This window comes from Photobacterium sp. Alg240-V54, assembly GCF_900537155.1.
Lineage (GTDB): Bacteria > Pseudomonadota > Gammaproteobacteria > Enterobacterales > Vibrionaceae > Photobacterium.
The window spans coordinates 865,071-922,741 of sequence record NZ_UNRL01000001.1; the positions used below are offsets into that span (position 1 = coordinate 865,071).

At 39.0% G+C, this 57,671-nt stretch carries 53 protein-coding genes and 1 pseudogene (2 of these 54 cut by a window edge); 21 read left to right on the plus strand and 33 right to left on the minus strand.

What is annotated here, in order from left to right:
* The 3 genes from secF to G6R09_RS03700 all read right to left on the minus strand — a co-directional run.
* Positions 1 to 898: the 5' portion of a protein translocase subunit SecF gene (gene secF / locus G6R09_RS03690; protein ID WP_087844700.1), read on the minus strand. 5 nt of this gene lie to the left of the window's left edge; the window shows 898 of its 903 coding nt (coding positions 1–898); the start codon lies at positions 896 to 898; its stop codon lies off the left edge, out of view.
* A 4-nt stretch (positions 899 to 902) separates the two neighbouring features.
* Positions 903 to 2,717 carry a protein translocase subunit SecD gene (gene secD / locus G6R09_RS03695; protein WP_065166982.1) on the minus strand — a complete coding sequence of 605 codons (1,815 nt, stop codon included), beginning with the start codon at positions 2,715 to 2,717 and terminating at the stop codon, positions 903 to 905.
* Between the two features lie 254 nt (positions 2,718 to 2,971).
* Positions 2,972 to 3,568, minus strand: coding sequence for a hypothetical protein (locus G6R09_RS03700; RefSeq protein WP_146145142.1), 597 nt, complete (start codon positions 3,566 to 3,568; stop codon positions 2,972 to 2,974).
* Between the two features lie 236 nt (positions 3,569 to 3,804).
* Here G6R09_RS03700 and G6R09_RS03705 point away from each other — a divergent pair, with 236 nt between their 5' ends.
* Positions 3,805 to 4,674, plus strand: a complete 870-nt coding sequence (locus tag G6R09_RS03705; protein ID WP_065166984.1) for an NAD(P)-dependent oxidoreductase — start codon at positions 3,805 to 3,807, stop codon at positions 4,672 to 4,674.
* 107 nt (positions 4,675 to 4,781) lie between these two features.
* On the opposite strand, the gene G6R09_RS03710 is transcribed toward G6R09_RS03705, so the two are convergent.
* Positions 4,782 to 6,047 (minus strand): NupC/NupG family nucleoside CNT transporter, encoded by a 1,266-nt coding sequence (locus G6R09_RS03710; RefSeq protein ID WP_065166985.1) that lies wholly within the window; start codon positions 6,045 to 6,047, stop codon positions 4,782 to 4,784.
* Between the two features lie 490 nt (positions 6,048 to 6,537).
* Positions 6,538 to 6,972: a thioredoxin TrxC gene (gene trxC / locus G6R09_RS03715; protein ID WP_065166986.1), complete on the minus strand. Its 435-nt coding sequence runs from the start codon at positions 6,970 to 6,972 to the stop codon at positions 6,538 to 6,540.
* 294 nt (positions 6,973 to 7,266) lie between these two features.
* Here trxC and hemB point away from each other — a divergent pair, with 294 nt between their 5' ends.
* Complete coding sequence (gene hemB, locus G6R09_RS03720; protein WP_065166987.1) at positions 7,267 to 8,259, plus strand: porphobilinogen synthase; 993 nt, start codon at positions 7,267 to 7,269, stop codon at positions 8,257 to 8,259.
* Between the two features lie 212 nt (positions 8,260 to 8,471).
* Positions 8,472 to 8,849 carry a hypothetical protein gene (locus G6R09_RS03725; RefSeq protein WP_065177004.1) on the plus strand — a complete coding sequence of 126 codons (378 nt, stop codon included), beginning with the start codon at positions 8,472 to 8,474 and terminating at the stop codon, positions 8,847 to 8,849.
* 94 nt (positions 8,850 to 8,943) lie between these two features.
* Here the strand turns inward: G6R09_RS03725 and G6R09_RS03730 are convergent, their stop codons facing one another.
* Both G6R09_RS03730 and G6R09_RS03735 read right to left on the minus strand, forming a co-directional pair.
* Entirely contained in the window at positions 8,944 to 9,816 is an 873-nt protein-coding gene (locus G6R09_RS03730) for a class I SAM-dependent methyltransferase (protein ID WP_065166988.1), read from the minus strand.
* A 326-nt stretch (positions 9,817 to 10,142) separates the two neighbouring features.
* Positions 10,143 to 10,433, minus strand: a complete 291-nt coding sequence (locus tag G6R09_RS03735) for a hypothetical protein (protein ID WP_065166989.1) — start codon at positions 10,431 to 10,433, stop codon at positions 10,143 to 10,145.
* Between the two features lie 584 nt (positions 10,434 to 11,017).
* Between G6R09_RS03735 and G6R09_RS03740 the strand changes: the two genes are divergently transcribed.
* Genes G6R09_RS03740 through G6R09_RS03750 form a run of 3 tightly spaced genes read left to right on the plus strand, consistent with a single transcriptional unit; the run spans position 11,018 to position 15,782 of the window.
* Positions 11,018 to 13,159: a TonB-dependent siderophore receptor gene (locus G6R09_RS03740; RefSeq protein WP_163920573.1), complete on the plus strand. Its 2,142-nt coding sequence runs from the start codon at positions 11,018 to 11,020 to the stop codon at positions 13,157 to 13,159.
* A gap of 9 nt (positions 13,160 to 13,168) precedes the next feature.
* Positions 13,169 to 13,786, plus strand: coding sequence for a YfiR family protein (locus tag G6R09_RS03745; RefSeq protein WP_065166990.1), 618 nt, complete (start codon positions 13,169 to 13,171; stop codon positions 13,784 to 13,786).
* Complete coding sequence (locus tag G6R09_RS03750) at positions 13,776 to 15,782, plus strand: diguanylate cyclase domain-containing protein (RefSeq protein ID WP_163920576.1); 2,007 nt, start codon at positions 13,776 to 13,778, stop codon at positions 15,780 to 15,782. Before G6R09_RS03745 ends, G6R09_RS03750 begins: the two co-directional genes overlap by 11 nt.
* Positions 15,783 to 15,918: 136 nt before the next feature.
* Here the strand turns inward: G6R09_RS03750 and G6R09_RS03755 are convergent, their stop codons facing one another.
* Together G6R09_RS03755 and G6R09_RS03760 are read right to left on the minus strand one after the other, a co-directional pair.
* Positions 15,919 to 16,800: an NAD(P)-dependent oxidoreductase gene (locus tag G6R09_RS03755; RefSeq protein WP_163920579.1), complete on the minus strand. Its 882-nt coding sequence runs from the start codon at positions 16,798 to 16,800 to the stop codon at positions 15,919 to 15,921.
* Between the two features lie 502 nt (positions 16,801 to 17,302).
* Complete coding sequence (locus tag G6R09_RS03760; protein ID WP_163920581.1) at positions 17,303 to 17,812, minus strand: hypothetical protein; 510 nt, start codon at positions 17,810 to 17,812, stop codon at positions 17,303 to 17,305.
* A 184-nt stretch (positions 17,813 to 17,996) separates the two neighbouring features.
* Between G6R09_RS03760 and G6R09_RS03765 the strand changes: the two genes are divergently transcribed.
* The gene (locus G6R09_RS03765; protein WP_373423685.1) at positions 17,997 to 18,173 is read left to right on the plus strand and encodes a hypothetical protein; all 177 of its coding nucleotides are present in this window, start codon (positions 17,997 to 17,999) and stop codon (positions 18,171 to 18,173) included.
* Between the two features lie 71 nt (positions 18,174 to 18,244).
* Positions 18,245 to 18,493: pseudogene (locus G6R09_RS03770) on the plus strand (transposase); the annotation flags it as partial.
* 228 nt (positions 18,494 to 18,721) lie between these two features.
* Here G6R09_RS03770 and G6R09_RS03775 read toward each other — a convergent pair.
* The gene (locus tag G6R09_RS03775) at positions 18,722 to 19,333 is read right to left on the minus strand and encodes a hypothetical protein (RefSeq protein ID WP_163920583.1); all 612 of its coding nucleotides are present in this window, start codon (positions 19,331 to 19,333) and stop codon (positions 18,722 to 18,724) included.
* 581 nt (positions 19,334 to 19,914) lie between these two features.
* On the minus strand, positions 19,915 to 20,112 hold the full coding sequence (locus tag G6R09_RS03780) for a hypothetical protein (protein WP_036791113.1): 198 nt from the start codon (positions 20,110 to 20,112) through the stop codon (positions 19,915 to 19,917).
* A 471-nt stretch (positions 20,113 to 20,583) separates the two neighbouring features.
* Between G6R09_RS03780 and G6R09_RS03785 the strand changes: the two genes are divergently transcribed.
* Together G6R09_RS03785 and G6R09_RS03790 are read left to right on the plus strand one after the other, a co-directional pair.
* Positions 20,584 to 21,522 carry a Dyp-type peroxidase gene (locus G6R09_RS03785; RefSeq protein ID WP_163920586.1) on the plus strand — a complete coding sequence of 313 codons (939 nt, stop codon included), beginning with the start codon at positions 20,584 to 20,586 and terminating at the stop codon, positions 21,520 to 21,522.
* A gap of 271 nt (positions 21,523 to 21,793) precedes the next feature.
* On the plus strand, positions 21,794 to 22,639 hold the full coding sequence (locus tag G6R09_RS03790) for a hypothetical protein (RefSeq protein WP_065166696.1): 846 nt from the start codon (positions 21,794 to 21,796) through the stop codon (positions 22,637 to 22,639).
* Positions 22,640 to 22,763: 124 nt separating this feature from the next.
* On the opposite strand, the gene G6R09_RS03795 is transcribed toward G6R09_RS03790, so the two are convergent.
* From G6R09_RS03795 to trmY, 5 genes are all read right to left on the minus strand, one after another.
* The gene (locus tag G6R09_RS03795) at positions 22,764 to 23,741 is read right to left on the minus strand and encodes an alpha/beta fold hydrolase (protein WP_306440113.1); all 978 of its coding nucleotides are present in this window, start codon (positions 23,739 to 23,741) and stop codon (positions 22,764 to 22,766) included.
* Positions 23,742 to 23,805: 64 nt separating this feature from the next.
* Entirely contained in the window at positions 23,806 to 24,795 is a 990-nt protein-coding gene (locus tag G6R09_RS03800) for a patatin family protein (protein WP_065166694.1), read from the minus strand.
* A 154-nt stretch (positions 24,796 to 24,949) separates the two neighbouring features.
* Positions 24,950 to 26,269, minus strand: a complete 1,320-nt coding sequence (locus tag G6R09_RS03805; protein ID WP_107204496.1) for an AarF/ABC1/UbiB kinase family protein — start codon at positions 26,267 to 26,269, stop codon at positions 24,950 to 24,952.
* Positions 26,270 to 26,442: 173 nt separating this feature from the next.
* Positions 26,443 to 27,903, minus strand: a complete 1,461-nt coding sequence (locus tag G6R09_RS03810) for a peptide MFS transporter (protein WP_065166693.1) — start codon at positions 27,901 to 27,903, stop codon at positions 26,443 to 26,445.
* Between the two features lie 403 nt (positions 27,904 to 28,306).
* On the minus strand, positions 28,307 to 28,903 hold the full coding sequence (trmY, locus tag G6R09_RS03815) for a tRNA (pseudouridine(54)-N(1))-methyltransferase TrmY (RefSeq protein ID WP_065166692.1): 597 nt from the start codon (positions 28,901 to 28,903) through the stop codon (positions 28,307 to 28,309).
* A 168-nt stretch (positions 28,904 to 29,071) separates the two neighbouring features.
* Here trmY and G6R09_RS03820 point away from each other — a divergent pair, with 168 nt between their 5' ends.
* Positions 29,072 to 29,470 (plus strand): thiol-disulfide oxidoreductase DCC family protein, encoded by a 399-nt coding sequence (locus G6R09_RS03820; RefSeq protein WP_065177009.1) that lies wholly within the window; start codon positions 29,072 to 29,074, stop codon positions 29,468 to 29,470.
* Here G6R09_RS03820 and G6R09_RS03825 read toward each other — a convergent pair.
* Entirely contained in the window at positions 29,467 to 29,598 is a 132-nt protein-coding gene (locus G6R09_RS03825; protein WP_082955631.1) for a DUF2256 domain-containing protein, read from the minus strand. The two genes, G6R09_RS03820 and G6R09_RS03825, sit on opposite strands and share 4 nt — an antisense overlap.
* 187 nt (positions 29,599 to 29,785) lie before the next feature.
* Here G6R09_RS03825 and pepT point away from each other — a divergent pair, with 187 nt between their 5' ends.
* Positions 29,786 to 31,027, plus strand: a complete 1,242-nt coding sequence (pepT, locus tag G6R09_RS03830) for a peptidase T (protein WP_163920589.1) — start codon at positions 29,786 to 29,788, stop codon at positions 31,025 to 31,027.
* Between the two features lie 98 nt (positions 31,028 to 31,125).
* Here the strand turns inward: pepT and G6R09_RS03835 are convergent, their stop codons facing one another.
* On the minus strand, positions 31,126 to 32,382 hold the full coding sequence (locus G6R09_RS03835) for an adenylosuccinate synthase (RefSeq protein WP_065166689.1): 1,257 nt from the start codon (positions 32,380 to 32,382) through the stop codon (positions 31,126 to 31,128).
* Positions 32,383 to 32,557: 175 nt separating this feature from the next.
* Here G6R09_RS03835 and G6R09_RS03840 point away from each other — a divergent pair, with 175 nt between their 5' ends.
* Positions 32,558 to 33,463, plus strand: coding sequence for a LysR family transcriptional regulator (locus tag G6R09_RS03840; protein WP_065166688.1), 906 nt, complete (start codon positions 32,558 to 32,560; stop codon positions 33,461 to 33,463).
* Positions 33,464 to 33,567: 104 nt separating this feature from the next.
* Here the strand turns inward: G6R09_RS03840 and G6R09_RS03845 are convergent, their stop codons facing one another.
* The 4 genes from G6R09_RS03845 to G6R09_RS03860 all read right to left on the minus strand — a co-directional run bounded on the left by G6R09_RS03845 (position 33,568) and on the right by G6R09_RS03860 (position 36,248).
* On the minus strand, positions 33,568 to 34,008 hold the full coding sequence (locus tag G6R09_RS03845) for a copper resistance protein NlpE (RefSeq protein WP_065166687.1): 441 nt from the start codon (positions 34,006 to 34,008) through the stop codon (positions 33,568 to 33,570).
* Positions 34,009 to 34,098: 90 nt separating this feature from the next.
* Positions 34,099 to 34,665 carry a hypothetical protein gene (locus tag G6R09_RS03850; RefSeq protein ID WP_163920592.1) on the minus strand — a complete coding sequence of 189 codons (567 nt, stop codon included), beginning with the start codon at positions 34,663 to 34,665 and terminating at the stop codon, positions 34,099 to 34,101.
* Positions 34,666 to 34,877: 212 nt separating this feature from the next.
* Positions 34,878 to 35,210 carry a hypothetical protein gene (locus G6R09_RS03855; RefSeq protein WP_065166685.1) on the minus strand — a complete coding sequence of 111 codons (333 nt, stop codon included), beginning with the start codon at positions 35,208 to 35,210 and terminating at the stop codon, positions 34,878 to 34,880.
* A gap of 153 nt (positions 35,211 to 35,363) precedes the next feature.
* Positions 35,364 to 36,248, minus strand: a complete 885-nt coding sequence (locus G6R09_RS03860; protein ID WP_065166710.1) for a LysR family transcriptional regulator — start codon at positions 36,246 to 36,248, stop codon at positions 35,364 to 35,366.
* A 103-nt stretch (positions 36,249 to 36,351) separates the two neighbouring features.
* Between G6R09_RS03860 and G6R09_RS03865 the strand changes: the two genes are divergently transcribed.
* A complete protein-coding gene (locus G6R09_RS03865) occupies positions 36,352 to 37,716 on the plus strand; it encodes an MATE family efflux transporter (RefSeq protein WP_065166684.1) in 1,365 nt (454 codons plus the stop codon).
* A 67-nt stretch (positions 37,717 to 37,783) separates the two neighbouring features.
* Here G6R09_RS03865 and G6R09_RS03870 read toward each other — a convergent pair whose 3' ends face one another.
* From G6R09_RS03870 to G6R09_RS03905, 8 genes are all read right to left on the minus strand, one after another.
* Entirely contained in the window at positions 37,784 to 38,446 is a 663-nt protein-coding gene (locus tag G6R09_RS03870) for a carboxylesterase (protein ID WP_163921080.1), read from the minus strand.
* 33 nt (positions 38,447 to 38,479) lie between these two features.
* Positions 38,480 to 39,736 carry an ABC transporter substrate-binding protein gene (locus G6R09_RS03875; RefSeq protein WP_065166683.1) on the minus strand — a complete coding sequence of 419 codons (1,257 nt, stop codon included), beginning with the start codon at positions 39,734 to 39,736 and terminating at the stop codon, positions 38,480 to 38,482.
* Positions 39,737 to 39,749: 13 nt separating this feature from the next.
* Complete coding sequence (locus G6R09_RS03880; RefSeq protein WP_163920595.1) at positions 39,750 to 41,201, minus strand: ATP-binding protein; 1,452 nt, start codon at positions 41,199 to 41,201, stop codon at positions 39,750 to 39,752.
* A 77-nt stretch (positions 41,202 to 41,278) separates the two neighbouring features.
* A complete protein-coding gene (locus G6R09_RS03885) occupies positions 41,279 to 42,007 on the minus strand; it encodes a response regulator (protein ID WP_163920598.1) in 729 nt (242 codons plus the stop codon).
* Positions 42,008 to 42,265: 258 nt separating this feature from the next.
* Positions 42,266 to 43,267: a glycine betaine ABC transporter substrate-binding protein gene (locus tag G6R09_RS03890; RefSeq protein ID WP_240345696.1), complete on the minus strand. Its 1,002-nt coding sequence runs from the start codon at positions 43,265 to 43,267 to the stop codon at positions 42,266 to 42,268.
* A 163-nt stretch (positions 43,268 to 43,430) separates the two neighbouring features.
* Positions 43,431 to 44,642, minus strand: a complete 1,212-nt coding sequence (locus tag G6R09_RS03895) for a glycine betaine/L-proline ABC transporter ATP-binding protein (RefSeq protein ID WP_065166679.1) — start codon at positions 44,640 to 44,642, stop codon at positions 43,431 to 43,433.
* On the minus strand, positions 44,639 to 45,535 hold the full coding sequence (locus tag G6R09_RS03900; RefSeq protein ID WP_163920600.1) for a proline/glycine betaine ABC transporter permease: 897 nt from the start codon (positions 45,533 to 45,535) through the stop codon (positions 44,639 to 44,641). Before G6R09_RS03900 ends, G6R09_RS03895 begins: the two co-directional genes overlap by 4 nt.
* A gap of 17 nt (positions 45,536 to 45,552) precedes the next feature.
* Positions 45,553 to 46,524, minus strand: coding sequence for an ABC transporter substrate-binding protein (locus G6R09_RS03905; protein WP_373423696.1), 972 nt, complete (start codon positions 46,522 to 46,524; stop codon positions 45,553 to 45,555).
* Between the two features lie 278 nt (positions 46,525 to 46,802).
* Here G6R09_RS03905 and yidA point away from each other — a divergent pair, with 278 nt between their 5' ends.
* The gene (yidA, locus tag G6R09_RS03910; protein WP_163920616.1) at positions 46,803 to 47,612 is read left to right on the plus strand and encodes a sugar-phosphatase; all 810 of its coding nucleotides are present in this window, start codon (positions 46,803 to 46,805) and stop codon (positions 47,610 to 47,612) included.
* Positions 47,613 to 47,664: 52 nt separating this feature from the next.
* Here yidA and G6R09_RS03915 read toward each other — a convergent pair whose 3' ends face one another.
* Together G6R09_RS03915 and G6R09_RS03920 are read right to left on the minus strand one after the other, a co-directional pair.
* Positions 47,665 to 48,075 carry a YgiW/YdeI family stress tolerance OB fold protein gene (locus G6R09_RS03915; protein WP_087844741.1) on the minus strand — a complete coding sequence of 137 codons (411 nt, stop codon included), beginning with the start codon at positions 48,073 to 48,075 and terminating at the stop codon, positions 47,665 to 47,667.
* 158 nt (positions 48,076 to 48,233) lie between these two features.
* On the minus strand, positions 48,234 to 48,839 hold the full coding sequence (locus G6R09_RS03920; protein ID WP_065166674.1) for a TetR/AcrR family transcriptional regulator: 606 nt from the start codon (positions 48,837 to 48,839) through the stop codon (positions 48,234 to 48,236).
* A gap of 176 nt (positions 48,840 to 49,015) precedes the next feature.
* Between G6R09_RS03920 and G6R09_RS03925 the strand changes: the two genes are divergently transcribed.
* Positions 49,016 to 50,161 (plus strand): efflux RND transporter periplasmic adaptor subunit, encoded by a 1,146-nt coding sequence (locus G6R09_RS03925; RefSeq protein WP_373423686.1) that lies wholly within the window; start codon positions 49,016 to 49,018, stop codon positions 50,159 to 50,161.
* Between the two features lie 6 nt (positions 50,162 to 50,167).
* Positions 50,168 to 53,206 (plus strand): efflux RND transporter permease subunit, encoded by a 3,039-nt coding sequence (locus G6R09_RS03930; RefSeq protein ID WP_065166673.1) that lies wholly within the window; start codon positions 50,168 to 50,170, stop codon positions 53,204 to 53,206.
* 95 nt (positions 53,207 to 53,301) lie between these two features.
* On the opposite strand, the gene G6R09_RS03935 is transcribed toward G6R09_RS03930, so the two are convergent.
* Entirely contained in the window at positions 53,302 to 53,880 is a 579-nt protein-coding gene (locus tag G6R09_RS03935; RefSeq protein ID WP_065166672.1) for a TetR/AcrR family transcriptional regulator, read from the minus strand.
* Positions 53,881 to 54,004: 124 nt separating this feature from the next.
* On the opposite strand from G6R09_RS03935, the gene G6R09_RS03940 reads away from it, so the two are divergent.
* The 4 genes from G6R09_RS03940 to G6R09_RS03955 all read left to right on the plus strand — a co-directional run.
* On the plus strand, positions 54,005 to 55,048 hold the full coding sequence (locus G6R09_RS03940) for an alkene reductase (RefSeq protein ID WP_163920619.1): 1,044 nt from the start codon (positions 54,005 to 54,007) through the stop codon (positions 55,046 to 55,048).
* A gap of 166 nt (positions 55,049 to 55,214) precedes the next feature.
* Positions 55,215 to 56,087 (plus strand): phospholipase A, encoded by an 873-nt coding sequence (locus tag G6R09_RS03945; RefSeq protein ID WP_163920622.1) that lies wholly within the window; start codon positions 55,215 to 55,217, stop codon positions 56,085 to 56,087.
* 267 nt (positions 56,088 to 56,354) lie between these two features.
* Complete coding sequence (locus tag G6R09_RS03950; RefSeq protein ID WP_240345697.1) at positions 56,355 to 57,074, plus strand: PAS and helix-turn-helix domain-containing protein; 720 nt, start codon at positions 56,355 to 56,357, stop codon at positions 57,072 to 57,074.
* Positions 57,075 to 57,175: 101 nt separating this feature from the next.
* Positions 57,176 to 57,671, plus strand: partial view of an amidohydrolase family protein gene (locus G6R09_RS03955; protein ID WP_163920624.1) — the beginning only. It continues 941 nt past the right edge of the window; only the first 496 of its 1,437 coding nucleotides appear in the window; the start codon lies at positions 57,176 to 57,178; its stop codon lies off the right edge, out of view.

A 57,671-nucleotide genomic window follows, 5' to 3' on the forward strand; every position in this document is an offset into this window, starting at 1 on the left:
GATCTTGTGACTCAGGTTTTGGTAAATAGTGCTCAGGCTTCAATCCTACGAATTCTGGCAGTAGTGTACCTACTGAAATCGATGACCATGTACCGGTTAACACACCAATAAACATCGCAATAGAGAATCCTTGCAGCGATGCACCGCCTAATAACCATAATGAACTGATTGTCATCAACGTTGTACCTGATGTCACCATCGTACGTGAGAACGTTGCAATGATCGCTTCATTGTTGGTTGCTTCGATGTTTTGTTTTGGTTTCGCAATCAGTAGCTCACGAATACGGTCGGCAATAACAATCGAGTCATTCAATGAATAACCTAAGATAGCCAAAATAGCTGCGAGTACCGTTAGGTTAAACTCCATTTGCGTCATTGCAAAGAAGCCCACAGCTAGAATCACATCGTGCATTAGTGCAAGTAATGCACCCGCAGCAAGGCGCCATTCAAAACGGTAGCTTAGGTAACCTAAAATACAAAGCATAGTAACAAGTAATGCTAAACCACCTTGAGATGCCATTTCAGCACCCACTTGTGGACCAACAATGCTGGTGTTTAAGACCTGTACTTGTGCATGCAGTGGATCAAGCACTTGTGTTATTGCAGGGTAAGTCTCGCCTTTCGCTGGCACTGCATAACGTAGAATCCAACGTCCTGGCTCATCTGCAGCAATCACTACAACGTCTTGCTTAAAGCCCGCATCCATCAGTGGTTCAATTTCACTGCTGGTGATTTGGCTATTCATCTGAACTTCACTAACAACACCGCCAGTAAAATCAAGACCCCAGTTTAGACCACGAATACAAATGAAGCTGATCGAGATAACCATTAGCGCAATTGACACAATACCGGTCATATAACGCAATTTAGTTAAGTTTGTAATAATCCAATTTTTCATTGCGTTAAACCCTTACATCTCGACGAGAATCACGACCCCAAACCAAGTTAATAATGGCGCGGGAAGTAAATATACCAGTAAACATACTGGTTAGAAGACCTAGACCTAACGTCAATGCAAAGCCTTGAATTGGACCGTTACCAATAGAGTAAAGTACCACTGCGGTGATCATCGTTGTAAAGTTAGCGTCGAAAATAGTACCAAATGCGCTACTAAATCCACGATCAATCGCTTGAGCAAAACTACGCCCATCTCGAACCATATCGCGAATACGTTCAAAAATAAGCACGTTGGTATCAACAGCCATACCAACGGTTAATACCAGACCAGCAATACCCGGCAAGGTTAATACCGCTCCTGGTATCAATGCCAATAAACCAAATAGCATGATCATGTTAGTCAGCAATGCAATGTTCGCAACCCAACCTAGACGACGGTACCACAATGCCATAAATAGCAATGTCACACCTAAACCTAGTGCTAGAGCAGCAAAACCATTTTTAATGTTTTCAGCACCCAATGTTGGACCAATGGTACGCTCTTCAACAATGGTTACAGGCGCTGTTAATGAGCCAGCACGTAGTAATAACGCTAATTGTTGCGCATCAGCCAGTGAACCAGCACCGGTAATACGGAAACGGCTACCTAACTGAGTTTGAATTGTTGCAACACTGATGATCTTATTTGTTTGTTCAGTCTGACCTTTAGCATTACGGGTATATTCACTGTAAGACGTTGCCATTGGTTGACCCACGTTATTACGTGAGAACTCAGACATCATGCTACCACCAGCACTATCTAGGGTAATATTAACTTCAGGTGTACCCATTTCACCCATGCTCGCACGTGCATCGATAATATGATCACCGGTTAATACTGGCTTACGGCTTACACGTACCGGACGACCTTCTTTGTCGTCAATGATCATGGTACTACCTGTACCTTCTTGCTTAACCGCATAGAAAGCAAGGCTTGCTGTCGCACCAATTACGTTCTTTGCAGCGGCGGGATCTTGCACACCAGGAAGCTCGATACGAATACGGTTTTCACCTTGACGCTGTACTGATGCTTCGGTAATACCTAATTGTTCAATACGACCACGCATCGTTTGCAAGTTCTGCTGTACTGTTAAGTTACGCAGATTAGTTTGCTCATCTTCACGCATAGACAAGACTAAATTATCGCCTTGGCCATCTTTCGCTTGCCATTGTGGGTATTGAGTACGGATATATTGACGTACTTTATTGTTCGCATCTTCACTAGGCAAACGCACAATAACTTGATTGTTATTAGTCAGTTCTGAACGTGCCGCGCGAATATCTTGCTTACGGAAATCAATACGAAGATCGTCAGTTAGCTGCTGTGCATGCTGCTTGTAAACTTCCTTCATATCAACATCAAGTAAGAACTGAACACCACCACGTAAGTCAAGACCGAGCTTAATAGGCTCAAAACCTAGCCCTAATAGCCATTTAGGTGCTGCTGGTTCTAGTGCTAATGTTAAACGGCCTTCATTATGAACGATGCTGTTTAATGCTTCTTTAGTGTTGGTTTGTTCTTTGGTTGAATTAACCACCACAACAGTGCGAGTTGGCTGCTGTTCAATAGTCTTGGCTTCTATGCCATGGTCTTTTAGAACACGTTGAATCTCAAAAGGTGTTGGCATTGCGCCGCCTTTCGCACTGATTTGTACTGCCGCATTTTCGCCATACCAGGTTGGAATAGCACTAAGCAACATAATCGAGACCGTCACAATTAGCACAACATATTTCCATGCTGAGTAATGATTCAGAATCTGTTTATTATTCTTTTTTCTCATTATTTTAAGCCATATATCTAGCAACAAGTTCAGCTTGTTGCGACCGATAACACATCAATAATTATTATTCGTTTTTATCTTTAAAAGACAAAACAACGCGTTGTTATCATATTCACAGCCGATAACAATTAGCCTTAATAATAGCTATTGATAGATTTAATACATAAATTAATCGAACGTTTTATGTGTTGGTGAAAGCGACACCACTAAGTAAAGCACACCATGCCATAAATGACATAAATGCTAGTAATGTCTTATGCAGTAACGAACGAATGTCCGTAATGTGAATAGAGTTGATTTGATTCTTTCCAGCCAGATATACGCGATGATGTGGATTTTATGGTTAAGATCCAATCAGTTTGCGGGCTGAGGGGCTCTGCATAACCAATGGTAAGCAGCGGTATTGGCAATAATGGCAATTCAAACGCCAATTCAAATGTTGGCGCTATTTCATCAGCATTATGATGGAAACTATTGAGAGATCGGGTTGAAGTATTGATGATATTGTTTAAATCAATCACTTCTAAACGATGGTGTTTACCACTATGTTGTGGCGATTTGATGTTAGTTGGCGAGGGAAAATTCCACACTAACTTGGTGCTATAAACAGAAACCGGTAAGCCATTATTACAGACATAGCGATCTGTTGGATGCTTTTGGGTTGGCGCAGGCTCACTCTGATGCTGCTGAAGCAGCTCACAATGGCGTGACGTAATCATAGCGTTAACGACAGGCGCTTCAATAACATCAGTATATACAGGATGGGTTTGTGCAGCGTGGGCGTGGGTAATGTTCAACTGTGACGATGCCGAAGCAAATGAACTTGCTCCTAAACATATCACTATAAACATAATCCGCAATACCGCTGACAACATGGTGCTTATCTAAACCCATCCTAAAATAAAAGTGAGTGTTATCATAATTGGCAACACAATTTGTTACAAGCGATTAATCTCGAATAATTAATCCTATTGATAAACCTCACTCATTTGCAAAAAATACACACAAAGAATGCCCATTTACGTAATAATGTTGTCTGTTATGATGTTACAAATTGATCACAATAAAAATCAAGGAAGTATTAACTATGACTGCAAACGTTGCTTTTTTAGGTCTTGGAACAATGGGTTACTCGATGGCAGGACACCTAGCTAAAGCAGGCTATCACGTAACGGTTTATAACCGCACCCAAGCCAAAGCAGACGCTTGGATACAAGAATATCAGGGCACGATTGCGCTTACTCCTTGTGACGCAGTAAAAGACGCTGACATTGTGTTTACTTGTGTTGGCAATGATGATGACGTCCGTGAAATTTATAAAGGCCAACACGGTATTCTTGTCACAGCGAAACCTGGCGCTATCTTGGTTGACCATACCACCGCCTCTGCCGATGTTGCGCGAGAAATTGCCGATGCTGCGCATACTATTGGTTGTGACTTTTTAGATGCGCCAGTATCAGGCGGTGAAGCTGGCGCAATTAATGGCTGTTTAACCGTCATGGTCGGCGGTAATCAAGCAGTGTTTAACAAAGCTAAGCCTGCGATTGAAAAATATGCCAAAGCAACCACACTAATGGGTGAAACAGGCTATGGCCAAATAACTAAAATGGCGAATCAGCTCTGCATTGCCGGGGTATTACAAGGGTTATCTGAAGCTGTCACACTCGCCAAAGCGGCAGGACTTGATATTCACACCATGACCGAAGTATTAAAGCATGGTGCAGCAGGCTCATGGCAATTAGAAAATCGCGCTCAAACCATGGCTACAGATTCATTTGATTTTGGTTTTGCTATTGATTGGATGCGTAAAGATCTTGCAATCTGTTTTGATGCCGCTGAGAAGCTAAATGTTGAATTACCATTGGCAAAACAAGTTGATAGTGAATATGAAAAACTGCAACAACGGGGATTTAATCGTGCTGACACCTCAGTATTAATTAAACAATTTGATAAATAGTCATTATTAAAAATACCCCATAAAAAGCAGCATATAAATAACAACAAAGCCGCAGTAAGGTTCTTACTGCGGCTTTATTTTTTATCTTGTTGTTACCGAGTTAGTGCTTATAACCCAACAAAAATACCCGCTAGCGTAGCGCTCATTAAGTTAGCTAATGTCGCACCGATAACCGCTTTAAAACCCAATCGAGCTACATCACTACGTCGCTCTGGTGCCATGACACCAATTGAACCAATTTGAATTGCAATTGAACCAATATTGGCAAAACCACATAATGCAAAAGTAATAATCACTTGAGTATGTGCTGATAATGTCTGCTTAACCGAAGCAAAATCCATAAAAGCAACAAATTCATTGAGGATCAGTTTTTCACCAATAAAGGTACCAGCCGTCATCATTTCATTGGCAGGCACGCCTACAACAAACGCTAGCGGTGAGAAAATATAGCCCAGAATAAGTTGCATACTCAGTGGTGTCGTCGCAAACCATTGTGACACAGTATCCATACCAACCGCAGCTGTTAAACTTGCTAGGCCATGACCGACTTCTGCAAGTCCTGCATTCGCCATTGCAATCACGCTTACAAATGCAATTAACATCGTACCGATAGCAACCGAGACCTTCATACCGTTCATTGCACCAGCAGCTAAAGCATCAATCGCATTGCTGTGCTCACTGCTCGCCATTTCAATCTCAACCTGCTCTTCTGGGGTTTCTTGCTCAGGCACTAAAATTTTAGCCATTAACAAACCACCAGGCGCGGCCATGAAACTCGCAGCAATCAAAAACTTCAGCTCAACCCCTAAACCTGCATAGCCACCAAGCACTGAGCCTGCAACCGATGCCATACCACATGTCATTACCACGAAAAGTTCTGAACGGGTCATTTTAGCTAAGAAAGGACGAATAAGTAGCGGTGATTCACCTTGTGATAAGAAGATATTTCCCGTCGCCACTAATGACTCTGCTCGGCTAGTGCCTAATAGTTTTTGAATACCACCACCAAGGACTTTAATTACCCACTGCATGATACCGAAATAGTACAACAACGAAATTAACGCACTGATAAAAATCACCAGCGGCAGTACGCGGATTGCAAACACAAAGCCGCTTTTTTCAATATTGGCTAAGTCACCAAAAACAAAATTAATGCCCACATCGGCAAAGCTCAATAGACCAGCAACACCATCGCTCATTGCGCCAAGCATTTTCTGTCCAAGCGGAATATACAATACTAACGCAGCGAAACTTGCTTGTAACACTAATGCACCAATGACTGTCCGCCAATTGATCGCTTTACGGTTATCTGATAGTAAAATCGCGCATAAAACCAGTATTGCTATACCGGCCAAACTAATTAACAACTGCATTATTTCGTCCTGTTGTACTCATAAATGGGTGTCGAATAATGAAGGTATTGAATGTATTGCGGCATCGGAAGAACATTTGCTGAAGGTTCAACAAAAGATGGGGATTACGTGAATATACGTAAACAACGAAAAGAGTGTTCGTCCAATGGTACAACATACAAGTCACCTAAATTAACAAGCTATAATTAACGCCGGTCCAACTCCGTGGGTCGTTCACATATCCTAGTGACAGCTTGTAATAAGGTGGCTGAACGTAATTGTTCTGGCCGAGGCGAGAGTATATAGAGATATTGGTCACATTAAAAATTTAACATAGTGTTTTTTTACATTTATACATAAATAGCATAAATAACACGCAAAATAGTGCGCCTTTTTGATATTTAGCCAAATTACACCTACAAAAAAGCCTAGTTATCTCTATAAACAACTAGGCTTCACAATTAACATGCCACCAGCAAATAGTGCTATTTTAGCAGCACATCACTAAGCGTTATTTTGTTAGGGCGCTATTTAACCACTCATCAAAGGCAGTTTTTGGCATCGCACCATTTAGCATGTCGACCATTTTACCACCTTTAAATACCATGATGGTTGGAATGCTACGAATACGGTATTGTCCTGCGAGTGCTTGTTGCGCTTCGGTATCAATTTTAACGAAACGTGCTGCGCCATTACGCTCAGTTGCAACATCAGAAAATACGGGCGCAAAGCCAATACATGGGCTACACCAAGGGGCCCAAAAATCGACGATTACTGGTTTATCACCATTAATTAAACTAGCGAAGTTATCAGCAGTACCTTCAATCGGCATGCCATCTAGTAAATTTTCTTTACAAGAGCCACATGTCGCTTCGTCGTTAATACGATCAAGAGGTAAACGGTTCAATGCTTTACAATGTGGGCAACGCGTTGTCATGGTTGTCATAATGAATGTCCAGATCTTATTTTAAATTAATTATAAATAATCTATCCCGTTAACTCTAAAAACAAAAGCAGTTTTAACTGATTAATCTGATAGGAAAAATCTATCGGCATTCCATCACAAATGGATCAAAAGAACGCCCTCTCTTGATCCAATAAATAATTCCAATTTTTGATGCTTATTGCGTTAATGGCTAAATAACCGCTGCTGTATTACCCTTCTCACACAACTGCTTGCATCATCAACCCTAACATTTGTATGATGTATGCACGATTGACATAATAACAGAATATTCCAATGACAAATCCTATCTCTGTACCAATTAAACGTATCCGTCGTATGCGCCGTAGCGCTAATATGCGCGATCTTGTGCGTGAACATGAATTTAAATTGGCTGATCTTATTCACCCGATCTTCATTGAAGAAAACTTAACTGAAGCCGTACCTATTAGCACCATGCCGGGCATTTCACGTATTTCTGAAACTATGCTGGCTGATGAAATAGATACGCTTTATAAATTGGGTGTACGTTATGTGATGCCCTTTGGTATTTCACATACTAAAGATGAAATCGGTAGTGATACATGGAACGATAACGGTTTATTGGCTCGTATGGTGAAAACCATCAAAGCTGCTTGTCCTGACATGATGGTGATCCCCGATATTTGTTTTTGCGAATACACGACGCATGGCCATTGCGGTGTCTACCATGATGAGCATGTATTAAATGATGAAACACTTGAGTTATTAGTTAAACAAAGTGTCACGGCGGCAAAAGCTGGCGCAGATATGTTAGCGCCGTCAGCAATGATGGATGGTCAAGTTAAAGCCATTCGTGAAGGATTAGATGCCGCAGGTTTTGAACATGTGGCAATTCTTGCTCATGCAGTAAAATTTGCCTCTGCTTTCTATGGCCCTTTCCGCACCGCGGTTGATTGTGAATTAAGCGGCGATCGCAAAGCCTACCAAATGGATTGTGCTAACGGTCGTCAAGCCTTAGTAGAGGCTTTACTTGATGAGGAAGAAGGTGCAGATATTCTGATGGTAAAACCAGGTACACCTTACCTTGATGTGGTTGCCAATCTTCGTCGTAAAACCAACCTACCATTAGCAGTTTATCAAGTTGGTGGCGAATATGCAGGGATCAAGTTTGCTGCATTAGCAGGCGCACTTGATGAAAAACGTGTGGTATATGAAACATTAACTGGCTTTAAACGTGCAGGTGCTGATCTTATTGTGAGCTACTACACCAAGCAAGTGGCAGAATGGTTAGCACAAGATAAAGCATAATTATCGCTATAATATCATCCCGTTTTTAAGCATCATTGTTGCTATAACTGTGATGCTTAATTACAGATAAATTCAACCTTTAGTAATTATCATGATGTTCGTCGTACAGTTTTAGTCGATACCCTAATCGAAAAAATACCATATAAAACCACACTACAATAATGTTCAGTTATATACTGTAGATCTTAAAAAGTAAGAGTAATTTATAATATATGTCTAATGTCGTGCAGTTATCTGCGTTTAATAACAAGAAAAATACTCCAGCTTCACAAGCTTCATCTCCAAAAGCATTGAGAGAACAAGCGGCATCGAAACAACAAAATCAGTGTTACTTTTGCGGCTTACGTAAAGACACCAAAGATCTCAACTGGCTCAATCAAATTGGTTTTAAGCAAAAGACACATGTTGTCTGCAACAGTTGTAGTACTGATGCTAAATCACGTTCAATGGATGAACTACGCATAATACTGGCGCTAAAGGCGATGAATTTTAGAACCGTTAAACTCAAGCAATATCTTGAGTTAACAGAAAAAGGCATTCAGATAGACGGTGTGCGTAACTATAAGTTCTATTTTGAAACAATTAAATGATCACAAATAACGGGTATCGCTAAACAAACATGATGCGCTACCCTACTTACTGCATAATTAACAATACGGTTGCTATTTAGCAGCTAACTATACGCTATGGCTTTTCACCACTAAGTTTTAATGACACTCGCCAAAACTTAGGAACAATATAATTAAAAATAGTGACGTCACACCAAGTAAGACCACGATTAATTGATAAAAAAAGCGGTTTTATTCTCGACTTTTCACTCAATATACTTCGAATCGGAGTCATCAACCCTTGATCTATTATTGGTGATAAAAAACCTTCGGTAATGATCTTTGGTGTCTTAAAACCTTGTAATAATTGTTCTGCATCTTGTTGATTAAAATCATGCACATCAATATTGGCATGATCCCAACGCATTTGTTGCTTACGCGGATTAAAAAAGTAACGCCGTAAATTATTGATCCATACTAGTGGGGCTTTAATAATATCTATCAATTGTCCACCATGTGTTGTCGGCTCACCAATAATAATAAACTCACCACCGGGTTTTAAAATGCGTAATACTTCCTGCATGAAGGTTTTCGGATTCGGAAGATGATGCAGAAAGGCACAACCGACCACCAAATCAACACTGTTATCATCAAAAGGCAATGTGGTCATGTCTGAAGTGATGGTTTTAATGGTTGTTTTCATTTTACGGGCATTTTGATGTGCTACTTCTAAACTGCGCTCACTGATATCAACCCCAATCACCTGTCTATACCAATTCGTCGCCGCAAGCTTGACGGCTAAGTTACCCGTCCCTGAAGCCACATCAACAACAGTTCCGCCTTTAGGCAGAGTATGCCCTAATACCGATTCTAGCTCTTTGATCGTCTGCTGCTGTGATTCACAATCATACTTCGCTCCCATACGAGAATCATAATTATATGCCTCTTCTTGATCGTGAAAGTGTTTGTTTAACTTATGAATATAATCTGCATCAATATTTTGTCGCATAATCAACGCCCTCAAATAAAACAAAGACTATTAACGTCTAAATTTAAGTACACGAATAGTAAATAAAACAAGCAAATCAACGTATTGCATAAACCCATACTGATAGTGATAGTGATAGTGATAGTGATATTACTATAGTTTGAAAGTGCGATTTAGATTGTAAGAACAGACTTATAAATAATAAATGTGCAGAATTAGAGGAGGAAAATAGCTCACAACAATGGATTTAGAAGCAAAAATATAGCCACAAATAACCGTATTTTTGCTTCTATCATTGTAATTTCAAAGGGGGAATAGCAACAATTAAGGTGTTTACAACCCAATAATTACTCAGCAGTTTGATCATTTACCGCATAACAAGACCAACCAAAACCAGCCAGTTTTTCAGTAAATTGCTGTGCTTTCGTTTCGCAGTAACCCACTTTATGCTTAGCACTCCATAAAATTTCACTGTGATTATTTTTGGTATATTTAACTTCACACAAGGTATTACTGTTTGGCGCATGATAAATCACTTCAACATCACGCTCGACATGATCTTTAGTACACACATATTTACTTTGGGCGTAGGTTTGAAAAGAAGTAACAGCGAGTACTAAAAGTAGAATGTGTTTCATTGTAAATCCAGAATAGAAAATTTGGTGCTAATCTTACTCTTTTTCTCTACTCCCAACACTCAGCATTGTGTCAAATTTACCCCTAAATCTCCCATACACACCAAAGCTATTTACCACATAAATAACAACCATTTAAAACATACGATCAGCACTATTAAATCTATTAGTGAAGCACATTAAATTTTATGGATAAACATAAACTCAACGGCACGTGGACAGTAAATTTCCTGCAGCCCTCGCGGGTATTCAACAACCGTAAACTAACATTATTATCAAATTATTGCTTAAATAAAGAACGAGATGTTAACTAAGTCGAATAATGTGTATTTAGTTAAGAAAAATAAAATACCCATTTGGAATTTAAACTGTAATAAAATATTAATCACTATGACAGTGAGTAAATATATTCATTCAGAATATCAGTTAATTGTTTTTTAATTTATTTGATTGTTTTATTAATAACTATAAAAGAATATTTTAACCTCATCAAATACTGTTAAAGCATTACTATTTAAGTAACTCTAATTATTAATAACCATAATTAGTTTGTTAGAATTATTCCGAGACCCTTACTTCTAATAATTATGAAAAACTACTTAAGCTATTCACCTATTTTATTTTCAGCACTTTATTTTTCGTGCTATGCCAATATTTCATTAGCATCTGAAATTGATGATTTAATGTCGATGGATTTAGATGACCTCACTACACAAAGTGTAACAGTGACAACGGCTGCTAAAAAAGAGCAATCATTAAGCGATGTGCCTGCTGCGGTATATGTGATTACTAATGAACAAATTAAACGTAGTGGTGTTCGCTCTATTGCTGAGGCATTGGCGCTAGCCCCTGGTGTGCAGGTCACTAAGATCAGTGAGTTTAACTGGCAAGTATCACTGCGAGGTTTAAACGAAACCCTGTTTAACAAACTCTTGGTGATGGTCGATGGACGCAGTGTATTTAGCCCTTTAATGTCAGGTACCTTTTGGCACACGATTGACACCATTTTAGAAGATATTGATCGCATTGAAATTTTACGTGGTTCTGCAGGGACAATGTGGGGAGGCAATGCCACTAATGGTGTTATTAATATCATCACCAAAAATAGTAATGAAACCCTCGGTCAGTTTTTTGAAGTCGGCGCGGGTGAATATAACTATAAAGAAGCCAGTTATCGTAACGGTTTTCAAATTAATGATATGACGACAGCAAGGTTATCGGTAAAAGGTGTTCAATCTGATTATTACTCGTTTAATGATGATGAGTGGAATAATTATAATATCGACTTTCGTACGGATTATATCGAAGACGATCGCTTCTTAACCTGGCAAGTTGGTGGCTATCATACTAAATCTCAACATTCTGATTGGTATCGTTACTACGTTTTAGAGCAGCCTATTTACCCTAATTATCCAATGAGTGCTGTGATTGGTTATCAAACACAATTAGAAGATTTCTCTCGCGGTTTTTATAGTAACTTAAACTTGGGAAGAACGGTTGCTAATACTCATTATGAAGCAACATTGTGGGTTGATAGCAATTCAAGAACAGAACCCACTGCAAACGGTGAATACGATGCCTTTAATGCTGATGCGTTAATGATCAAGCAAGTCAATGCACATAATGAACTGACATTAGGCTTAGGTACACGTTTTACTAAAGTAAAAATTCCAAATACAAATGCTGATTTTTACGCTGATATGCATCCATACCAACGTACAAGTAGGCAACAGGCGCAACGAGAGCGAATTTATAATGCATACTCGCAATTAGAAACACAGCTGACAGATAAATTAACCTCAAGTTTAGGGGTTAAAGTCGAGCATTTTACTCGAAATAATACTACAGAATTACAGCCTCAAGCTCGGTTGTTATACCGTGCTTCTAATAATCATCAATTATGGACAGGAGTTGGTCGAGCTGTTGTTACACCTTCCGCTGTTGATTCTACTACCGATTTATATGCATTAGGAGCTATAGTTGCACCATTGCCGAACTGTGATATTTCAAATCCAAACTGTTATACCCAATATCCAATGCTGGCGTTGACAACAGGGAATCTGGATATGAAGAATGAATCCGTTATAACATGGGATGCAGGCTATCGTGGTAAAATTTCAGACTCATTTTCGATTGATACAACGATTTTCTTCAGTCAATATAAAAACCTACGCATGCTAGATAATGGACAATGGCTGTGCCGTTATGGTGTCTGTTCTGATGGTTCAGTAGAACCTGGACAAATTGCTATCCATGAATTTAATTATGTCGATGCGTTAGATGCCCAGAGCTACGGTGCTGAGTTAGCCATTTTCTGGCAACCAACTCAAAAATTACATTTCAATGCATCATACAGTTATATAGACACACAAGCTCAATGTGATTCTCAATACGCATCATGCAATAGCTATGAGAATGGTGGATACAAAGGATTATATGATCATCAGCCGAAACATTACGCTTCGTTACAAATGATGTGGACGCTTAACTCTCAATGGCAAATTGACGGCTGGCTAAAACATAAAGGTTCTGTGTCATCGCCGATTGATTTTTATAAAGCGCCTGAGATCACGACAATGGATATGCGTGTTGCATGGCAATACAATCAAGCTTGGCCTCTTGTCGAGTTTGTTGTTGATGGTTTAGGTAGTTCAACGTACCAAGATTTACCCAATAAGGCACCAATAGAGGAAACTGCGTTTTTACGTTTATCATGGACCAGATTGTAATGAGGCAGAATGCAAAGTAGCGATTGCTCCAAGAGTAAATTAACGTCGAAATTATTGGTAGATCTTATTGATAAGCCCTACCATTTTTGCCGCCTGTATTTTATATATGCAGTCGTTACCTTGTCGATTTGTGTCCATACCATAGCCAATAAAGCACATGCTGATAACATTGCTGACTATGAAATATCTGCGGTCTATATTTACCGTTTTGCTCAGTTTGCGACCTGGCCTCAACAAAATAAAAAGTTAACATTTTGCACATTAGGTACGGATAATATCGCCTTAACCTTAAGTCGCTTACTCAAAGCCAAAAACAATAAGATTGTTACATTAACCAACATCAGCCAACTCACTCAGTGCCAAATCGCCTATATTTCTCGCCAAAAAGCAGTCGGTTTAACTCAAATCCCGATTGAAAAAGGCGTGTTAACCATTGGTACAGGTAACGCCTTTTTAGATAAAGGCGGTATGATCGAGTTACGCTCAGTCAATAATAAAATTCGTCCGGTTATTGCCTTACCAAGCGTAAAAAAATCCGATATAACAATAAGTTCGAAACTATTGAAAATAGCAATATTACCTTCAGTAACTAATCCGCAACAGGGAGGGCAACATCATGCGAAATAATTGGATGAACTCTCTTTCTCTTAATCAGCGCTTATATTTACCGCTGGTTTTCTTTGTTGTTATCCTTTTTATCGTCTTTCAAACGTTAAGCTCTTATAAATACATCGAGAGCGAAAAACAAAATTTAGTTAATCGGATCACGATTTTAAGTACAGGTATAGGTGCCAATTTAACCGCTGCAATTCAATTTGATGATGTAATTACAGGCCAAGAGATCTTATCTGCATTTTCTGCTGATCCGATGCTTGTTTCGGTTTCTGTATTAACGGCAGCTGACACTGTTTTCGCTGACTTTAACAATACTGATAAATTGCATACTTCAGCCAATAATGCAGAAGAATTAACGCTAAAAAAACAGGGGCATGTCTTTAGTAAACAACATTTATATATGCTAGTGCCCATTTATATGGATGAAACAGAACTCGCAAAGATGAGGATCGTCGTATCATTAGATGGATTACACGCATTAAAATGGTCGCAACTAGAAATTAGTCTCTACTTATTAGTAATTTTAGTTTTATTAAGTAGCTTTGTTATTCATCGCTTACGGCATTGGATGATTAGCCCCATTCGTCAACTGAATGATGCAATGATTAATGTTATTCATTTTAATCAAACTGAAATGGTGCAACAGCAAACAAATTCAAAGGATGAATTTAGTAAGTTGATTAATTATTTTAATACCATGATTATTAAGCTAAATCAGCGTGAATCTAAAATAAAGCATACTATTGTTCAGTTAGAATATGAGAAAGCGTTTGCCGATGATGTGATCAGTACTGTGCAACATGCGTTATTAGTAGTTGATCATGCGGGGCATATTATTTTAGCTAATGATAGCAGCTCTAAATTATTTCACGATTCTCCGCAAGCACTGCTATCTAAGCATATTTGTGATGTGATTAATCCGTCAGATCCTCAAATTTTTCAACAATCTCTACAAAATGCGTTACTTGGTAAAAAACAGTTTAGTCATGATCTGATCAAAGCAGTAAACGCAAATGGAACAGCAATATATCAACTGGTGAGCCATCCGTTATCACATAAACATCAAACGCTATTTGCACTTGAAGATGTCACAGAAAAGAACCTCGCTGAACGACAGCAACATTTAGCAGCAAAGATATTTGAAAATAGCCGTGAAGCGATCTTGTTACTTAATAGTCATGGTCATATAGAAATGGTAAACCGAGCATTTTGTCATTTAATCGGGCAAAAAAGCTCTAATATTATTGGTAAATATTATCGTTCAGTATTGACTGACACTGACAATTTACCGATGAAAAAAGACATTTTAATGGCCTTAGCGTTAGATCAGCAATGGCAAGGTGAATGCTTGTTTTATAATCGAAATAAAAAAATCACAACACCATTACATTTGAAAATTAATAAAATTATTGATAGCGAAACCAATGATAGCCAAATTGTAGTGCTTGCTTCTGATATTAGCTCTGCAAAAGAAGCCCAGCGTTTAGCCTATATCGCTCAACATGATGCTTTAACACACTTACCGAATCGTGAGTTTTTACACCACTATTTAGTAGAAAAACTCGCATTACCACGTACTTATGTTATGGCTGTCTTATTTATTGATTTAGATGGCTTTAAATTTGTAAATGATTCTTATGGGCACGACGTTGGTGATCATGTTCTGCAAATAGTTGCCAAGAAATTAATGCAGAGCGTACGCCAAAACGATATTGTGACACGCTTAGCTGGCGATGAATTTGTTGCGGTATTAAATCCAGTAAAAAACCGTGAGCCTATTATTAATATTGGCGAGCGTATTATCGCTAGCATTTCTCAGCCCATTCATATTAAAGAACACATTATCCATGTTGGTGCCAGTATTGGTTATTATTATATTGAATCGGAAGATATTAGTGGTATTGATAACGTATTGCATTGTGCAGATATGGCGATGTATCAATCCAAAATGCAAGGGAAAGGGTGTATTACCGAATTTAACCAGGTTGAAGAAGTTGAATGTATGTAATTACTGTTGCGAGTAACAATAATCCGCCCTGACAATAGCGTTAATGATTATCTGTTTTCTAAAGAGAAAGTTATGGCTAGCCTATGTTTATAAAGCAGACGAAATATAGGACAGCCATATCTTATTGATGTCTTTGTTAACTGTGGTTTATGATCGGAAGAACCTCAGCACTCTCATTATCGAGCATACTTAATACGCTCTCATAACCATATTTTGGCTGCCAATCGAGTTCTTGTTGTGCCAGCGTTGAATCATAAACTCGATCAAGTGATTGAGGTAAACGCCAACCTCGATTCGCAAAGTTTTCAGCAAGGTCTGGAGCAACCTCTTGTATAACACCATCAGCATTTTGATACAGCCTTTCACAACATGTTTTACTAAATGGTGTTTGTCCGGAAATGATATAACGTCTAAATCCCGATAAACGTTTTTCTACAGCACAAGCATGAGCACTGGCAACATCTCGAGCATCAATACCACGAGTTAAACGATAAACAGCCATTAAGTTTACTGGCTCTGGAAAACAGCGAGACATTTGCAGAACAGTGACAGGTAAATTGAACAAGTTTGAGATGTTTTCAAGTATCTGTTCAGCCTCAATCTTTGAGTTGTGGTAAATCGTTTTAGGACTTGGCGTTACTGTTTCATTAACCCAACCCGCCACTCCCGCTGGCGTTGATGCAAAACCATAAAGGGCTGTCGTGCTCGTGAACACAAAATGTTTAATGCCCTTTTTTACACCCAGTAAGGCTAATTGCTCGGTTGCTTTTATATTAATTTCTTCAAATTCATTGTCAGATACCAGTCCTACATGAGGGGCATGCAGAGCCGCGGTATGAATAATAACCTCTACACCTTCTAAAGCTTTAGTCAATAAAGCTGTATCACGAATATCCCCAACATAATCAGCGGTTGAACATGGCGTTCTATCTATTCCAACAACTTGATGTTTTTTCATTAGATTGATGTAGATTGCACGACCAACTCTACCCGCCGTGCCTGTAATTAAAATTTTCAACTTGACTGCCTATTTGAATACACGAAACCATTTTAAAGCGAATGAACATAGGACAGCCATATCTTTATTTTAAAAATTCAACCCGCGGTGAGTTGATTCTCTATCGCCCTCGCGGGCATTCACTGTAGGGAATGACGGTAATCAGCACCGACAATAGCGTTAATTACTATCTGTTTTCTAACGAGAAAGTTATGGGTGTCCTATGTTTTTTTAACGGCACAACCCTTTTGTCCATGCTGTCAGCATGTCATGCAATTAGCGGGGATTTTTCGACCCAGATAAAAACGTAAAATAATAAGGACAATGGCATTAACGCGTAATAATTAAAGAGGATTTTATTATAAATCAAAGTATTAAAATTATTGGTTCACGCCAAGGATAACGCTCGACTTCTTTTCAGTATCACCTTTCATGACATTCCCAATATTTACTTATATAAAGCCGCTCGGGCTTGTCCAACACTTCGAATAGGTGTCGGCTGCGCGACACATATCCTTATCTGTTATGTTTTAGGTATAGTTTCATTGAAAACTGACGCTACAGCCTTAATTTCAGCCGCATTCGATTCTTTGCGTGATTTGATTAAATCATTTAATCGAGAGATTTCTTCTAAATGTTCGTTTCTAGTACTGTTAAGCGCGCTCAACTCCAGACTACGAGCGGTATCTGCCAGAGCCTTTTGAAGTGGTTCTAACTCTGTTATATGAGCTTGGCGTAGTTCAGATACCTGTGTTTTTTTGATATTGGCGAGACTTTCTTTAGCTTGGACTACCTCCAGCTCTTTAGATGCCCAAATGTACCCTGCACCGCCACCAATAAAAGCAATGGCTGAAAACACACCTAACAAAGTAAGAGTATGTTTTAAACAACGATCCTTTCGCTCTGTAATAGCAACAATTTTGTAGCATAAGGTAATCAACAGACCTAAAAGACCTAAGTAACCAAACTGTAAAAACTCTGATAACAATCTACTATTTCCTCTGAATTTTCGAATAAAACATAACGCCTGCATAACACGTTTGCTATGATATAGGCTTAGCTGAATTTTAACGCCTTAATCACTGAAACTAAAGGCAAACTGACAACGCCGAGTGTAGCAAATCGTGTTGATGCATTTGTGGAACGAAGCCGCTGCGCGGCAGAGTAAAGCAGACAGCGATTAAGCTACCTTTAATACTCCTTTTAATGGAGTATTTATGATGAATAACGAACAACAACAACGTTCAGATTATCTTTATGAACAACATGTTACCCACCTAACCTTGCAAGGTAAACGTCCAGCCACTATTGATGGTTATAGTCGTGCACTTCATCGCATTACTCACTATTTAGATAAATTGCCTGATACGTTAACCACAAAAGATCTCAAGTAATAAAAACCATTTATGGAATACCGTCAGAATTGATCGTAAAGGTTTGCGAAAGTTATGGGTGTCCTATGTTTTTGCCTGTATTACAGTTTCTATGGCTGATATTGCAACATGTATTACCGAAAGGATTAAGGCGAGTTCGTGATTATGGTTTATTACGAGGACATGAGAAAAAACAGCTTCAACTGATCCAATATGCCTTTATGTTAGTAGGGCAACTGACGTTGCCCTCACCACAAAAAGTTGTCCGTTTAACGGCACAACCCTTTTGTCCATGCTGTCAGCATGTCATGCAATTAGCGGGGATTTTTCGACCCAGATAAAAACGTAAAATAATAAGGACAATGGCATTAACGCGTAATAATTAAAGAGGATTTTATTATAAATCAAAGTATTAAAATTATTGGTTCACGCCAAGGATAACGCTCGACTTCTTTTCAGTATCACCTTTCATGACATTCCCAATATTTACTTATATAAAGCCGCTCGGGCTTGTCCAACACTTCGGATAGGTGTCGGCTGCGCGACACATATCCTTATCTGTTATGTGTTTAACTCAATATTTCATCATATAGCTGATAAATATCTTCACCATTTTGCTGACGTAAAACTAAGCTTTGTACAATATCATGGATTCCAGCTGCTTTTGCATCATGACGCCACTCCTCCAATTGACTGAGATATTTTTCTATTGTCGGTGGTTTCACACCAAATTTATCAGCTATAACTTCGATAGCAACTTCAGATTTAACCATAGCTTCAGCAGACTGCCAACGCCCAACTTTATTTGCTTGCGAGATTAAATTTTTATTACTAGCTCTTAGTTCTGCATTACGAGACTTAAACTCCCGATATTCGTCAGAGTATAAATCTAGAAACTCACTACAACTTTCACTGAAATTTAAGATATCATCTGAAAGCTCAAGGTTAAGAGCTTTTGCAATCGTTCTGGCATAAGATTCTTGACGGTGTGTTGGAGGCTTTTTGTCTTCAGGGACAAAGCTTCTCAACATATCAATAATTGTTTCTGCGTTGTAACTATAAAGCTTTAATTCTTCAGAATTAGCATGTTCTGATATTATATTGTATAGGTTCGTTGGTATTTCGAAATTAATACAGGCATTACCCACAACAATCTTTGCAATTGATACTTCGTTACTCATTTTAACTCCTAATCTTAAATTACCCTGAAACACATAACAACTTATTATATTAACAACTTGCCCGAATTTGTTCTTTGAACATACGCCCGTATTTATCTCTTAACAATATAAAAAACTTTATAAATCAGATGCATTTTTACTTATGGATCCCGATAGTAATCACAAAATCGGGCGCTTGCCATTTAGTTTCCGGTTTTTCTACTAATAGCTACAGCTGTACATAAACAAAGTATAAAAGATCTGCATCAAACGAATATAGGACAGCCATATCTTTGCTTTAAAAACTCAACTCGCGGTGAGTAGATTCCCTATCGCCCTCGCGGGCATTCACTGTAGGGAATGACGGTGGTTGTTTGTGAGGATTTAAACCAGAAAAAGGGACACCGCGATTGGCATCCCTATGGTGAGTTCAGAGTGCGAGCTATAACAGTAAACGTATCGCTCGCGTTAATCATGTAACGGCTGTTAGATTGGCTCTGACTATAATTTACGTCTAACATTTGTTGCGTTGTAATGCGGTTAACAAATAACTGATACATGCATCTTGCCTCTAATGGCTAATGCCCTGATTCACTCCATACTTAATGCAATAAACCTAACTCTCTAGCTTCGGCAAGGGTTAACCCACTTGCTTGAATATCGCGTAGCATCTCAATGCGTCGTCTTGCAGCACCTTGCTGCTTCTTGCTATCTGCGATGTTGGTCGCCGAATCGTCTTTGTGTTCCCACTTAGATGAAACGGAAGAAATTTCTGAATAATCGATAGAGTTAATAGACACAATACCCTCCTAAAGAAACCTGTGTCGACATGTAGTACTTAGTATCAAAGGTTTTTCATTGAAAAAAGCATCTAATGATAAGTTTGTGAGCAACGCCATGTTCGTAATAAAATTACCAAAAAAGACTAGTCATCGATCCTTTTTTTGCGTAGTTTTAATCGTTCATGCCCTACAAATAAAGCATGCTTAAACGCAAATAATGATTAGCTCAATGTTGCCTTTTTGCCTCATGCATTTTGATGCTTTATTCACTATCACTCATCATTTCGTTGTCATCTCGCGTTAATAAAATTAGAAGTAAAAATATTAATGATATAACTCATTAGAACACTTCGTAGTTTCACTATTAACAACAGATTAGGTATCATTTTACAGTCTAAAATGTGAAACTTTACATTACGCAAATTTACCTATAGCTCGCTATCTAAAAAGCGTACCGTTATAAGATAGCTTTAATTAAGGTCTACTATTATGAATGCAATGTTATCTGAACGCGCTCAACCAGGTGCTTTATCAAATCCAAATACTTTTGCTGAATACCTCACTTTTGTTTTTAAAGCAGATGTTAGTGCTGAAGCTGTGAGCGATGCTTTTGCTAAAATTCAGATCATTGAAAAATCTATTGGTCAAAAGGACTCAACCGCAGACCTTAGCTTTACCGTTGCAGTATCTCGTCAAGGTTGGTCTACTGCATTTCCTGAAGTAGCAATGCCTGCTTTACTGGAAGATTTTAAAGCCATGGTTGATGGCGAACGCCAATTCCCAAGCACGGCTGGTGATGTTTTCATTATGATTAAATCTGAACGTATGGATTTAAACTACCAAGCGGCTAAATATTTAGCGTTAGCTTTTGCTGAGGTTGCAACCTTGATTGAAGATATTCAAGGCTTTAAATACCTTGATAGCCGCGACATGATTGACTTTGTTGATGGCACTGAAAACCCAAAAAATGAAGCGCGCATGAAAGCAGTATTGGTTGCTGATGATATTGAGATCCACCAAGGCGGCAGTTACTTAACGGTTCAGCGTTATATTGACCGTCAAGGTCTATGGGACAAACAATCAACTGAATATCAAGAGCAAGTGATTGGTCGTACTAAACTTGATGACATTGAGCTTGATGATGATGTGAAACCAGTTTGGGCTCACAACAATAAGAGTAAAGTGGTTGTTGACGATAAAGAAATCAAAATGCTACGTCAAAACCGTCCTTACGGTAACGCGATGGAGCATGGCACCATGTTTATCGGTTTAACCGCCTCGCCTGTTACGATGAGCACATCGTTGCAACAGATGGTTTTTGCCGATAGCGACGGTCATTATGATCGCCTACTTGATTTTGTAGAAGCGAAAACAGGTACGAACTACTTTATCGTTTCACAAACACTGCTTGATACTTTTGCTGATTAATCTTATTTAGTTATCAATCACTTTGCAGCCCATTGATGGTTATCATCAATGGGCTGCTTAAATTATAGCGCCGATAAAAACCACAATAACGACTAACCTCGCCTGCTAAGCAAATCTTTGTCACCACTAACTCATTGAATCTATTAAAACTCATATTTTTTAACAGAATAATGGCTTGCTTCCTAACAATTTCTGTTGTCCCCTATAGACTTATTTATTATTAGCGTTTTTTGAATATCTATCTCAAAAAGCATTTTCTCTGGGGGCAAGCATGTACAACACCCTTTTTACCCGTGTATCTCTCGCAGCAGTTATTACTGTGCTTGCGGGTTGTAGTTCGACACCACCACCACCAAAACCCGCACCTGATTACAGTTTTAAAACTGCGGCTAAAAAGTTTATTGGCGCCGATACCGTTCGTAGCAATGGCGTCGTTGTTGATAAAGGTTTGTTTTATCCCAAAGAAACGTTTTCTTATAGCTACCGTTATTGCTCAAATAGCGACCAACAAGCCCAGCAAGATATCGAACAGTTTAACCAATTAGCAGCCAAGACATGTAAGATCAACAAAGGCGCTATGGTGAATTTAGATACTGGCACATGGTGTGTTCAACACCCTAATACCGATCAAGAAACACCTCTCTTTGCGGCACGTATTTCTTCTATTGATCTGTGGGCTGATATTTGTGCTAACGGTCCTTTTGTGACCATGCGTATTATTGAAAACCGCGATATTCCTCAAACTGCGTGGGTTGATGGCGCGAAACTATTAGGTTATCAACCTTATTCGGTTCATCGCCGATTAATGAGCACCAAAGCTATTGAACATCTTGATGATGTCACGCCACCGCCAACAGAAGAAGCATGGACAGAAGAGACCACCTTCATTACTTCCCATGTCGGTGAAACGGTGTGTATGTATAAAAAATCAAAAGATGATGCTTACGGTGTTACTTACAAAGGCACTATCGAAAGTGTCAAAGATGGGCGTGTGCGCGTGCTGGCAACACGTAAAATAAAAGGTGATGTTCGCATCGCACCTGTTTCAACACCGCTACCATGGCATAAAAAAGCCTTTATTGAAGCCGATGCTAAATCTTGGTTTATTTGCCAATAACCTTATTTAGGTTGCGGTAAACATCTCGCTTTAGCATTCAAACAATAACGGCGTATTTAGTGACTAAATACGCCGTTATTTTAGCTATAATGCTTAGGGCTAAGAAAGTCTCTTTTTAATCGATTTACACTATAAATTGATTAAAAAAGGCCAATGTTTCACATAATGCTTGATCACGAATAACATCTTTTTCCATTAAAATCTCATGGCGTGCATCACGAATAACTTTGATGCTGCAATGCTTATTTTGACCACAGAATCGGTGATGGCTATTATTATCGACAATGGTATCGTTGCCTGCTTGCAGTAATAATACTGGTATATCTATTTTATCAACGTCTCGAATGCAATGATCTGCCGCTTGAATCGCTTGCCATAACCAACGTGGACTTGGGCCACCAATGCGTAATTCAGGATGAACTTGATATAAATGCTTTGCCCAAATATAACGCAATTTACTTTGGCACAAGGCGTTATTTTCAAATGGCTCTTCGTGATACGGCTTTTGCCCTAACACATACGAAGGTTCATGCTGATAGTGTTCCATAATTTTTGCAATCGATGATGCAACCAGTTTTAACGGTACTGGCATGTGAATACCAAACATCGGTGCATTTAATACTACCGCATCAAAATGGCTTTTATATTTTTCTAAATAGAGCGTTGTGATTGCTCCACCCATTGAATGCGCTAATAAAAAACGTTGTTGATAGGCTTTTTCTTTATCGACAATTTGAGACACAAAAGCTTGTAGATCATCAACATAATCATCAAAATTATCCACATGACCTAACTCGGGATCTGACGTTAAGCGACCAGAAGCACCTTGGCCTCGATGATCATAAGCATAAACATCATAACCTTGACGTGAGAATTCAAAGAAAATTTCCTGATACTTCCAAAAGCTTTCGTTACGGCCATTTACAATCACAATACAGCGGGTATTGATTGGATTAGTAACACTGATCCACTGGATCTGTACGCCATCTTTACCACTGAATGCACTTTGTTTACGCTGCAGCCACATACTATGAACGTCATTTTCCATTAACTGTGTAAATACCGACTCCTTGGTTGAAAATTCCACATTAACTTGGTTCATTTATTAACAACTTCTTAGTAGTGCTCCTCAAATACATCACAATGACTATGATATTATTTGAATGTTAAGCATATTTCATTAAATCAACATTGGTAGCATCATGTTTATAATCAGTTTTATATGGCGCATCTTTAATATTAATATGACGACCAACAGTATTTAAAAAATACTTACCTGATTGATACCCCAAACGATAATCTGTATCCAATGACGCTAAATCACTGCCAATCATTTTTGATCTCAATGGTTTTTGAGGATGAATTTCAAAAATGGTAACATCATCGGGTGGATTACTTAAAAATTCTTGGGTTTTTCTATAGTTATCTTCATGCTCTAGTAGCATTTCAATCATACCCGCGGCTTTAGAATTACCAAGAGCACGACGAATGTTTGTCATCCAGCAATGGTCAAACGAGGTATCGATAGGCACTGTTCGTACAACAACAATGTGGCGATAACCACGTTCGTAAGCCTCTTGGACTGGAATCGGTGCACATAAACCACCATCAACCCAAAACTCGTTTTGAGAAAAAATAGGCTGTTTATTTAATACCGGTACAGCACATGACGCTTTTAAGGCCAGTGACCAATTTTCACTGTTTAAATTAAAATACGATGCTTGATGGCTAGTAACACCACTTGCAGATGCTAACACTGTTCGTGAGCGCATATTTTCACGCCCTTGATGCCAATCAAGTTCAAAGCTAGTTTGGGTTTGTTGCATTAACCACTCTAAGTCCAATCCTTCTCGACCAAAAATAAAGCGGTAAACATCAAAAAAGTGATGATCAGTTGTCGCTTGAGTAATAACTTTATAAGCGTGTTTATATTGACCACAAATATAAGAAGCTAAATTGAGTGATCCCGCAGATGTACCCACCATTAAAGAAAAGGGATTAAACTCAGCTTCTAAAAAGGCATCTAACACTCCCGCAGTAAAAATACCACGTTGGCCACCACCTTCGGTGACTAAAGCTATCTTTGATATATCGGTGGCATCAAAGGAAAGCCCTTCAATATTTTGTACTGCATAAGAGATGTGTTTACCAGTCATAACGCGTTTACTTTTTAGTTGGCATTTGTCATACAAATTAATTCAAGAAAAGTTATTATATCGACTACTATTAAAACTATAAATTAACCAAAATAATAACTGATATTCTAAATATGAAATACTTGACTGATAGAAAATAACTCGATTTATATAATTATTCAGTCATATAGGGTAAAAATATTTTATTTACATCCACCCGTGCTTTTAGTTTTGCAGCTAATAAATATAGCCCACCTAATTTACGATGCAAAAAAATCGCATCCGCTGGCGGTGTATGCCAATAGCCTTGTTTCATGCTTAACTGACTGCCAGCATTACGAATGTTAGCCACCATGTCTGATTGACCAAAATCATACACACCTTGATGTTTCAATGGCTCACAAGCTTGCAAACATAATCCCAATAATGACTGCTGTGCTTGAGGTTCAATAGGCTGTGAAAAAAAACCAATCTGTTTCAAAGCCGCTAACATTTGCGGTTGATCATCCTTCACCGCGCCGGTCATTAACTGCCGATAACCTTCTGCAATCAGCTCGGGATAGGCCCGTGTAGCACCGAAATCAAGTAGAACTAGTTTTTTACTTTCAATATCATAGCGATAATTAGCAAAGTTAGGATCAGTCTGCACTAACCTAAATTCAAACACTTCTCGAAACATCAACCTAAATGCTAATTCAATAATATGATCACGCACAGCTTGAGGTTGCTCGACTAATTTATCAATATCAACACCACCAACAAAGGTCATCGCGAGGATATGTTTAGTGGTGAGCTCATCAACAATATTCGGTAATAAATAATGCTCATCCAAGGCTAATAATTGTCGATATTGCTTCACATACTGTGCTTCAAGCAAATAATCAGCTTCTGCATGCAGTTGTTTTTTTGCCTCATCCAATAACTCAGAAACATCTAATGATTTTGGAATTAGCCCGCTGATATTTAATAACGTCGCGACATTATTCACATCACTATCAATACTTTTATTAATGCCTGGATATTGTATTTTCAGGGCTAATTGACGGCCATCTTGGGTTATTGCTTTATGTACTTGTCCAATCGAAGCTGCAGCAATCGGATAAAATGAAAATTGACTAAACTGTTGTTGCCAATCACTGCCCCATTGCTGTTCAAGTGAATGATTGAGCTGGCTAATAGGCATTGGTTTAGCATTCGCTTGTAAGCGTGACAGCAATTCGGTTAATTCTGGTGGTAATAAGTCGCCACCATCCATGGATAATAATTGACCAACTTTCATGGCAGCACCACGTAAATCCGCTAATTGTTCTGCGACACGTTTTACGTTAGCCGGTGTTAAAATCAAATCACTGACTTTTGGTCGATGACCTGTCGCTAATTGTTTCGCACCTTCTGCTACAACACCAGAAGCGACACGCGTTGCCAGTGAACCAAGTTTCGCTAACCGTGATAATCGACCACTCGGTACTTTTGAATACTTTTTTTTATCATTCATTTAACGACTCTTTGCTATTAACAATCATTTAAAACTCTAATTGCTGTTATTAATAATATCATAAAAATGCTAGCACCCTCTGACACAAAATCACTATAAACAGTCAAAAAAAAGGCCGATAATGACTGTTCAAACTAACATACATTATCGACCTTTCTTTTTAAGCGCCTACATTAATCATATTCAGGCTCGTTACGGTTTTTAAAATTCACTAATAAACCGAGCACTAACACCACCACAGTAACAATAAGAATCGATTGGAACACATGGTGATATTGTGTTGCTGATGCGATTAAATCTGCGGTATTCGTCGCTTGTGTACCTGTAGAGGTCAGCTCGGCAATATTCGCAGCTAAATAGTTAGCAACTGAACCACCCATTAGCATATAAATACCAGCAACTGTACCTGTTGCACCTTGCGGATTCATACGTGTAATTGCTGATAATGCCACTGGATCAATAAATAGCTCTGCAATACCAATCAAAAACAAGCCAATAAACAACCATAAGAATGTTGTATGACCACTCACCATTGCGAGTTTAGATGATAGAGTAATCAAACTAAAACCTGCGGTTAACAAAAATAAACCCATATTAAGTTTAGTCAGAGTACGTACTGAAATCTGACGTGAGGCCAATACTTTCCATAGCCATGCAACAGCACCACCACCAACAATAACCGCAACAGGATTCACTGATTGGAAAAATGCGGTTGGAATATGATAACCAAAGATATCAGTATCTATATTACGTTCAATAAATAGGCTGATTGAGCTACCACCCTGCTGATCAAATGCCCAAAACACCATCCCAAATAGCATGAAGTAAATAATAGCATTTAATTTTTTACGATCTTCAGTACTACTCTTGCGGTATAAACGTAACATTTGTAGTGCAGAAAAAGCCAAAATAACGGCTAGAATGTAACCTGCCAGCAAATCTTGTAGTACAAATACTAAACCAATAGCACACACTATTACGCCAAGAATAATCAACTGCCAGTGACTAAAACCTGCTGTCTTTTTACGTAATGCCGGAATATTCGCTTTTTGAACATGAGTAAAATGCTTACGCCCAGTACTAAAGATAATTAAGCCAATCAGCATGCCGATACCGGCCAACGCAAAACCGACGTTCCAGCCCCAACGGCTCGCAGCATAGCCACAAAAGATGGGTGCTAGCGCTGAGCCGACATTACCGCCAATATAAGAAATCGAGAAGCCAGATTCACGTGCATCTTCATGATCTTTATATAACTCACCCAACAAACAGCTTGAGTTGGTTTTAAAGAAACCATAACCACAGATAATCAATGCCAATGCAGCATATAAGACCGTATTATCATGACTAGGAATACTCAATACCGCATGCCCTGCCACCATTAAAGAGCCACCAATGATCACTGACCAATAGTTACCTAAATAACGGTCAGCTAAATAGCCGCCTAAGATCGGAGTAACATAAACCAACGATGTATAAGCACCGTATAAAGCATATGCATGGTCGTCAGACATTAAAAGTTTTTGCGTTAAAAAGAGAATTAATAACGACCGCATGCCGTAATAACTGAAGAATTCCCACATCTGAATAGCAATGAGGTGAAAAAGCCCTTTAGGCTGAGAGGATAATTGCATATTGTGTCCTAGGTAAAGGGGCCATAAAGGCTAACGGTAATAATTGTTATTTAATTTGAAATACCGCTGGTATTTAATACTGAAAATACACTGAACATTGATAAGCTCAAGCTTAATCTTGCTCCATATTTAGTATCTTAATTTTCACACTAATAAAGAGGACTTTACCGTATATAAAAAATCACACCAAAATATATACCATATAGCGATACTTGTCAGTTTTAGTTACATAACACCACAAACACCACATAACTATTTAAAATAAATTCAAATAACGCATAATAATTCACTTAAGAGACAAATAAAAAAGCCGCCAAGCAGTGCGTTGAATAATCAACCACCACTTAACGGCTCTTTGTTTATTTGTTAAATACCAAACAAATACCAAACAAAAACTAAACAATTATAATGTTAAATCTAACTCATTATGTATAAGTACAATACATTGAGAAGCAAATAACATTTTTGGCCCTAAACTGATTTTTTCTGCACCTAAGCGTTTTAAACTATTAAAACTTTTCTTTGGCATTGGCATATGATCAGTTAATAAAAAACAAGGGTTAGCAGCTAACTCAATATCTCGAATAAAGTCGCCTTTTTTATCAAGCATATATAATTGGTAATCTTGTGCTAATTCACCCACTAGCTTTTCAAAACTAATAGTACGCACAGTAATACCAGGTTCAACATTACGTAATTGCTCTTTATTCATGCCAACAGATTTATCTAACGCATGCGCTATTTTATCTAACCAAGCCTGCTCATGAAATCCAGATAAATTACTGATCTCATTTGAATTAAAACTAATGGTACGTGAGAAGTCTTGTGTACTTTCAAGTACTAAATGCACCATAATATCTTCACGATGCGATTGCGCCACAAAAATAGCATTCATTAAAACGTGAGCTAAAATCTCAGTGTGGGCATCTTGTCCAACTGATGCGATTAACAATTTACTATCAGTTGGGGCAGAACGAGCTCGTAATACGAAAGCGCGCATAATCAATATCCTAGACGTTTGAATTTTCTCGTTAATCATTCATAGCAGAAAATTAACGATAGATAGCTGTTATTATCCTAGGTTTTTTCGTCGATGTAACCTTAAATGATAAAATCAGCAAAAGAATCCCAATTAGTCACTATTATTAATAGATATTAGGAGGATATTATGAAATTAATCTTATTCTATGACAGCAGTTGTCCATTGTGTGTTGCTGAAATGCGTCAACTACAAACCTACAATAATCATCAACAGCTACTGTTTGAAGATATTCTTGCGCCTGATTTTAATCAACGCTTCCCTTATATAAAGATTAGTGAAGCCTCTGCTGTATTACACGGCTTATATTTTCCAAATCCTCAACAATCACCACAATTATTACTTGGACTAGATGTCACTTACCTTGCTTGGAAAACAATCGGTAAAAAGAAATGGTTGGCGACACTACGCTGGCCTATTATTCGATTTTTCGCCGATAAATGTTATTTATTTTTTGCTCGAAATCGCTACAAAATTTCCTATCTATTTACAGGAAAATCACGCTGTGAAAACTGCAAAATTGATTAACGTCGTTGCCGCCGGCAACGCTCAGAGCAATATTTGACATCATTCCAACATCGTTGCCATTTTTTTCGCCATGAAAAAGGACGTCGGCACACGACGCAAATTTTTTGTGGTAACACTGACTTCTTCATAAAATCGTCCCCATCGTTAAACACTAATTTGTAAGTTCTTCACGATATAAGATCCTACTGAGCTCACAAAACCCTATGTTCATCTTAGTAATTATCTTGTTAATAGCGGTAAATAATGGAATATTCACCCTCATTATGAGTGCTTAGAAACACCACTCTCAATAATTTCTTCTTCAGGATGAATATAATGAATATTGTTGATCGGTTTATAAATTACACTCGCGTAAATACCACTACCAACCGCGAAAATGGGGCTGCAGGCATTATGCCGTCATCATTAGGGCAAATGGAATTAGCGACAATGTTAGCCGCTGAATTAACCCAACTCGGTTTACAAGATGTGGTATTACGCGACAATGCAATTGTTACGGCAACCTTGCCAAGTAATAGCTCTAAAACCATTCCTACGGTCTCTTTTTTTGGTCACTTAGACACCAGTGCAGAGCAAAGCAATGATACCCATGCGCACATTGTTCATTACACTGGTGGCGATATTATTCTAAACCCTGCTTTAAATATTATTCTTAAACAGAGTGAATTTCCTGAGCTTTCTCAATACCAAAACCAAGATATTATTGTCACCGATGGCACCAGTTTATTAGGGGCTGATGATAAAGCTGCAATTGCTGCCATTATGCACGCTCTGACGGTTCTGATTGATAATCCTGACATTGAGCATGGCGATGTAAAAGTGGCATTTGTACCCGATGAAGAGCAAGGCTTACGTGGTGCTAAAGCTTTTGATGTTGAATCTTTTGGTGCTGATTTTGGTTACACGTTAGATTGTTGTGGCATTGGTGAGTTTGTTGATGAAAACTGGAATGCAGGCGATGTGGTGGTGACTTTTATTGGTCAATCAGCCCACCCGATGTCAGCCAAAGGTAAGCTTAAAAACTCATTGCTGATGGCACACAAGTTTATTGCGATGTTACCTCCAGGAGAAGCCCCTGAGTATACCGATGGTCGCGAGGGGTATTATTGGGTTAAAGATCTGAGTGGTAACAGTGCTAAAACAGTCTTGAAAATGGATGTCAGAGATTTCACTCACCAAGGCTATCAATATCGTATGCAATTTCTCGCGACACTTGCCAGTAACTGTCAAGCGTTATGGGGCGAAAATGCGGTGGCTATTACCCTTGCTGATCGCTATCAAAATGTGGCGAACAGTTTGCAAGGTGATGCCAGCTTCCCAATTGAAATCGCCAAGCAAGCTTACGCGCGTAATAATATTGAAATGAAAACGACCCCAATGCGCGGCGGTTATGATGGTGCGGTGTTATCTCAAAAAGGCTTACCTTGCCCAAATATTTTTACTGGCGCACATAACTTTCATTCTATTTACGAATATTTACCCGTACCTTCATTACAAGCAGCAAGTGCTGTAGTGGTTGATGTGATTCGAATTACTGCAGAGCAATATGGGAAATAGGGTCGAGGGTAATTGTGTGTCATTCTAATAAATAAACAAATAAAAAACGGGCGAGTTACTGAGTAACTCGCCCGTGATAATTTTTGATTACGCTACAATTAACGTAAGATCATTTGGTCACGCTCAGGACCTACCGATACCATTTTAACTGGCACACCCATTAGTTCTTCAATACGAAGCACGTATTGTTGTGCGCCTTCAGGTAGTTCTTCAAACTTACGGCAACCGGTAATGTCTTCATCCCAACCCATCATTTGCTCGTAAACTGCAGTTAGTGATGCAGTTTGAGGCCAAATTGGGTTTTCAGTGTGATCACCGTTGTAAGCAACACAAATTTTAAGATCTTTCATACCGCTTAAGCAGTCAATCTTAGTTAATGCGATTTCTGTTGCTGCTTGTAATTCAATACCATTACGGGTTGCAACTGCATCAAAGTAACCCATATCACGCGGGCGACCTGTTGTTGCACCAAACTCTTTAGCATCTTCACGGAATTGGTCTTGATCTTCCATTGCGGTGATCAAAGTACCAGTACCTACTGAAGAACTAAATGATTTAGCAACAGCGATAACACGCTCAGGGTGCAGTGCTGGTAAACCACTGCCGATACCTGCATAAGCTGCAGTTACGTTAGATGATGTTGTCCATGGGTACTCACCGTAAACTAAGTCACGACCCGCACCTAACTGCGCTTCAAACAATAATGTTTTGTCTTCTTTTTGTAACGCTTTTAGTGGCTCTGTAACGTTACAAATGCTGTCACGCCAAGGCTGAGATACTTCAAGCAACCACTCTGTCATTTCTTCAGCTGTTTGCGTGAACTCCATTGATGGGTATAACGCTTTAAGCTGTGGCAATTTCCAATCCATCATGAATTGAATACGCTCACGAAGTACTTCAGGTTGTTTTAACCAACCAACAAGAATACCTTTCTTCATTACACGGTCACCGTACGCAGGTGCAATACCTTGACGTGTTGAACCGTATGCACCTTCACCTAGACGTTCTTCTTCTAGTGTGTCTTCTAGTGCGTGTAAAGGCAGACATAGTGTTGCACGATCAGAGATGCAAAGTTTAACTTCAACACCTGATGTTGCTACTTCTGCAATTTCTAGGCTTAGTTTTTCTGGGCTGATAACCATACCAGGGCCTAAAACAGCAATACAATCAGGGTTAAATACGCCGCTTGGTAATTGGTGTAGTTTAAATGTACCAAAATCGTTAACAACAGTGTGACCTGCGTTATTACCACCTTGGAAACGAATACTCGCTGAAGCTTGGTCTGCTAAATAATCAACAATACGACCTTTACCTTCATCACCCCAGTTTGCACCAACAACAACAATAGACGACATAATTTACACTCCTCAAAAGCAAGACCTTTATCCTATGATCAATGACGCAATAAAAATAATTAATAATCGTTATTAACTTGATAAGAATCTCTTATGTGGCGTACATTAGTCATTGCATTTTTTCAGGTAACATTACTATCAATAATAGCGTCTGTAACAAAATAAGAAGGTAAACATGATAGATTTGCATTGGCTTAATACATTCGTTGCCCTTTCTAAACATCAACATTTTGGAAAAACAGCCGCAGCACTGCATATGACACAACCAAATGTCAGTCTTCACATTAAACAACTCGAGCAAACCACACGCGTAAAGTTAATTGAAAGGAATCCATTTCGGTTAACCCAAGCAGGTACAAGACTTCTTAAAAGTGCTGAAAACACATTAATGGAATTACAAGTTTGCCAAGCAGATCTTAATGCGATTAACGAGCTTAACCAAGGTACACTAACCATTGCAGCCAGTGATATTATTTCGCGCTTATTGCTTATTAGCCCCTTCCAAGCCTTCAAAAAAGAATATCCGGGCATTGATTTATCGCTGTTTAATACCACCTCATCACAAGCCACAGAACTGGTAAAAAGTGCGAAAGCTGATTTAGGGTTTGTTATTGCTCAAAAAGAAAGCCAACCATTGCATTTCATGGAATTACGCCAAGTTAAATGGTGCGCATTAGGTAATGGCTTAGAGCGTTGGCAGCAATTGTCTCATGATCCTGACGCAATTATTGAACCTCAACCACTTGCGGCAGAAGAGCCAACATTAATCTTATTAGGCCATGATACACGAACTCGTGAATTGATTGATTTAGCCTTACCAAGTTTACAATTAGCGAAATACCATGTGATGGAAGTGGGCAGTGTTGATGCGCAAATAGATTGGGCAGAGGCTGGATTTGGGGTTGCGATTGTGCCAAGTTTTTCATTACATTCAAAGTTACATCTACAAACCACGATCACGCCATTACCGCATTTTCCGACCACCAGCTTAGGCTATATAGTGCGTCAAAATCAGGTACTATCGCGGGCGATAAAACAATTATTACGCTGGGTTGATGATGAAATTCAACGCTCACAATAAAATCAGCTATTGTTCAAAAAAACGTCACTGATAATCACCAGATAAAAAAATGCCCTCACATCACGTTACCTTAGTAAATAACTGTCAGGGCATTTTCTCAGAAATTAATTCTCATCGTTTTGAGTCAAGGTATAAGCATCAGCTAAATCGCCAGTGATACGTTTACCTTGTTGATCTAATCGGAAAATACGATGCTCACCAACAAAATACTTCACTGACTGGCTGCCAGTAAGGTTTAACGTGATGGTGTCACCACGATCATTCCACTTAAACTTACCTTGATTGATAAATGGTTTGGTGTCTTTACCTTGGTAGGTTTCATTTAACACGTAACTGCCATCTTTATTTAAAGTTAAGCTAGTTTCAATGCCAGCGCAGTCACCACAAGGCTGAATACCAGTATATTCCCCCATCCAGGTTAAAGAGTTTTGTGCATTATGGGTATCTGCTTGTTTTGCAGCTGCGTCACTTGCACCATTTTTTGCTTGATCACAGCCAGCGAGTGCTAACACGACCATTGCAGCAAATAAACATTTTTTTTTCACCGTAAACTCCTTGTGAAAAAAAGAATAACCGAGCATAAATAATGCTCGGCATCTTGATGTTAGTATCAATAGTTTTATTTATATCATTGATTATTGTGTTAAATCAGCTACTTTTTTTTCTGCAGAATCAACTGATTTATCTACCATATCAGCCGCGTTATCGGCTGCTGCTTTGGTTTTATCAACCGTTGCATCTTTTACTTCTGTTGCAGTATCTACAGCATCAGTTGTTGCATTTTTCATCGCATCTTTGGTTTCTTTTGCTGCATCTTTAGAAGCATCAACAGCACCTGCTGTTGCATTTTCAGCACTATTTTTTAGTTCTGATACTTTATCTTCAACAGCATTTGCTGAATTAGAAACCGCTTGCTTAGAATCTTCAACGGCTGCAGCTGTGGTATCTGCAACATTGTTTTTAACTTCAGTTGCTTTATCCATCGCTTTGTTGGCTGTATCTTTAACAGCATCTGCTGAATCATCAACCGCTTTTTTAGTTGAGTCTAGCGCTGAGTCTGTTGCTGTTACGGCATCATCTTTTACTTGGGTTGCGGTTGCTTTTACTGAAGCCGCAGATTCTTTTGCTGAATCATGGCTTGCTTGATCACAACCAACAAGGACTAAACCAGCGATTGCTATAGCAATAATACTCTTCTTCATATCAACTCCTGTAAATCTTAATAAAATATAACCTTAACAGTATCCACTATTAGCATGAAAAATTTATCTCGTTAACGTCATGTCAAAGTCAATAATAGGTTATTTTTTTTCATTATGCGGTATTAAATCTGTTTTATTTATGCAGAAAATATTTTTTCTCCACAATAAAAAACGCATTAACGTGATATAAATATGAGTACTAAACTTGATAACTAATACGATGGTAAATATGAAAAATCACACGAGATAAACTCATAGGCATCATCGCCAAATAGCATGCATGTTTTTTGTACAAATACGACTTGAGAACCGATCGGACAATATAATCCATCTTTCATATCAATATTGATCATTGTATTTGTTTGATCAGACATTACCTGTAAATAAAACTTACCTTCATATAAAAAAGAATCAGAATTAATATTTACTACTCTTCCGACGACTGCTTCGGTTTTATAGGTTCGCCCTGCAACAATAATTAACAAAATAGTAAGTATTAGCAAAGAAGTGCCTAAAGTTAAACCTACCTTCTGTGAAAACCGCATATGAACCTCACTTACAGCAAACAAATAACGTCGCTATTAACAATACTGTCACAACCATATTACAGTGATGCGTTTGTCATTTACAAGTAAAATTAATATTCTACCCTAATAGGAATACACTTGTCGCCAATGGTATTACTACGCCATCTATTGTTAATTATGTTGAGCAAACATAGTCTTAAGTTCCTGATACATCCAACGTAAAACAGGACCATTGCCTTGATCGCGCCGCTTAACTAATCCCATATCAATCCACGGTGAGGTCGGAATATTTTCTATTGATAACCGCACCACCCCATCTTTAAAGATTGAGTAATTAAACACATGGTCAGGAACAAATGCCCAGCCCATATTTCTCAGCACAAACGCAGTAATTGAGTAATAACTATCAATATGCCAATAATTCGCAGACAGCGCATCAGTATGGTAATAACCCATACGATCACAAATTAATAATTGTCGATATTGACTAAGCTGCTGCATCGTCGGTGCTGATATTTTTGCTAGTGGGTGATTTTTTGCAACAATAAGGGATGAATTAAACTCACAAATAGGGGTGAATTCTAAACTACTCGGTAGGGTTTTACTAAAAAACAAAATCCCAAGATCGGCAGTTAGATCATCAACTTGGCTTGCAATATCATCTTTTGAACCACTGATAATCGTTAGCTTTAGCAATGGAAAAGTCGTCGCTACCCGCTCAAAAAATTCTTCAAATACAGTGGTTGGGGTCGCTTCATCCATTGCAATCGTCAGTGACACTTCTTCGCCTTTAGTTAACGTCAATGCGCGGGATTGCAACCGATCACATTGGGCTAGAACAACTTTCGCTTCTTCATACATTTGCTCTCCTGCCTGTGTCAGTACCGGTAGACGAGCACTACGATCAAACAGATCAAAGCCTAAATCGGCTTCAAGATTACTGATTGCGGTACTTATACGTGATTGTGCCTTACCTATTCGGCGTGCCGCGCCTGAAAAGGACCCTTGTTCTACTGAAATAACAAAGGCATTGAGCTGATCTAATGTCCAATCCATCATGGTTAAAACCATCCGAAAATAAGATAGATATTATCTTTGAACAATCCAATAAACAAGGATAATACCGCTACCAATATCGACCATTAGATTGAGATTTTTTATGTCATTAACCCACTCACCACCGCCAACACTGACGATTAGCCAAAATTTTTGGCGTTATGCGATTCCATCAATTGCTGCCATGCTGGTCACCGGACTATATCAAATAGTGGATGGTATTTTTGTTGGTCATTATGTCGGTTATCAAGGATTAGCCGCGATTAATATGGCGTGGCCAATTACCTATTTGTTATCTGGCCTAGGTTTGATGATCGGTATTGGTGGCGGCACGCTGATTTCTATTGCCCGTGGCGAAAAAAATGCCCACCATGCACAACGCGCGTTAGATCATGTAGTGCTATTAATTGTCGCAGTCAGTGTGATTGCATTGGTATTTTTTGCTCTCTTTGGTGAGACATTATTAACCATTCAAGGTGCAGACCACACCATAAAAGCATTAGCACTGCAATATGTACAAAGTTTTGGTTGGGCAGCATTTATTACTATCTTTGCCGGTGCGATTCCAATGCTTATTCGTAATGATGACAGTCCTAAGATAGCGACTGGATTATTGATGGCAGGTGCGTTAACCAATATTGTACTTGATTATATCTTCATTGGCCTTTTCCAATGGCAATTACAAGGGGCAGCAGTTGCAACCATTATTGCTCAAGCTGTGACAGTTACTGGCGGTATCATCTATTTTTACTCATCTCGTTCGCCATTGACGATGCATCTCACTATTAAAAATATTCAATTAAGCCACTGCTGGAAAATAATGAGTTTGGGCTCATCGGTACTGATCATGTACCTCTATACAAGTTTTGTGGTTGCTTTGCATAATTATCAATTTATTCAATATGGCACAGAATTGACCGTCAGTGCCTTTGCGATTGTTGGCTATATGATGACGTTATATTATTTAGTGGCTGAAGGGATCGCAGAAGGTATGCAGCCACCTGTCAGTTATTACTATGGCGCTAAACAACCACAAAATATCAGTAAAACAACCTATTTAGCGATTAAAGTGACTATTATTGCGGGTATTTCATGGTTCGCATTATTGTATAGTTTTCCACAAACATTAATTGGGCTATTTAATAGCGCCAATACTGCGCTTACTTCGACAGCCGTTAATGGTATAAAATTACACCTATTTGCGATGTTCTTAGACGGGCTTATTGTACTGGCAACAGTATATTTTATGTCAGTTGATAAAGCAGGAAAAGCGTTAACGATTTCAGTCAGTAACATGTTAGTACAATTGCCATTCTTATACTTCTTGCCACAATGGCTCGGTGTTAATGGCGTCTGGTTATCAATGCCGTTATCTACCATTTTATTGAGCCTATTTGTATTGCCGATGGTATGGTATGACTTACAGCAACGCAACAAAGTCACACCATCAATGCCACAAGCCGCCTAGCGTATTCGCTTGCCCTACAATCAACACAGCGGATAAGAAATCTCTTATCCGCTGTCATGTTGTCAGTTTATAGCTTAAGCTGAGCTGTTATCCATGTTGCAATATCTTTTATTTGCGGCAAACACACGTGATGTTCCATCGAATACATACGCCATTGCGGATGATATCCCGCCGCAATTAAATCATTACGCGCCATTTCACCCAGTTTAGGTACCACCACCGGATCATAACTGCCATGCATGATCTCAATATCAATATTACGGTTAGCCTCGCTATATTGAATCACATTAGCGGTTGGAAAATAGGTTGATAATGCCAATAACCCAGCCAATGGTTTTGAATAACACAACGCCGCATGATAAACCACAGCGCCACCTTGAGAAAACCCTGCCAAAATAATTCGATCGGATGCGATACCACGACTGATTTCACGCTCAACAAGGTCAATGACACGTTGAGCAGAATGCATCAATTGATCAACATTAAGCTTACGTTTCACATCCAATGAAATAATATCATACCAAGCTGGCATCACAGCGCCGCCATTGATGGTAACAGGAATAGATGCAGCATGAGGAAAAATAAATCTCACCGGCATATCACGAGGCAACTGTAATTGTGGCAGTATCGCTTCAAAGTCATGGCCATTAGAGCCTAAGCCATGCAGCCAGATAACAGTCGCCGTTGCACTAACCGTTGGCTCTACTTCAACACAAGGTAAATAGGTTATCGTCATTTTTTTATCCTTTATAAACCTTACTCACTATATCGCTGATTTTATTGCTCGTGCAAGTCTAGAAGGGGCTAATGTAGGGTTCGCATCAGCTTGATTAAAAAACTCACTCACCACATCAACAATGGCAGATTGCACATCAGCAGTTGTTGCTAAGTTTTGTGAAAAACTTGGTACTAAATCTCCCGATAATGACGCTTGTTTAAACGCTTTCATCGAATCTAATGCACATTGATCAAATGCCGACATATCCATATCTAATCGAACTGGAATCGAGCCTTTATTTAAATTAAATACTCGCTGAAAAGATGGCATCAATAATGTTTTTGCTAAATCATGCTGCGCAATATTATCTGCCTCTGTGCCTTTTAATTTAAAAAAAGCCAAACTATCAATATTAAATGTAAATTGATGTTGAGTGCCTGGTGCTGGCACACATAAATAATCTATACCCGGCTGTTGACCTGCTTGAGCAAACTCTCCTTTAGCCCAATCCCCCATAAACTGCATTGCAGCTTGACCCTCAATCACCATTTCAGTGGCAGCATTCCAATCTCGTCCTTTAGCTTTCGAATCAATATAAGCTTTCATGCGTTTAAATTGGCGAAAAACATTGACCATTTTATCACTGTTGATCACCGTCATATCAAGATCAACAAACGCTTTACGGTAATCTGTAGAACCTAATACAGCCAGCGCAACACTTTCAAATAAAGTCGTATCTTGCCAAGGCTGTCCACCATGCGCCAATACAACAAATCCTGCTGCTTTGATTTTATCTGCCGTAATAAAAAACTCATCTAACGTTGTAGGTACCTTGACCCCCACCGCTTTTAACACTTTTGGATTAACCCATAACCAGTTAACTCGATGTACGTTAATCGGTACAGCAACGTAATGACCATTATATTTCATAATATTCGCCACCACCGGAGACAACACTCGATCCCAATTCTCTTGTTGAGCGACACTATCGAGTGAGGTTAAAAAGCCAAGTCGACCCCACTCTTGTATATCATGCCCTTTGAGTTGTGCAGCAGTCGGAGGATTGCCTGAAACTGCACGCATTTTTAGCACTGTCATCGCGCTTTCACCACCACCGCCAGCGACAGCAAAATCTTTCCAACTATGGCCTTGTTGCTCCATCATCTGTTTCAGGACTTTAACTGACTTTGCTTCGCCACTTGAGGTCCACCAATGAAGCACCTCAACTTGGCCCGCAGCCACTGCTGATGTCATTGGCAACCAAGCTAAAACAGATGACAATAGAAGATATTTTAATTTCATAGAGGCTCTTTATTTATGTCAATGCCACGGGAAGTACGCGTGGTAAGGCAACCACAACAATTAACCCTTGTGTGAGACCATTTTTAATCACTAACTTGCCACCATGGGCATGAATAATATTGCGCGCAATCCCCATGCCGAGGCCATGACCATCAGCATCTGTCGCGAGACGAAAATAGGGTTCAAACACCGCCGATAATGACGATTCTGGAATACCTTTGCCTTGATCGGTAATTGTCAAAATAATTTTATCAGGCTTATCTATCACAGCGACCGTCACTTTATGACCATATTTAACGCCATTATCAATTAAATTACTTAAACAGCGCTTTAAGCCTAATTCTTTACCCATCATCGGCGCAATCGTCAGTGTCGGCAATGTCACTTTAATGGTGTGATGATTATGACGTTCGGCAATACTTGCTAATAATAAATTCAAATCAATAGGCACAATATTTTCATGTAAATCAGTATCTTTCACACACTGTAATGCCCCTTTAACCATCATCTCTAATTCATCAAGATCACGATTAAATTTATCAATCTTGTTATCATCATCAATTAACTCAACCCGTAATCGTAAGCGTGTGATCGGCGTTTTAAGATCATGAGAAATAGATGAAAATAGTTGCTCACGATCTTCTATATAACGTCGTAGCCGCAATTGCATTCGATTAAAAGCCTGAGTGGCCATCACTAGTTCTGTCGCACCTTGTTCTTTAAGTGGCGGCTGATAGATATCAAGACTTAATGCATTGGCTGCATCTGCTAACTGTTTTAAGGGCTTGGTTTGACGACGCACCATAATATAGGTAAATACCAATAATAAGCCGGTGATAAAAACTAAAAAGATGATTTGCTGATGCGTGATCACCTCATCTCTTAGATTCATATAAGGTGCAGGTAACAAAGCAGCAATATAAAGCCATTGATTTTTTTCTAATTCAATCTGCACCACTAAAATCGGTGGATTTAAAGGCTCTAAACTTAAGGTATTATGCACCCACGATCGCGGCAGATCGCTTAATAAAATATCATTTTTAAGCACATGCAATGTTTCAGGGCGAGAAAATTCAACTTTAATCGTTGGTAAACGCGGTAATTTTTGATGTAGTACTTTTTCAAATACTGACACCGCCATCTTTTTTTGTTCTGAATTAGCAATCGGCTCAATGCGAATTTCTTCGTCATTAAAAGAGACAAAAAAACGAGTCCCCCCCATATTACGCAATTGATCTAATACAATGTGCCGATATTGCATTGGTAATGATTGGAAAAAAGTCACCGTTGAGGCAAACATGGTCGCCATACTTGCCGACGTTGATTGCAATCCATCCAAATCTCGCTGTTTTGATTGGCTATACCAAATCGCAGTTGCTATCACTTGTGCTAAAAATACTGCTAATAATGTTAACCACAATGTCCTTGAAACCAAAGACTTTGGGTATAGCATTTTCCACTTCATTAACCATTATCCATATAGTAAAAAAGTGTGACGCCCATACGAGCAATCACACTTTATTTGACGGCATTATTTAAATATTATGCGTCTTCGTAAACCACATCAGCCGTGAAAATATAACCATTACCACGACTGGTTTTGATTAAGCGTTGCGTACGTCCTTTATCACCTAATCGTTGCCGTAAGCGACTTAAAGCAACATCAATTCCACGCTCTGAAGGTAAAGTATCACGCCCTCGAGTTGCATACGAAATCGTATCGCGATCTAATATCTCTTGTGGGCGCGATAAAAACAGCATCAGCAACGAGTAATCCCCCCCGGTCAATTCAAAATCTTGCTGGGTTTCAAGATCAAATAAGCAATGGGTAGTGGTATCAAGTCGCCAATTAGAAAATCGAATAAATTTAGCTTCTGCTGGTAACGTCTGACTTTCGGTTGGCTTTATTCGTCTTAATAAAGCTTTAATACGTGCCAATAGCTGCCGAGGACTAAACGGCTTAGCAATATAATCATCAGCACCAATTTCAAGGCCAATGATCTGATCCATTTCATCAGAAACTGCTGTTAACATGATAATAGGCACATTTGAGCTTTTACGAATATGCTGGCAAAGCGTAAAACCATCATCTCCTGGCATCATAACGTCTAATAAAATCAGATCGGGATAACCCGCCGCCAACCGGCGTTTCATCTCTAGGCCTTCCGCTGCGGTTATCACTTCAAAGCCATTTTTAGTTAAATACTCGTCCAATAACTCGCGGATCTCTTGATCATCATCAACAACGAGTACTGTCTTAGTTACCCCCATATTATTCATCCTTCACTGATACATATCTTATTATTATTTTTAAACATAAATGTTTGCATTTGATAGCTACAACCTTATTAACTGAACATAAGGTTGGCTAACTTTGTGCCATTAGACACATATTCATCGGGCTTATCGTTCATTGCTATACAACATTTGACCATCAACAACCATAAAAGTCAGTAAATGGCGTTATTTTGATGACAAAATCGTTACCTTACTAGCAAATTACGCTATTAATAGTGGACGAAAATAGCATTATAAATTAGTAAGTGCACGGCGTATTTTATTTGCGACAGGCGGCGATACCCATTGCGTCCATATGGTTTCATAATGCATCAGAAATTCCACCATTGTTTGTTTACCGTCTGCATTATGATTGACTTTCCACGCCATTAAATTGTTCATGTCTTGGTTGGTAAAACTACGAGATGATAGGTACATCATTACAGCAGGTGCGCGTTGAGAAAACTTGAGGGTTACAATGGTATCAACAGCACGTGAAGGAAACATTGTTACTCGCGGATTTTTGCAGTGTTTTTTTTCAATGCATTCTTGAAAATACTCACGATCAACACCAGCATTAAAATCAACCCGCACCATTTTATAATTACCCAAAACTGCTGTTGGCGACCAATAATAGCCTATCCAAGGTGATTTTTTAGCATAAGCATGCGCGATAGAGCCCGATAATCCAGTGATTTCATCTGTCGGTGTCAGTTCAAAACCCGCTTGTTTGAGATCAAGGGCTTTAAATAAGTTGGTCACTGTATTTTGGCAACGCCAATCAGGCGCGCAACTAAAAAAGGGCTGCGTATTACCCAAATCTGGACGTTTAAATAAATAACTGTGTTGCTTAACACCGGCTATTGTCGCCAATGATGGCTCTTTTTCTACCATATAAGCCGGTACCCAGAAGCCCTCTAAACCACCTTCATACAATACCTTACCAACAAATTTAATTTTATCTTTTTCGATGCCATACTCAAGCCCGCCTTTTAAGGCATTACGCCACATTTCGGGGATAATATCGGGCTTACCTTGCAAAAGAATAGATTTAGCCGCAACAATGGTTTCAGTTGGTACCAGTTCTGTCTCACAATCAAATCCATGTTGTAAAATAAAACTGTCGACATTTGCAACAAACGTCGCTGAATCCCAATTCATATCAGCAATAGTGACCTTGCCACATTCTGTTGCCTGCACGTTATATGTTAGTGCAAACAAGACGATCAACACTGTCAGTTGCTTTAGCATCATACATTCCTTTTGTTGCTACTCTATAAACGTAATTTATTACTTCCAGTTTAAACAACCGTAATATCAAATACCAAAAAATAAACCACAAACAAAAAAACACTCTCAACCATAATGGAGAGAGTGTTTATATTTATTGTCCTAAAAATCGATGTATAACATCATTTTATTGTCGTGACACGGCTTGATCACTTAATGCTTCGGCCAGTGTAGAACGCGATAATCGCCCCGTCATATCGCCAGCTTCATTAATCACTGGCAAAGGGTGGTCACTATCAAGCGTTTCTGGTATCACGGTTTCAAGTAACGCATCGGTTGTTATCGCTGGTACTGTTTCTAGCATCGATTGATCAATGGCTTTGCTATAGTCAGCTTCATTAACATCTTCTAGGGTTTGTTGGGTAATAACCCCTTGATAACCATCATCATCAATAAAGTAGCCATAATCATCTTTAGCATTACGCATTTCAGCTACCGCTTCACCAATAGTCTCGGCTGATATTCTTACACCTTGCGGCTTCATAACGGTTGCAACGGTTAATGCACGCGCACGATTGACATCTTTGACAAACGCTTCGACATAATCATCAGCGGGATTAAGTAGAATATCGACCGGCTTCCCTTGTTGAATCAATTTACCATCTCGTAAGATCGCAATGCGATCACCGAGTCGTAAAGCTTCATCAAGATCATGAGTAATAAAAATAATCGTTTTGTGGAGCTTCTCTTGTAATTCAATCAGCTGATCTTGCATCTCACTACGAATTAATGGGTCTAGTGCAGAGAAAGCCTCATCCATTAATAATACTTCAGCATTAGTACATAACGCGCGAGCAAGTCCCACCCGTTGCTGTTGTCCCCCCGATAGATTGGCAGGATAACTTTGCTCATACCCCGCCAGCCCAACCGTGGTTAACCATTGCTGCGCCTGTTGTTGCCACTGTGCGGGTTTTGCCCCTTGAACAGATAAGCCATAACCGACATTTTGTAATACTGTACGATGCGGCATTAAACCAAAGCGTTGAAAAACCATCGACATTTTATGACGCCGAAAATCTTGTAATTGGCTAGCATTTAAGGTCATTACATCGGTATCTTCAATAATAATACTGCCTTCTGTGGGTTCAATTAACCGATTAAAGTGCCGTATTAATGTTGATTTACCCGATCCTGACAGCCCCATAATAACAAAGATTTCACCCGCATAAATATTGAGATTAATATCACTAAGCCCAACAGTATGGCCTGTTTCCGCTAATATAGCGTCTTTTGACTGCCCTGCTTTGACCTTGGTAAGCACTTGCTTATCTTTAGGACCAAAGATCTTATACAAATTTTTAACTTGGATAAGTGGTGCACTGTTTGGTTGCTGACTCATTTAGGTGTCCCTCCTAGATGCTGCTGACTGCGTTGAGCATAGCTTTGAGAGATACGGTCAAAAATAATCGCTAATGCCACAATGGCTAATCCGTTTAGCAACCCTAAGGTGAAATATTGATTAGTGATCGATTTTAGTACTGGTTGACCTAGCCCTTTGACACCAATCATCGATGCAATAACTACCATCGCTAGCGCCATCATGATAGTTTGGTTAATACCCGCCATAATGTTGGGCATCGCTAACGGTATTTGTACGCCAAACAAACGTTGCATCGGACTTGCACCGTAAGCAGTAGCAGCTTCTAATACTTCTTCATCGACTAAACGAATCCCTAAATTGGTTAAACGAATAACCGGTGGAACCGCGTAAATAACGACGGCAATTACACCTGGAATTTTACCGATACCCAGGAGCATCACCACCGGAATTAAATATACAAACGCAGGCATAGTTTGCATGACATCAAGCAATGGCGTCACAATACGCTGAATGCGATCGGATCTTGCCATTGCAATACCTGTGGGTATTCCGATGGCAATGGCGACCAAGGTTGAAACTAAAATAATACTCATGGTGCGCATGGTATTATCCCACATACCAAAAACACCAATCAGAACAAAAGAAATGACAACACCCAGTGATAGCTTCCAAGAGCGACTCGCCATATAAGCTATCGCCGCTAATACCGCAATAACTAACCACCATGGTGTTGCGAGCAATAATTTTTCAAACCAAATTAAAAAAGCCAGTAATGGATCAAAAAAGCGCTCAATGGTATCACCGTATTCTCGAGAAAATGCGCGATAACTTCCATCAAGAGTTTTCCTTATTTCAACTAACTGCGCACGTTCAAGTTGAGGAAACTCTGTTATCCATGAATCATTTGACATAAGTATCATCCATTTACTTATAAATCTTGTAATGCGCCTTTAACTTTTATAGCCACATCCGCTGATACCCATTGTGTCCAAACAGCTTCATGATTAGTTAGAAACTCAACCATGACTGCTTCACCGTCGGCTTGGTTGTCTTCCATCCATGCTAATAATCCATTCATTTCAGCATTCGTAAATGAACGCGCAGCAAGGTATTTAACCGCAGCACTTGAACGAGCTGCAAATGAGGTTGTGATCACGGTATCAACCGCTGATGGTGGATACATGGTTACTTTAGGATCTGTACATTCAGTACTTGTAATACATGATGAAAAGTATTTCGCATCAACCCCTGAACCAAAATCAACCTTCACCATTTTATATTTACCTAATACTGCCGTTGGTGCCCAGTAATAGCCAAACCACGGTTGCTGACGTTCATAAGCTTTAGCGATTGAACCAGATAAACCTGCACCAGAGCCTGGATCAATTAAATCAAATCCGAATTTTGCTAAATCAAGTGCTTTAAATAAATTACCCGCAGAGATCTGGCAATTCCAACCGGCAGGACAGCCATAAAATGCGGATTGATCAGGATCTTCTGGATGGGTAAATAGTTTGGCATGTTTCTTAATGCCTGCAATAGTGGCCAATTCAGGTGTTTTCTCTACCATATATTCAGGTACCCAAAACCCTTCCTCACCGCCATCAGAGAATGTTGGCCCTGTAAATTGTAAACGGCCTTCTTTAACACCACGATCAAGCGCAACTTTAAGTGAATTACTCCACATTTCAGGCGCAATATCTGGCTCGCCTTTTTCGATCATTGATGTTCCCGTTGGCATGGTGTCACCCGGTACAAGTTCTGTATCACAGCCGTAACCATGCTGGAGAATAAAACTATCAACGTTGGCAATTAAGGTTGCTGAATTCCAATTCATATCAGCAATTGTCACTTTGCCACATTCTTTACCTGCATCCGCCTGCGCTGAAAAACTCGCCATAAATAGTGATGCTATAGCTAACTTACGCATAAATAATTTCCCTTTATTTATTTACGATTAAACATATATAACTCTAATCAGTCTAACCAATTAACAGTCGTAACACAAAAAGATGCAACAAATTATTTACAAACAAACTGTAAATAATGGCTAATTTCGTTGATTACCGATCGTTGTTATTCATTGTTGTTGCTAAATATAAATACCACTTTTTATCGTTTTTAACGCTAATTTTGCTTATCATTGCGCCTGTATTTTATTAGTGATGGACAATAACAATGTATAAATTAGTTGCACTTGATATGGACGGTACATTACTTAATTCAGACGGTGCTATTTCAGATCTTAATAAACAAGCTATCGCTGCAGCTCGTGCACAAGGCGTGTGTGTTGTATTAGCTTCTGGACGCCCAATTGAAGGCATGGAATGGGCATTAAAAGAACTTAATATGGATAGCGATAATGATTTTGTGCTGTCTTATAACGCCTCTTTAGTACAACGTGTTGCGAGTAAAGAAATCGTTAGAAGCCAAACCTTAATTGGCCGCGATGCAAAAGCAATTGCAGCCATTGCTCACGATCTTGGTGTTCATGTTCATGCGTTTTCTCGTCGTCAGGGACTTATTACACCTGCGCATAATTATTACACTGATCATGAAGCTAAAATTAATGGCTTAACTATTACGTTAGCTGATTTTGCCGAGCTTGATGACAACGAAGAAATCATGAAAGTCATGATTATTGATGAGGCTGAGCGTCTTGAAACAGCCATTGCACAATTATCCCCAACGCTATACCAACAGTATACGATTGTAAGAAGTGCACCATTCTTCCTTGAGTTTATGCACACTAACAGTAACAAAGGGGTTGGTGTTAAGGCGCTAGCTGATTTCTTAAATATCAAACAAGATGAAGTTATTGCAATGGGTGATGCCGGCAATGATCACCATATGATCGAATTTGCAGGTTTAGGTGTTGCTATGGGAAATGCAACTGAGGAAACCAAAGCGATCGCCAACTATGTTACTGACACTAATAATAATAGTGGTGTTGCTCAAGTTATTGAAAAATTTATTCTTAATGCTTAATGCGTTAAAACAAAAAAGCCAGCAATGCTGGCTTTTTTATGATCACTGTTAATTATTTAGCAATAGTAACAGTATCAACATCAACAGTACGAACTGTCCAATCTTTATCTACTTCACCACGAATAATAACTTTAGTGGTTGGTGTTACGGTAACGCCACGCCAATCTTTATTATCAATTTCTACTTTAATTTCACCCGTCACATCTTTGAACATATAATCTTCTTTGCCTACTGAAGATATAATGTGACCTGTCAGTTCTACAGCTGCATTATCATCAGCGTGAGAGGCTGCTTTCACTGTGGTTAATACAGGCACAGCACTTGGTCCATTAAAACCACCTTGTGGTTGAACAAGCGGCGCAGCCTCTGTTGGGCCATTAAATCCACCTTGAGTAGCCTGTGGTGCAGCCATAACTGACATTGATGAAAGCATTAAAACTGAAACAGCAAGTAATTTTTTCATTGACCTATGATTCCAAAAAGTGATTGATTACGATTAAAACATCGCTTATTTAATAACAAATAAGTGCATATCAGGCCAATAATTATAGTCTCTAAAACACCAACTGCAACAATACAGCGTTCTTTATTTTAAAAACAAATAAGATCAAGTGGTTATAACTATTGTATTTCTTTAATCATATGTGACGCTAAAAACACTGAAACAATCGATTCGATATGTTCCTCTAACACTTGGCCTTCACTGTTAGGTAAAACATTCATAACTTGCGGCCAAAACAATAGCCCTTGAAATAAGCTGATATAAATATTGGTCATTAGCGCTAAATTTTTATTGACTAAACATCCGGCACTAATCGCTTGTTGAAACCAATCGGTTATCGCTTTAGTACTGTATAAATCTTTAATCAGGCTCATCGCTAACTCAGGTTGACGCAAAAACTCCACCACAATCGTCCGTGACAGCGGAATGCCATAAGTTGAATATAATATATCTGCCTCACGACGGGTAATCAGCGTTAGCTGCTCGGTCAATGTCATTGCCGAATCAAACTCATACTTTACATTTTCTGTAACGGATTCTTGAATAATGGTGAGAACTGAAACAAATAACACTTCTTTGCTTTCAAAGTGGCGATATAACGTACGCTTAGAAACACCCGCTTCAGTTGAGATACGATCCATATTCGCCGCTAAAAAACCGTGAGTAATAAATTCTTCTTTTGCTGCTTCAATAATCGCTAGATGTTTGAGTTCCGTTTGTTTCATCTGTAATCCATTCCTAATTTAGCAGTATTTTTATTTCATTTTATGACCGCAGTCTAACAATCTGCAATAAAAAAGTACACTCTATAGTTTACAATTTATTTTTTACCACTAAAATGCACTCTAAGTTTACCTTAATGGTGGCTCATCATGATTAACCAACGTTAATCATTAACCTAATGATAGTGGAGAACACGGTGAAAACTCATTCAGCAATGTCCAATGTGACATCGTTAACAATCAATAAACTTGCAATGGCGGTTAGTTTATCTTTAGCGGTAGTGATGTTGTCGGGGTGTGACAGTGAAAAAGAAGTAACAGTCACCGCACCTATCATTAGCCCAGCCCTTACTCAAGTTGTGATGCCTAAAGCTGACAGTAGCTTAAGCTTTAATGGCGTAATTCGCTCTGCTCAGCGCGCTGATTTGTCATTTCAAGTCAGTGGCCGCGTGAGCCATATCTTTGTCAATGAAGGTGATAAAGTCCATAAAGGTCAGCTACTTGCAAAACTTGACCCTAAGGATGCACAAACAGCATTTGCAGCGGCACAACTTGAATTAAATAACACCAAAAAAGATTATTTACGTGGTAAATCAATTTATGAAAGCTCACAAGCGATTGCAAAAAGTGATCTTGATGAGTTAATGACCCGTTATAACTTGGCTCAAAATCGCCTAGAAGAAGCCAAAAACCAACTGACTTATACCCAATTGAAAGCCCCATTTGATGGCATTATTGGTCGTAAATTAATTGATAACCACGTTCAAATTCAAGCAAATACATCAGTACTGACACTGCACAACCTAGATAATCTCGAAGTCGTCGTCAATATTCCAGATACCGTGATGTTAAGTGGTTTGAAATGTAAAAAAGCTAACGCTGAAATCACGACGATTCCTGGCCATTTATTACCATTGAGTTTACGTACCTACTCAACCCAAGCAGATCCTATTACGCAAACATTCTCGATTGTGTTAGGTCTTGATGATTCTAAAGGATTAAATATTCTGCCGGGAATGCCAGTGAAGGTAACCCCTAGTGTTGAGTTGTGCCCTGAAGACTATATCGATAATAAAAACAACCCGTTAATTGTACCGTTAACCGCTGTTGTTCCTGATAACCAAAACAAGCAATTTGTGTGGATTGTTGGTGAAAACAACATTGTAGAAAAACGCTACATTAAAGTTGGCACTATCAACAAAAACTGTATTACGGTGCCTTCAGGCCTCAAAGCTGGTGAGCGTATTGTTATTGCCGGTGTATCAAAACTTAAAGCGGGTATGGAAATTCGTCCATACACAGATAACACCCAAGACGGAGCATAATAACGAATGGATATCGCTCGCTATACCATAGCTAAGCGCACCAGTGTGTGGGTAATGATTGCCCTCATCCTCATTGGTGGCTATATCAGCTATCTAAAGCTGGGTCGTTTTGAAGATCCAGAGTTTGTGATCCGTCAGGCAGTGATCATCACGCCTTATGCAGGTGCAACGGCACAAGAAGTATCAGATGAAGTCACCGATATTATTGAAGGTGCAGTACAATCATTGCAGGAACTGAAAGAAGTTAAATCAGTTTCAAAGCAAGGAATGTCTGAAGTAACTGTTGAGATCAAACTTGAATTTGCCAAAAGCCAAGCTGATCTACAGCAAGTATGGGATAAATTACGTCGTAAAATAAACGATGCACAGCGTCAATTACCACCTGGTGCAGGCCCATCGATTGTTAATGATGACTTCTCAGATGTGTATGCATTGTTCTTTGCGGTCACAGGTGAAGGGTTTACTGATAAACAGCTGTCTGATTATGTCGATAGCCTACGCCGTGAGCTGGTTTTGGTTCCTGGCGTTGCTAAAACAGCAACCTTGGCAGAACAACAAGAAACTATTTTTGTTGAATTTACCAGTGAGCGCTTAGCCAAATTTGGGTTATCGGTTGATAATGTACTATCTGTTTTACAAAAGCAGAATATTGTTAATGTCGCGGGAAGTTTAACCTCTAATGGCATGCGTATTCCGGTTATTCCAGCGCCAGATGTAAACTCATTTAATGACTTACGTAACTTACAAGTAGGTATTGGTGACAATCATACGGTTTTACATTTAAAAGACATTGCAAATGTAAAACGTGGTTATCAAGAGCCAGCTTCAATGTTAATGCGCTACAACGGTGAGCGTGCGATTGGTTTTGGTATCTCTAATGTTACTGGCGGTAACGTAGTTGACATGGGTGATGCGGTTAAAGCCCGTATTGCTGAATTAGAAAGCCAACGCCCATTAGGCATGGAACTGAATGTTATTTCGATGCAATCAGATTCAGTTCGTGATTCGGTGACTAATTTCATCGATAACCTTATTGCAGCGGTTGTTATTGTATTTATCGTACTATTGCTGTTTATGGGTATTCGCTCAGGGATCATTATCGGTTTTGTATTAATCTTAACCGTTGCGGGTACCTTGTGTATCATGTTGATTGACGATATCGCCATGCAACGTATCTCTTTAGGTGCATTGATTATTGCCCTAGGTATGTTGGTCGATAACGCTATAGTGGTTACTGACGGTATTTTGGTCCGTCTACAAAATAATGAAGATCGTGAAGTTGTGATACCTGAAGTGGTCAATGCAACTAAATGGCCATTGTTAGGCGGTACTGTTGTTGGTATCTGTGCATTTAGTGCTATCGGTCTTTCACCATCAGATATGGGTGAATACGCAGGTTCATTATTCTGGGTAATTCTTTACTCAATGCTCTTAAGCTGGCTGTTTGCGGTCACGGTTACGCCATTACTGTGTCATCAGTTCCTAAAAGTAAAACTCAAATCAGGTGATGAAAAACCAAGTAAAGTGGTTAACAGCTACAAAGGCTTATTAACTTGGGTGCTTATTCACCGTAAGACCACGGGTTTACTATTAGTTGCTACCCTATTAGGTGCTGTTTGGGGCGTTAAATTTGTTCCACCGGGCTTTATGCCTGAATCACAGCGTGCGCAGTTTGTGGTTGACGTGTACTTACCACAAGGCACTGATATCAAAAATACTGAAGTAGTTGTCGCTGACATCGAACAAGACGTTAAGCAAAAGCCAGGCATCAGTAATATTTCCAGCTTCATCGGTGGTGGCGGTTTACGCTTTATGCTGACCTATGCACCAGAAGCACGTAATCCAAGTTATGGTCAATTACTGATCGATATTGATGATTACCGTAACATTGCACCATTATTGGTAGAGCTTCAAACCGAGCTTGATAATAAATACCCAGAAGCTTCAATCAAAGTATGGAAATTCATGCTTGGTCGCGGTGGCGGTAAGAAGATCGAAGCTGGCTTTAAAGGTCCTGATAGCAAAGTATTACGTGAACTTGCTGAACAAGCTAAAGCTATCATGCTAAGTGATCCAAACTTAATCGCAGTACAAGATGATTGGCGTCAGCAAGTACCCGTAATTAAGCCGGTATATTCAACAGAGAAAGCGCAGCGTTTTGGTTTAACCAACCACGATATCAGTCAAGCCATTGCGCAAACATTGAACGGTCGTAACATTGGTGTGTATCGTGAAGGTAATGATTTGATCCCTATCGTCGTGCGTGCGCCAGATGACGAGCGTACTCATGAACGTGCGATTGAAAATACTGACGTTTACAGCCGTATGGTGAATGGTTTAATTCCGGTTAGCCAATTGGTTGAATCGATAAATGTTGGCTGGGAAGATGCAATCTTACGCCGAATTAACCGTATTCCAACGATTTTGGTTCAAGCTGATCCAGCGCCGGGGATATTCACTGCTGATGCGTTTAATGATCTACGAGGCAAAATTGAAGCTATCGAACTACCACCAGGTTATGAATTAACATGGTATGGTGAGTACAAAGCATCAAAAGACGCTAACGTCGGTCTTGCTATCTCTGCCCCTTACGGCTTTGCGGCAATGATTTTAGCGGTAATCTTCATGTTTAACGCTATTCGTCAGCCATTAGTGATTTGGCTAACAGTGCCGTTGGCATTAGTTGGTGTAACGGTTGGCTTGGTAATTTTCCAAACCCCATTTGAGTTTATGGCGATCCTTGGCTTCTTAAGTTTGATCGGTATGATGGTTAAAAATGCAATTGTATTAGTAGACCAAACCGATGTTGAAATAGCAGAAGGTAAAACGCCGTATCAAGCCATTATTGACTCAGCACTTAGCCGTGCTCGACCAGTATTACTTGGTGCCTTTACGACAATTTTAGGTGTTGCACCGTTACTGATAGATCCATTCTTTAAGAGTATGGCAGTAACGATTATGTTTGGTTTGTTGTTTGCAACTATTCTAACTCTAGTCGTGATCCCACTGCTCTATGCGGTACTGTTCCGCGTTAAAGTAGAATAACCACCAGCATAACCAATAAACAAAAAGGGAGTAACATCATTGATGTTGACTCCCTTTTTTTATGTCAGATTTTTTAGCAGTCATAACTCTCACAGCTATTGTTGCAAATAATCCATAAGATCAGCCGCTAAACGTCGTAATACACCAGGCTCTGGTCGTGTATGAGAAAAGGTACGTAGACCATAAATTCCCATCACTAAAAATTCTGCTAATTGTTGGCTATCACGCTGAGCATTAATTTCATTCGCTTGCTGTGCCAATGCGATTTGCTCTGCCAATGTTTGTTGCCACTGCTTTAACATCTGGCTAATAACATCCGCAACTTCAATATCTTGTTGTGCTAGCTCACTCAAGGCTTTTTGTAACAGACAATCTTTAATCTGTTCACGCTCACACTCATCGACAACCTGCTCAAGATACGCCTTGAGTGCACCAATCACCGATTTTGACTGACAAAATAACGCGATAAATTGTGCAGAACGTTGATCACGATAATGCGCTAATGCGGCTAATAACAGCCCACGTTTATTGGTAAATGCGCAATAAATTGAACCGGGGTGAAGCCCAGTCGCTTGTTTTAAATCTTGCATACTGGTGTTGCTATAACCTTTAGTTATAAAAACATCCATTGCCGATCGTAATACTCGATCGCGATCAAATTCAGCACTACGCATAATAACTCTCATTTGCTTTGATTAGGCTTAGTTTACTTAAATTTGAACAATCATTCAAAAAACTCTTGAATGATTGTTCAAATAAGTCTAACTTGAATGAGCATTCAAATTAGAGGCAATAATCATGCTTGATACCCTATTTCATCCTTTTAAACTTAATGACACGCTAACGTTAAATAATCGTATCGTTATGGCACCATTAACACGTTGCATGGCGGATGATGATTTAATTCCAACCCAAGCAATGGTCGATTATTATGCACGCCGTGCTGATACTGGATTGATTATCACAGAAGCTGTCTTAATTCGCGCCGACGGTCAAGGCTATCCGCATACTCCTGGTTTATTTACACCACAACAAATTAATGGCTGGCGTAAAGTTACTGATGCTGTACACCACAATGGCGGTAAAATTTTTGCTCAGCTATGGCATACAGGCCGTGTTGCTCACCCATTCTTCTTTGGTGGTGAGTATGTACTTGCACCTTCTGCTATCGCACTTGAAGGTACATTGCCAAGAATGCGAGAGCTGACTTACACAATGCCAAAACCTGCAACAACAGCAGAAATAGAACAACTGGTTGCTGACTTTAGTCAGGCAGCAGCAAATGCCATTGATGCTGGTTTTGATGGTGTAGAAATTCATGGCGCAAATGGTTATTTGATCGATCAATTTCTACATTTCAGTACTAACAACCGTGATGATGAATTTGGCGGCACAGCTGAAAATATGGCTCGTTTCCCACTCGCTGTTATTGATGCAATTAGTCAGCGCATTGGCCGAGATCGTACTGGGTTACGTTTATCGCCAGGCGGTTATTTTAATCTTGAAGGCGATGCCCGCGATCGAGCAGTGTTTGATTATTTATTGCCGGAAGTTGAAAAACGTTGTTTAGCGTATCTGCATGTGGGTATTTTCGATGACAGTATGAACTTCGACTATCTTGATGGTAGCGCATCCCAGTATATGCGTAGCCATTATCAAGGTACTTTAATTGGTGTTGGCTGTTACAGTCCTCAAACAGGCAGTGAAGCTATTGAAGCGGGAAAATTTGATTTACTGGCGATTGGGCGTCCTTTAATAGCTAACCCTGATTACGTTAGTAAACTAAAAGCGAAGCAAACTTTGGTTACTTATGATGATACCATGCTTGCTCAATTGATTTGATCCATTATTTTACGCCTTAATATCATATTATTAAGGCGTTTATTTTTGTTATTTCAACAATTCAGAGATAAATAACGAAAAATCATTGTTTGCATTTGTATCGATAGACAAAAGCCTTGTTTAGCTTTTATGATAATAAGAGCTAACATAATAATGATAGACAATAATGAAGAATATCAAGCAGAAACCATGTAATACCAACCTACTTTTAGCGAGTTTATTTATTGCAGCCAGCGGTTATGCCTCTCATGCGTATGCTGATAACTCAACACCGATAAATAACGCTCTAAATTACAGTAGTGATAATGCGTTACTTCTAGAGCAGTATAAAGATAACTTTGTTCTACCTTTTTATTATACTCAATCTCCAAATTACAAAGAATATCAATCTGTTGTGCCTGACGATGGCAAGTTAAGTAAGTATAATGTCAACTTCCAAATCAGTTTAAAATATCGTTTATTATCCGGTATTTTATATGATAATGATCAACTCTATTTTGCCTATACTCAGCGTTCAAATTGGCAGGCTTATGCATCATCAGCCTTCTTTAGAGACACCGAATATGAGCCTTCCGTTTTTTGGACTTTTCCAACTAAAACTACATACAGCAATGATTTTCACTACACCGGCAGTACATTAGGTTTAGTGCATCAGTCAAATGGCCGTGGTGGTGAACAAGAACGCAGTTGGAACCGTGCGTTTATTGACATGACGTTCAAAAAAGATGACTTAACCTTCAGCATTAAACCTTGGGCCCGACTCGATTTTGGTGCAAAAGACTATAACAAAGATATCAATAACTACCTTGGTTATGGTCGCATCAGTATGAATTGGAATATCGATGGTAAAACAATGATCAGCTTTACCGTTAGAAATGCATTAGAAAGCGGTTTCTCTCGTGGTTACGAAAAAGTCACTCTCAATTTCCCTATCTATAAACGTTTACGCGGCTATTTAATGTTTGAAAGCGGTTATGGCATTTCTATTTCAGATTATAATCATTATGATAATGCAGGCGGCATTGGCTTCTCATTTTAATTAGATAGCTTATTATATTTATCTCTAGTGTAAATTGCATACAAACAACATGCATAAAATTACTAGAGATAATCTTTTATTTCTTTGTCATATATCTCTTACAATATTTCATCATATATAAAAATTAAAATATTCTTATCTCGACGTTAAATAATAATGTCTTTACTCATAGAATATTATATGTTCTTAATAGATTTGTTATAAAACGGGGAATAAACCCTACTTATAAATATTACGATTAAAATAAATTATTGATAGAATGAAGGTGTGAATATTAATCAATCAACGTACTTATCTGTACTTATTCACATGTTATCGTTATCACCCTATCCAGCAGGCTTAAAATCGAAAGATGGCGTTTTTGAATATGCCAATGATGCTTATCGAGCTCTTGTTAATGCCCCGCCAGATATCAAAGGGTTAAAAGATAGTGACTTTCCATGTGATACCGCGGCATTTGCTGACATTTTTATGGAACAAGATAGATTATCATTAACGCAAAATAAAACGATAATCACCATTGATGTACATAATTACTCTCATGGCACAGATGCATATACGTTTACAAAACAACCAATTATTATTAATGGTGAACCTTGGGGGATTCAATTTACAGCCAGTAAAATAAAAGATTGGATAAATATGACTTCTTTTGCAGAGGTACTTGCTGCAGATAAATCAAATTTATCATTTAGCACCATGCGTCCCTCAGAACCAAAATTAACACCAGCACAAGAAATTGTTTTATTTTGGTTATTACGAGGCCGACAGACTAAACAAATAGCACAACTGATTCATCGAACACCAAAAGCAGTAGAAAAACAAATAGCAAACTTAGTCACTCGATTTTCTTGCTATGGTATTTCTAGCCGAGCTGGATTAATTGAATATGCACGGGGTAATGGCTGGCTATCATTAATACCAGCACAATTATTTAAAACACCAATGTCTATTATTGTTAATAATGATGATAAACAGATGGATTAAGATCACAAAAATCATCGTAACCTAAGCAAAGGATTGTTTAGTTACATTAGTTTGCCCCTATAATCCTGCCAATTATTTACCTTCTTATTTATTGGCTTATCATGCGCGTAAAAATCAGTTTAATAACCACCTTGTTGCTTATTTCTGGGTGTAGTTCATTTGTAAGTAAAGATACACTTCCACCAGCAAGTTTAATCATTAAAAATGGGCAAGTGATCACCATGAATGATAATAAACAGCTGATTGAAAATGGGGTTGTTGTTATCAATAACGACACTATTATTGCTATTGGCGATCATTCATTATTATCTCAATATGATGCTCAACGCATTATTGATGCTCAAAATGGTATCGTAATGCCAGGCATGGTTAATACCCATAATCATTTACCGATGATTGCTTTTCGAGGCTTAGGTGAAGAAGGTATTGAAAACCGTTTATTTGCTTACTTTTTCCCTCTTGAAAGCAAAAAATTAAGCCGTGAACTGATTTATCAAGCCACACGCCTTGGCGCAATTGATCTTGCTCAAAGTGGTGTGACAACTTTTGCTGACATGTATTACCATGTAGATGAAATGGCCAAAGCCACCAAAGAAG

What these genes read in the sequence shown, in the direction of transcription:
- G6R09_RS03810 (WP_065166693.1), bottom strand. Translation starts at nt 27,903, where the DNA reads ATGCAATTATCCTCTCAGCCTAAAGGGCTTTTTCACCTCATTGCTATT.
- G6R09_RS03800 (WP_065166694.1), bottom strand. Translation starts at nt 24,795, where the DNA reads ATGACTGGTAAACACATCTCTTATGCAGTACAAAATATTGAAGGGCTT.
- G6R09_RS03795 (WP_306440113.1), bottom strand. Translation starts at nt 23,741, where the DNA reads ATGAACCAAGTTAATGTGGAATTTTCAACCAAGGAGTCGGTATTTACA.
- G6R09_RS03940 (WP_163920619.1), top strand. Translation starts at nt 54,005, where the DNA reads ATGCTTGATACCCTATTTCATCCTTTTAAACTTAATGACACGCTAACG.
- trxC (WP_065166986.1), bottom strand. Translation starts at nt 6,972, where the DNA reads ATGACAACCATGACAACGCGTTGCCCACATTGTAAAGCATTGAACCGT.
- G6R09_RS03895 (WP_065166679.1), bottom strand. Translation starts at nt 44,642, where the DNA reads ATGAGTCAGCAACCAAACAGTGCACCACTTATCCAAGTTAAAAATTTG.
- G6R09_RS03935 (WP_065166672.1), bottom strand. Translation starts at nt 53,880, where the DNA reads ATGCGTAGTGCTGAATTTGATCGCGATCGAGTATTACGATCGGCAATG.
- G6R09_RS03750 (WP_163920576.1), top strand. Translation starts at nt 13,776, where the DNA reads ATGCGAAATAATTGGATGAACTCTCTTTCTCTTAATCAGCGCTTATAT.
- G6R09_RS03890 (WP_240345696.1), bottom strand. Translation starts at nt 43,267, where the DNA reads ATGATGCTAAAGCAACTGACAGTGTTGATCGTCTTGTTTGCACTAACA.
- G6R09_RS03825 (WP_082955631.1), bottom strand. Translation starts at nt 29,598, where the DNA reads ATGAAGAAGTCAGTGTTACCACAAAAAATTTGCGTCGTGTGCCGACGT.
- G6R09_RS03705 (WP_065166984.1), top strand. Translation starts at nt 3,805, where the DNA reads ATGACTGCAAACGTTGCTTTTTTAGGTCTTGGAACAATGGGTTACTCG.
- G6R09_RS03850 (WP_163920592.1), bottom strand. Translation starts at nt 34,665, where the DNA reads ATGAAGAAGAGTATTATTGCTATAGCAATCGCTGGTTTAGTCCTTGTT.
- hemB (WP_065166987.1), top strand. Translation starts at nt 7,267, where the DNA reads ATGACAAATCCTATCTCTGTACCAATTAAACGTATCCGTCGTATGCGC.
- G6R09_RS03855 (WP_065166685.1), bottom strand. Translation starts at nt 35,210, where the DNA reads ATGCGGTTTTCACAGAAGGTAGGTTTAACTTTAGGCACTTCTTTGCTA.
- G6R09_RS03700 (WP_146145142.1), bottom strand. Translation starts at nt 3,568, where the DNA reads ATGTTTATAGTGATATGTTTAGGAGCAAGTTCATTTGCTTCGGCATCG.
- G6R09_RS03920 (WP_065166674.1), bottom strand. Translation starts at nt 48,839, where the DNA reads ATGAAACAAACGGAACTCAAACATCTAGCGATTATTGAAGCAGCAAAA.
- G6R09_RS03915 (WP_087844741.1), bottom strand. Translation starts at nt 48,075, where the DNA reads ATGAAAAAATTACTTGCTGTTTCAGTTTTAATGCTTTCATCAATGTCA.
- G6R09_RS03710 (WP_065166985.1), bottom strand. Translation starts at nt 6,047, where the DNA reads ATGCAGTTGTTAATTAGTTTGGCCGGTATAGCAATACTGGTTTTATGC.
- G6R09_RS03785 (WP_163920586.1), top strand. Translation starts at nt 20,584, where the DNA reads ATGAATGCAATGTTATCTGAACGCGCTCAACCAGGTGCTTTATCAAAT.
- G6R09_RS03725 (WP_065177004.1), top strand. Translation starts at nt 8,472, where the DNA reads ATGTCTAATGTCGTGCAGTTATCTGCGTTTAATAACAAGAAAAATACT.
- G6R09_RS03730 (WP_065166988.1), bottom strand. Translation starts at nt 9,816, where the DNA reads ATGCGACAAAATATTGATGCAGATTATATTCATAAGTTAAACAAACAC.
- G6R09_RS03745 (WP_065166990.1), top strand. Translation starts at nt 13,169, where the DNA reads ATGCAAAGTAGCGATTGCTCCAAGAGTAAATTAACGTCGAAATTATTG.
- G6R09_RS03875 (WP_065166683.1), bottom strand. Translation starts at nt 39,736, where the DNA reads ATGAAATTAAAATATCTTCTATTGTCATCTGTTTTAGCTTGGTTGCCA.
- G6R09_RS03900 (WP_163920600.1), bottom strand. Translation starts at nt 45,535, where the DNA reads ATGTCAAATGATTCATGGATAACAGAGTTTCCTCAACTTGAACGTGCG.
- G6R09_RS03740 (WP_163920573.1), top strand. Translation starts at nt 11,018, where the DNA reads ATGAAAAACTACTTAAGCTATTCACCTATTTTATTTTCAGCACTTTAT.
- G6R09_RS03775 (WP_163920583.1), bottom strand. Translation starts at nt 19,333, where the DNA reads ATGAGTAACGAAGTATCAATTGCAAAGATTGTTGTGGGTAATGCCTGT.
- G6R09_RS03820 (WP_065177009.1), top strand. Translation starts at nt 29,072, where the DNA reads ATGAAATTAATCTTATTCTATGACAGCAGTTGTCCATTGTGTGTTGCT.
- G6R09_RS03790 (WP_065166696.1), top strand. Translation starts at nt 21,794, where the DNA reads ATGTACAACACCCTTTTTACCCGTGTATCTCTCGCAGCAGTTATTACT.
- G6R09_RS03760 (WP_163920581.1), bottom strand. Translation starts at nt 17,812, where the DNA reads ATGCAGGCGTTATGTTTTATTCGAAAATTCAGAGGAAATAGTAGATTG.
- G6R09_RS03925 (WP_373423686.1), top strand. Translation starts at nt 49,016, where the DNA reads ATGATAGTGGAGAACACGGTGAAAACTCATTCAGCAATGTCCAATGTG.
- G6R09_RS03840 (WP_065166688.1), top strand. Translation starts at nt 32,558, where the DNA reads ATGATAGATTTGCATTGGCTTAATACATTCGTTGCCCTTTCTAAACAT.
- G6R09_RS03735 (WP_065166989.1), bottom strand. Translation starts at nt 10,433, where the DNA reads ATGAAACACATTCTACTTTTAGTACTCGCTGTTACTTCTTTTCAAACC.
- G6R09_RS03860 (WP_065166710.1), bottom strand. Translation starts at nt 36,248, where the DNA reads ATGGATTGGACATTAGATCAGCTCAATGCCTTTGTTATTTCAGTAGAA.
- trmY (WP_065166692.1), bottom strand. Translation starts at nt 28,903, where the DNA reads ATGCGCGCTTTCGTATTACGAGCTCGTTCTGCCCCAACTGATAGTAAA.
- G6R09_RS03835 (WP_065166689.1), bottom strand. Translation starts at nt 32,382, where the DNA reads ATGTCGTCTATTGTTGTTGTTGGTGCAAACTGGGGTGATGAAGGTAAA.
- G6R09_RS03880 (WP_163920595.1), bottom strand. Translation starts at nt 41,201, where the DNA reads ATGAAGTGGAAAATGCTATACCCAAAGTCTTTGGTTTCAAGGACATTG.
- pepT (WP_163920589.1), top strand. Translation starts at nt 29,786, where the DNA reads ATGAATATTGTTGATCGGTTTATAAATTACACTCGCGTAAATACCACT.
- yidA (WP_163920616.1), top strand. Translation starts at nt 46,803, where the DNA reads ATGTATAAATTAGTTGCACTTGATATGGACGGTACATTACTTAATTCA.
- G6R09_RS03930 (WP_065166673.1), top strand. Translation starts at nt 50,168, where the DNA reads ATGGATATCGCTCGCTATACCATAGCTAAGCGCACCAGTGTGTGGGTA.
- secD (WP_065166982.1), bottom strand. Translation starts at nt 2,717, where the DNA reads ATGAGAAAAAAGAATAATAAACAGATTCTGAATCATTACTCAGCATGG.
- G6R09_RS03805 (WP_107204496.1), bottom strand. Translation starts at nt 26,269, where the DNA reads ATGAATGATAAAAAAAAGTATTCAAAAGTACCGAGTGGTCGATTATCA.
- G6R09_RS03905 (WP_373423696.1), bottom strand. Translation starts at nt 46,524, where the DNA reads ATGGCGAGTTTTTCAGCGCAGGCGGATGCAGGTAAAGAATGTGGCAAA.
- G6R09_RS03945 (WP_163920622.1), top strand. Translation starts at nt 55,215, where the DNA reads ATGAAGAATATCAAGCAGAAACCATGTAATACCAACCTACTTTTAGCG.
- G6R09_RS03765 (WP_373423685.1), top strand. Translation starts at nt 17,997, where the DNA reads ATGATGAATAACGAACAACAACAACGTTCAGATTATCTTTATGAACAA.
- G6R09_RS03865 (WP_065166684.1), top strand. Translation starts at nt 36,352, where the DNA reads ATGTCATTAACCCACTCACCACCGCCAACACTGACGATTAGCCAAAAT.
- G6R09_RS03885 (WP_163920598.1), bottom strand. Translation starts at nt 42,007, where the DNA reads ATGGGGGTAACTAAGACAGTACTCGTTGTTGATGATGATCAAGAGATC.